The sequence below is a fragment of the Burkholderia sp. Tr-862 genome, from assembly GCF_011753085.1.
In the GTDB taxonomy this organism is placed as follows: Bacteria; Pseudomonadota; Gammaproteobacteria; order Burkholderiales; family Burkholderiaceae; genus Burkholderia; species Burkholderia ambifaria.
In genome coordinates this window covers 1-57,671 of the sequence record NZ_VWWG01000021.1, presented here as the reverse complement: position 1 = coordinate 57,671, position 57,671 = coordinate 1, and the positions used below count along the sequence as shown (strand labels likewise).

General features: G+C 66.3%; 44 protein-coding genes and 1 pseudogene (1 of these 45 running past the window's edge). 30 read left to right on the top strand and 15 right to left on the bottom strand.

Going from position 1 to position 57,671, the window contains the following annotated elements:
- Together F3J14_RS09600 and F3J14_RS09595 are read left to right on the top strand one after the other, a co-directional pair.
- Window positions 1–24, top strand: the 3' portion of a protein-coding gene (locus F3J14_RS09600; RefSeq protein ID WP_166722770.1) for a hypothetical protein. 546 nt of this gene lie to the left of the window's left edge; only the last 24 of its 570 coding nucleotides appear in the window; its start codon lies beyond the left edge, outside the window; the stop codon is at window positions 22–24.
- A 96-nt stretch (window positions 25–120) separates the two neighbouring features.
- Window positions 121–2,721, top strand: coding sequence for a hypothetical protein (locus F3J14_RS09595; RefSeq protein WP_166722769.1), 2,601 nt, complete (start codon window positions 121–123; stop codon window positions 2,719–2,721).
- 129 nt (window positions 2,722–2,850) lie between these two features.
- Here the strand turns inward: F3J14_RS09595 and F3J14_RS09590 are convergent, their stop codons facing one another.
- From F3J14_RS09590 to F3J14_RS09580, 3 genes are all read right to left on the bottom strand, one after another.
- Window positions 2,851–4,131 (bottom strand): amino acid permease, encoded by a 1,281-nt coding sequence (locus F3J14_RS09590; protein ID WP_166722768.1) that lies wholly within the window; start codon window positions 4,129–4,131, stop codon window positions 2,851–2,853.
- A gap of 131 nt (window positions 4,132–4,262) precedes the next feature.
- Window positions 4,263–8,768, bottom strand: a complete 4,506-nt coding sequence (locus F3J14_RS09585) for a DEAD/DEAH box helicase (RefSeq protein ID WP_166722767.1) — start codon at window positions 8,766–8,768, stop codon at window positions 4,263–4,265.
- A 251-nt stretch (window positions 8,769–9,019) separates the two neighbouring features.
- Window positions 9,020–9,544, bottom strand: a complete 525-nt coding sequence (locus F3J14_RS09580) for a metal-dependent hydrolase (RefSeq protein ID WP_166722766.1) — start codon at window positions 9,542–9,544, stop codon at window positions 9,020–9,022.
- A gap of 396 nt (window positions 9,545–9,940) precedes the next feature.
- On the opposite strand from F3J14_RS09580, the gene ggt reads away from it, so the two are divergent.
- Together ggt and ppk2 are read left to right on the top strand one after the other, a co-directional pair.
- Window positions 9,941–11,662, top strand: coding sequence for a gamma-glutamyltransferase (ggt, locus tag F3J14_RS09575; RefSeq protein ID WP_166722765.1), 1,722 nt, complete (start codon window positions 9,941–9,943; stop codon window positions 11,660–11,662).
- Between the two features lie 224 nt (window positions 11,663–11,886).
- Entirely contained in the window at window positions 11,887–12,837 is a 951-nt protein-coding gene (gene ppk2, locus F3J14_RS09570) for a polyphosphate kinase 2 (protein ID WP_166722764.1), read from the top strand.
- Between the two features lie 55 nt (window positions 12,838–12,892).
- Here the strand turns inward: ppk2 and F3J14_RS09565 are convergent, their stop codons facing one another.
- Both F3J14_RS09565 and F3J14_RS09560 read right to left on the bottom strand, forming a co-directional pair.
- The gene (locus tag F3J14_RS09565; RefSeq protein ID WP_166722763.1) at window positions 12,893–13,180 is read right to left on the bottom strand and encodes an H-NS histone family protein; all 288 of its coding nucleotides are present in this window, start codon (window positions 13,178–13,180) and stop codon (window positions 12,893–12,895) included.
- A gap of 205 nt (window positions 13,181–13,385) precedes the next feature.
- On the bottom strand, window positions 13,386–13,973 hold the full coding sequence (locus F3J14_RS09560; RefSeq protein ID WP_166722762.1) for a YigZ family protein: 588 nt from the start codon (window positions 13,971–13,973) through the stop codon (window positions 13,386–13,388).
- A 308-nt stretch (window positions 13,974–14,281) separates the two neighbouring features.
- Here F3J14_RS09560 and F3J14_RS09555 point away from each other — a divergent pair, with 308 nt between their 5' ends.
- The 18 genes from F3J14_RS09555 to F3J14_RS09470 are packed head-to-tail and all read left to right on the top strand — an operon-like array spanning window position 14,282 to window position 31,183.
- Window positions 14,282–14,977 carry a beta-ketoacyl synthase chain length factor gene (locus F3J14_RS09555; RefSeq protein ID WP_166722761.1) on the top strand — a complete coding sequence of 232 codons (696 nt, stop codon included), beginning with the start codon at window positions 14,282–14,284 and terminating at the stop codon, window positions 14,975–14,977.
- Window positions 14,961–15,755 carry a lysophospholipid acyltransferase family protein gene (locus tag F3J14_RS09550; protein WP_166722760.1) on the top strand — a complete coding sequence of 265 codons (795 nt, stop codon included), beginning with the start codon at window positions 14,961–14,963 and terminating at the stop codon, window positions 15,753–15,755. The genes F3J14_RS09555 and F3J14_RS09550 overlap by 17 nt, the downstream gene beginning before the upstream one ends.
- Complete coding sequence (locus F3J14_RS09545) at window positions 15,730–16,035, top strand: phosphopantetheine-binding protein (RefSeq protein ID WP_011658619.1); 306 nt, start codon at window positions 15,730–15,732, stop codon at window positions 16,033–16,035. The genes F3J14_RS09550 and F3J14_RS09545 overlap by 26 nt, the downstream gene beginning before the upstream one ends.
- On the top strand, window positions 16,032–16,280 hold the full coding sequence (locus F3J14_RS09540) for an acyl carrier protein (protein WP_166722759.1): 249 nt from the start codon (window positions 16,032–16,034) through the stop codon (window positions 16,278–16,280). Before F3J14_RS09545 ends, F3J14_RS09540 begins: the two co-directional genes overlap by 4 nt.
- The gene (locus tag F3J14_RS09535) at window positions 16,277–16,918 is read left to right on the top strand and encodes a hypothetical protein (RefSeq protein ID WP_211080340.1); all 642 of its coding nucleotides are present in this window, start codon (window positions 16,277–16,279) and stop codon (window positions 16,916–16,918) included. Before F3J14_RS09540 ends, F3J14_RS09535 begins: the two co-directional genes overlap by 4 nt.
- Window positions 16,915–18,606, top strand: a complete 1,692-nt coding sequence (locus tag F3J14_RS09530) for an AMP-binding protein (RefSeq protein ID WP_166722758.1) — start codon at window positions 16,915–16,917, stop codon at window positions 18,604–18,606. Before F3J14_RS09535 ends, F3J14_RS09530 begins: the two co-directional genes overlap by 4 nt.
- The gene (locus tag F3J14_RS09525) at window positions 18,603–20,309 is read left to right on the top strand and encodes a glycosyltransferase family 2 protein (protein WP_166722757.1); all 1,707 of its coding nucleotides are present in this window, start codon (window positions 18,603–18,605) and stop codon (window positions 20,307–20,309) included. The genes F3J14_RS09530 and F3J14_RS09525 overlap by 4 nt, the downstream gene beginning before the upstream one ends.
- Window positions 20,296–21,906 carry an aromatic amino acid ammonia-lyase gene (locus F3J14_RS09520; RefSeq protein ID WP_166722756.1) on the top strand — a complete coding sequence of 537 codons (1,611 nt, stop codon included), beginning with the start codon at window positions 20,296–20,298 and terminating at the stop codon, window positions 21,904–21,906. The genes F3J14_RS09525 and F3J14_RS09520 overlap by 14 nt, the downstream gene beginning before the upstream one ends.
- Window positions 21,903–22,331: a thioesterase family protein gene (locus F3J14_RS09515; RefSeq protein WP_166722755.1), complete on the top strand. Its 429-nt coding sequence runs from the start codon at window positions 21,903–21,905 to the stop codon at window positions 22,329–22,331. The genes F3J14_RS09520 and F3J14_RS09515 overlap by 4 nt, the downstream gene beginning before the upstream one ends.
- Before the next feature lie 44 nt (window positions 22,332–22,375).
- Window positions 22,376–22,999, top strand: coding sequence for an outer membrane lipoprotein carrier protein LolA (locus F3J14_RS09510; RefSeq protein WP_247682179.1), 624 nt, complete (start codon window positions 22,376–22,378; stop codon window positions 22,997–22,999).
- Entirely contained in the window at window positions 22,996–25,407 is a 2,412-nt protein-coding gene (locus F3J14_RS09505) for an MMPL family transporter (RefSeq protein WP_166722753.1), read from the top strand. The genes F3J14_RS09510 and F3J14_RS09505 overlap by 4 nt, the downstream gene beginning before the upstream one ends.
- A complete protein-coding gene (locus F3J14_RS09500; protein ID WP_166722752.1) occupies window positions 25,404–26,591 on the top strand; it encodes a beta-ketoacyl-[acyl-carrier-protein] synthase family protein in 1,188 nt (395 codons plus the stop codon). The genes F3J14_RS09505 and F3J14_RS09500 overlap by 4 nt, the downstream gene beginning before the upstream one ends.
- A 1-nt stretch (window position 26,592) precedes the next feature.
- Window positions 26,593–27,096: a hotdog family protein gene (locus tag F3J14_RS09495; RefSeq protein WP_166722751.1), complete on the top strand. Its 504-nt coding sequence runs from the start codon at window positions 26,593–26,595 to the stop codon at window positions 27,094–27,096.
- Window positions 27,093–27,818, top strand: coding sequence for a 3-ketoacyl-ACP reductase FabG2 (locus F3J14_RS09490; RefSeq protein WP_166722750.1), 726 nt, complete (start codon window positions 27,093–27,095; stop codon window positions 27,816–27,818). The genes F3J14_RS09495 and F3J14_RS09490 overlap by 4 nt, the downstream gene beginning before the upstream one ends.
- Window positions 27,818–29,047 carry a beta-ketoacyl-ACP synthase gene (locus tag F3J14_RS09485; RefSeq protein ID WP_166722749.1) on the top strand — a complete coding sequence of 410 codons (1,230 nt, stop codon included), beginning with the start codon at window positions 27,818–27,820 and terminating at the stop codon, window positions 29,045–29,047. The genes F3J14_RS09490 and F3J14_RS09485 overlap by 1 nt, the downstream gene beginning before the upstream one ends.
- Window positions 29,044–30,282 carry a beta-ketoacyl synthase N-terminal-like domain-containing protein gene (locus F3J14_RS09480; protein ID WP_166722748.1) on the top strand — a complete coding sequence of 413 codons (1,239 nt, stop codon included), beginning with the start codon at window positions 29,044–29,046 and terminating at the stop codon, window positions 30,280–30,282. Before F3J14_RS09485 ends, F3J14_RS09480 begins: the two co-directional genes overlap by 4 nt.
- A gap of 32 nt (window positions 30,283–30,314) precedes the next feature.
- Window positions 30,315–30,737, top strand: coding sequence for a signal peptidase (locus F3J14_RS09475; RefSeq protein ID WP_166722747.1), 423 nt, complete (start codon window positions 30,315–30,317; stop codon window positions 30,735–30,737).
- An 11-nt stretch (window positions 30,738–30,748) separates the two neighbouring features.
- Window positions 30,749–31,183, top strand: a complete 435-nt coding sequence (locus tag F3J14_RS09470; protein ID WP_166722746.1) for an excinuclease ABC subunit A — start codon at window positions 30,749–30,751, stop codon at window positions 31,181–31,183.
- A gap of 45 nt (window positions 31,184–31,228) precedes the next feature.
- On the opposite strand, the gene F3J14_RS09465 is transcribed toward F3J14_RS09470, so the two are convergent.
- Complete coding sequence (locus F3J14_RS09465) at window positions 31,229–31,948, bottom strand: class I SAM-dependent methyltransferase (protein WP_166722780.1); 720 nt, start codon at window positions 31,946–31,948, stop codon at window positions 31,229–31,231.
- A gap of 110 nt (window positions 31,949–32,058) precedes the next feature.
- Here F3J14_RS09465 and F3J14_RS09460 point away from each other — a divergent pair, with 110 nt between their 5' ends.
- Window positions 32,059–33,306 carry an NAD(P)/FAD-dependent oxidoreductase gene (locus F3J14_RS09460; protein ID WP_166722745.1) on the top strand — a complete coding sequence of 416 codons (1,248 nt, stop codon included), beginning with the start codon at window positions 32,059–32,061 and terminating at the stop codon, window positions 33,304–33,306.
- Window positions 33,307–33,371: 65 nt separating this feature from the next.
- Here F3J14_RS09460 and F3J14_RS09455 read toward each other — a convergent pair whose 3' ends face one another.
- On the bottom strand, window positions 33,372–35,573 hold the full coding sequence (locus F3J14_RS09455; RefSeq protein ID WP_166722744.1) for a glycoside hydrolase family 3 C-terminal domain-containing protein: 2,202 nt from the start codon (window positions 35,571–35,573) through the stop codon (window positions 33,372–33,374).
- A 457-nt stretch (window positions 35,574–36,030) separates the two neighbouring features.
- Window positions 36,031–37,290 carry a flippase gene (locus F3J14_RS09450; RefSeq protein ID WP_166722743.1) on the bottom strand — a complete coding sequence of 420 codons (1,260 nt, stop codon included), beginning with the start codon at window positions 37,288–37,290 and terminating at the stop codon, window positions 36,031–36,033.
- A 582-nt stretch (window positions 37,291–37,872) separates the two neighbouring features.
- Between F3J14_RS09450 and F3J14_RS09445 the strand changes: the two genes are divergently transcribed.
- Window positions 37,873–39,729 (top strand): alpha/beta hydrolase, encoded by a 1,857-nt coding sequence (locus tag F3J14_RS09445; RefSeq protein WP_166722742.1) that lies wholly within the window; start codon window positions 37,873–37,875, stop codon window positions 39,727–39,729.
- A 169-nt stretch (window positions 39,730–39,898) separates the two neighbouring features.
- On the opposite strand, the gene F3J14_RS35595 is transcribed toward F3J14_RS09445, so the two are convergent.
- Window positions 39,899–40,588 carry a hypothetical protein gene (locus F3J14_RS35595; protein ID WP_247682176.1) on the bottom strand — a complete coding sequence of 230 codons (690 nt, stop codon included), beginning with the start codon at window positions 40,586–40,588 and terminating at the stop codon, window positions 39,899–39,901.
- Here F3J14_RS35595 and F3J14_RS09435 point away from each other — a divergent pair.
- The 4 genes from F3J14_RS09435 (at window position 40,587) to F3J14_RS09420 (ending at window position 46,670) form a co-directional block, all read left to right on the top strand.
- Window positions 40,587–41,672 (top strand): polysaccharide biosynthesis/export family protein, encoded by a 1,086-nt coding sequence (locus tag F3J14_RS09435; protein WP_247682175.1) that lies wholly within the window; start codon window positions 40,587–40,589, stop codon window positions 41,670–41,672. The two genes, F3J14_RS35595 and F3J14_RS09435, sit on opposite strands and share 2 nt — an antisense overlap.
- 59 nt (window positions 41,673–41,731) lie before the next feature.
- A complete protein-coding gene (locus F3J14_RS09430; protein ID WP_166722739.1) occupies window positions 41,732–44,005 on the top strand; it encodes a polysaccharide biosynthesis tyrosine autokinase in 2,274 nt (757 codons plus the stop codon).
- Window positions 44,006–44,055: 50 nt separating this feature from the next.
- Window positions 44,056–45,414: an oligosaccharide repeat unit polymerase gene (locus F3J14_RS09425; RefSeq protein WP_247682178.1), complete on the top strand. Its 1,359-nt coding sequence runs from the start codon at window positions 44,056–44,058 to the stop codon at window positions 45,412–45,414.
- An 86-nt stretch (window positions 45,415–45,500) separates the two neighbouring features.
- Window positions 45,501–46,670, top strand: a complete 1,170-nt coding sequence (locus F3J14_RS09420; RefSeq protein ID WP_166722737.1) for an acyltransferase — start codon at window positions 45,501–45,503, stop codon at window positions 46,668–46,670.
- A gap of 57 nt (window positions 46,671–46,727) precedes the next feature.
- Here F3J14_RS09420 and F3J14_RS09415 read toward each other — a convergent pair whose 3' ends face one another.
- From F3J14_RS09415 to F3J14_RS09405, 3 genes are all read right to left on the bottom strand, one after another.
- Entirely contained in the window at window positions 46,728–47,804 is a 1,077-nt protein-coding gene (locus F3J14_RS09415; protein ID WP_166722736.1) for a glycosyltransferase family 1 protein, read from the bottom strand.
- A gap of 27 nt (window positions 47,805–47,831) precedes the next feature.
- Window positions 47,832–48,980 carry a glycosyltransferase gene (locus F3J14_RS09410; RefSeq protein ID WP_166722735.1) on the bottom strand — a complete coding sequence of 383 codons (1,149 nt, stop codon included), beginning with the start codon at window positions 48,978–48,980 and terminating at the stop codon, window positions 47,832–47,834.
- 383 nt (window positions 48,981–49,363) lie between these two features.
- Complete coding sequence (locus F3J14_RS09405) at window positions 49,364–50,425, bottom strand: glycosyltransferase family A protein (protein WP_166722779.1); 1,062 nt, start codon at window positions 50,423–50,425, stop codon at window positions 49,364–49,366.
- 373 nt (window positions 50,426–50,798) lie between these two features.
- Here F3J14_RS09405 and F3J14_RS09400 point away from each other — a divergent pair, with 373 nt between their 5' ends.
- A complete protein-coding gene (locus F3J14_RS09400; RefSeq protein ID WP_166722734.1) occupies window positions 50,799–52,088 on the top strand; it encodes a right-handed parallel beta-helix repeat-containing protein in 1,290 nt (429 codons plus the stop codon).
- A 41-nt stretch (window positions 52,089–52,129) separates the two neighbouring features.
- Here F3J14_RS09400 and F3J14_RS09395 read toward each other — a convergent pair whose 3' ends face one another.
- A complete protein-coding gene (locus F3J14_RS09395; protein WP_166722733.1) occupies window positions 52,130–53,710 on the bottom strand; it encodes a mannose-1-phosphate guanylyltransferase/mannose-6-phosphate isomerase in 1,581 nt (526 codons plus the stop codon).
- Window positions 53,707–54,291: a drug:proton antiporter gene (locus F3J14_RS09390; protein WP_166722778.1), complete on the bottom strand. Its 585-nt coding sequence runs from the start codon at window positions 54,289–54,291 to the stop codon at window positions 53,707–53,709. The genes F3J14_RS09395 and F3J14_RS09390 overlap by 4 nt, the downstream gene beginning before the upstream one ends.
- A 1,407-nt stretch (window positions 54,292–55,698) precedes the next feature.
- On the opposite strand from F3J14_RS09390, the gene F3J14_RS09385 reads away from it, so the two are divergent.
- Window positions 55,699–57,090 (top strand): sigma-54 dependent transcriptional regulator, encoded by a 1,392-nt coding sequence (locus tag F3J14_RS09385; RefSeq protein WP_166722732.1) that lies wholly within the window; start codon window positions 55,699–55,701, stop codon window positions 57,088–57,090.
- A gap of 43 nt (window positions 57,091–57,133) precedes the next feature.
- Here F3J14_RS09385 and F3J14_RS09380 read toward each other — a convergent pair.
- Window positions 57,134–57,671 (bottom strand): annotated as a pseudogene (locus F3J14_RS09380) (glycoside hydrolase family 2 protein); the annotation flags it as partial.

The following is a 57,671-nucleotide window of genomic DNA, read 5'->3' as shown; positions in this document are numbered from 1 at the left end:
TTTCAAAATAGAGAAAAGGAGTAGGCGGAATGGTGGTTATCACTGGTAATGAGAAGATGTTCGCCAACGTTAAATTGAGCAAGGAGGAGATTTCGCTGATTAACAAAAAGCGAAACTCTCGTGGCTCAGTTGCTGAAGTACAATGAGGATGTGGAGGCCGAAAAAACTTATGCGATTAAGGTTGGGCAAAATGGAAGTGGAATTGATTGGAATTCAGGTGCGAAGGTAATTGAATTTGGTCGCTACGGTAATACAACCTATGACCAACTCGATCCGCGCGTTTTCGTTGGCGTCCTGAGTCATGAAATCGGCCACTACATCAACGATGCACATGATCGAGACATTGATAGGCAGTATGGCGACAAAATGCGAGAGGACTTCGATCTTGCAGCAGTCATCGGTGTAAACAAGGAGGGGGAGGCAGCCTATAACAACTGGCTGGTTGCACGGGAAATTTTTCAGAATAGTGGGCAACAGATCGTCGTGCTTGGCGACCGGGCGGATTATACCGGCGCACTGGGCTACGACATTAATTCAATGCTGACAAAGATGTACGAAGCGAATGTCGGCAAGATGTCGGGGGATACGCTCAAGCAGGCAATGATCGAAGCTGCCGGGAGCTTCATTGCGCAGACAAATCCAGGCGGCACGCCGGGCATGACTTATTACCAGATGTACGGATCGGCTTACGGTGCGTCATCGAAACATCTCTCTCAGGCGCCCATCACGGACTTGAAGTATGCAATTGACCAGTCGTCCGGCCTGGTCAAATCTATCGTTTTCACGTTTTCGACCGGGGAGAAGCAGATAAATCAATATGATGGCACTGCGTTTGCCGCGACGCTGTATGGCGCCAATGGCCAGATTGCTGAGTACGTGAAATATGCGGCCAGCGGCTTCAAGACGCAGGCCATCTTCTACTCGAACGGCAAGGCGACACAGCAGTACAACTTCAACCTCGACAAGAGCTATACGAAGTATGACTTTGCGGCCGATGGTTCGCAGACCGCGACGCTGTACGGAGCGACCGGTCAGATAACCGAGTACGCGAAGTTCAACGCCGACGGTTTCAAGACGCTGGCCATCTTCTACGGAGCTGATGGCAATGCCACGCAGCAGTACAACTTCAATCTGGATAAGAGCTATACGAAGCACGACTTCGCCGCCGACGGCTCCCAGACCGCGACGCTGTACGGCACGACCGGCCAGATGACCGAGTATGCGAAGTTCAACGCCAATGGCAACAAGACGTTGGACATCTTCTACGGAGCCGATGGCAAGGCCACGCAGCAGTACAACTTCAATCTGGATAAGAGCTACACGAAGTACGAATTCGCCGCCGATGGCTCTCAGATCGCGACGCTGTACGGCACGACCGGCCAGATAACCGAGTACGCGAAGTTCAATGCCAACGGCAACAAGACGCTGGACATCTTCTACGGTGCTGACGGCAAGGCCACGCAGCAGTACAACTTCAATCTGGATAAGAGCTACACGAAGTACGACTTTGCTGCCGATGGCTCCCAGACCGCGACGCTGTACGGCACGACCGGCCAGATAACCGAGTACGCGAAGTTCAACGCCAACGGCAACAAGACGCTGGACATCTTCTACGGTGCGGACGGCAAGGCCACGCAGCAGTACAACTTCAATTTGGACAAGAGCTACACGAAGTACGATTTCGTTGCCGACGGTTCCCAAACAGCGACGCTGTACGGCACGACCGGTCAGATAACCGAGTACGCGAAGTTCAATGCCAACGGCTTCAAGACATTGGACATCTTCTACGGTGCTGACGGCAAGGCCAAGCAGCAGTACAACTTCAACCTCGACAAGAGCTACACGAAGTACGACTTTGCTGCCGATGGCTCCCAGACCGCGACGCTGTACGGCACGACTGGCCAGGTTACCGAGTACGCGAAGTTCAACGCCAACGGCAACAAGACACTGGACATCTTCTATGGTGATGACGGCAAGGCTACGCAACAGTACAACTTCAACCTGGATAAGAGCTACACAAAGTACGACTTCAATGCCGACGGCTCGCAAACGGCGACGTTTTTCGGCGTCAACGGTCAAGTGAGCGAGTATGCGAAATTCAACGCAGCCGGTGTCAAGACGCAGGATATCTTCTTTGGCGCGGACGGGAAGGCAACGAAGCAGATTGATTTCAATCTCGACGGAAGCTATGCCTCTCACGTCTTTAATAGCGACGGCTCCCAGTTCGCGGCGTTGTTCGGCACCAACGGTCAGATGACCGAATATGCGACCTTTAATGCCGCCGGATTCAAGACGCAGGATATCTTTTATTCGAACGGAAAAGCGACACACCTTTACGATTTCGCCATTGACAAGAGTTTCGTCGCTCACATGTTCGACGGATCAGACGAAATGGTCGCGCTTTTTGGTGTCAACCATATCATCTATGACTATTACAAATACACGTCCGGCAAGCTCTTTGAGCGTGATATTTTCGATGGTCTCGGGCGTCAGATCGAAGCCGATCGATTTAGTACTTCAACGGGCAAGCTTACTGGGTTCTCGAAATTCTCATACAACAGCGATGGTACATACAACGCTAGCAGTTATGATTCGTCGGGGCACTTGACTGCGAGTTCCAAATACTCCGGTGACGGACACCTGATTCAAAACAATACCATCTATATTCCCGGCAGTAGCGGCTTCCCCGTTGCCAATGCGGGCTGGAGCTTTCAGATCTGATCGGATAAATGTATGCGCAGGTATGCTTCGTTCAGGACATACCTGCGCGTCTTCTGACTCGAATGTCGATCATGCAGGTATCGGAGATCGTTGATTCGAGTTGTTTTGCGTTTGCAAATAGAACCGGCTTTATTTCGCTCTACGATTGCCAGCCATCCACAGATACAGCAACGCACCACCCGCGAGCAGCAGCGGGCACAAGATATACCATCCCGTCGTCAGAAACAGCCCGGCGACGGCGACCAGCGAAATCCACGCGCAGCGGTACGCGATGCCGCCACGCGGCAGCAGTTTCAACGCCGCGGCCGCGCCGAGCCCGTACACCATCACGAAGCAACCGGACGTGACGAGCACGAGCGGTTTCGGCCCGACGTCCGAGATCGTCGTTGCCGCGAGCGCAACGGCCGCCAGCACAGCGATCACGCCGAGACTGCGGCGCGGCACGCCGCCGACCTGGCTGCCTTGCGCGAGCCACGCGGGCAGCGCGCCGTCGCGCCCGAGCGCCGCGCCGAGTTTGGCCGCACCCGCGAAATAGGCGTTCATCGTGCCGAGCGTGAGCAGCACCGCGGCCGCGGCCGCCAGCACCTGCGCGTGACCGCCGATGCCGCCCGCGATCAGTTCCGCGAGCGGCGCACCCGATGCGCCGGCCGACGGCCCGAGCACCGTCACGCTCGCGGCCGCGACCGACAGATACAGGAATCCGACGACCACGACCGCGATGGCGGCCGAGCGCGGCATGTCGTGCGCGGGCCGGCGGAATTCGGCGGCGAGGTGCGTGATGGCTTCCCAGCCCGCGAAGCTCCACACGAGCAGCGCCGCCGCCTGGCCGACCGCCAGCCAGCCGTGCGGAGCGAACGGATGCAGGTTCGCGGGGCGCGCATGCGGCGCGGACGCGAGCACCGCGGCCAGCAGCAGCGTGACGAGTAGCGCCGACAACACGAGCTGCATGCGACCCGACACCGTCACGCCGAACGCATTCGCGGCCGACACCGTAGCGATCAGTGCGGCGGCCGTGACGATGACCGTGGCATGCCCGCCGCCCGTGACGGCCGCGACATACGCGCCGCCGAACATCGCGGCGGCCGGCGCGCCGGCCGGCACCGCGAAATAGAAACACCAGCCGACGATCGCCGCGGCCTTCGGCCCGAATGCGCGTCGCGCGTAGGTCGATACGCCGCCTGCGTCCGGATAGCGCGCACCGAGTGCGGCGAAGGTGGCCGCGAGCGGCCCCGACAGCACGACGAGCGCGGCCCAGGCGAGCAGCGATGCCGGGCCCGCGACCTCGGCGGCGAGCGCGGGCAACGCAATGACGCCGGTGCCGAGCACCGCGCCGATATACAGCGCGGCGCCCTGGAAAATCGTCAGCGAGCCCGCGTGATGAACGGCGGGCGAATCGGCATGCGAAGGCATGAAAGGCAGTCTCCGGAAGGCTTGTTCTGGGCGCGGTCGTTCGCGCGATGAATCGTGGGATGCTACCCGAACGAGCGCGGCAGTGCGGCGCGGCGTTCAGTAGTCCGCGACGTGCCGCATGTCAGCCGATGTCAGTAGCGGCGTGCGAGACGCAGACGCGCGTCCTCGCGCGCGGCAGGCGGCAGCTCCGGCGCGTAGTGGAACGCGCCCGACACGAGCGACGCGACGGGCACGCCGTCGCGGAACAGCACGCGATTGCCGGCCAGCGCGGGCACCTTGTCGCCGGGCAGCAGCGTGCCGGCAAGGTTCAGCGGATCGGCGCCCGTCACGCACACATACTGGCCGTCGCCCGGTTGGCGACGCAGTTCGCGCAGGATCGGGATCGCCTCCGGCAGCGCGAACTGCTCGCCCGCGAGCCCGGCGACGAAGCGTCCGCCGCGAATCTCGCCGCGCGCTTCGAGCCGCTGCAGCACGCGCACGAGTTCGCGCCAGCTCGGCAGCCAGTCGGCTTCGCGTTCGAGCAGCCGCCAGAACACGACACCATAGCGGCGCAGCAGCGTCCAGACGATGTGTTCGAGCGCGTCGGGATCGGTCGCGGGCGCACCGCGCTTCGGTGCCGGGATTGGCGCGTCGTTCGGTGCCGAAACGCGTTGCACGAGCGCCCAGCGGCCCGCGTCGTCCATCCCGCCGATCAGTGCGCCGCCGCGCCGCGTGCGCGGCGCATACGTCGGGCTGCGCTTGACCGCCGGCTTCAGCAGCGCGCGCAATCCGGCGAAGCTGTCCGCATTCACGAGACCGGCCGACACGAGTTCGCCGAGTGCCTGTTCGAGTTCGACGGGCAGCATGTGCAGTTCGTCGAGCAGTGCATCGAAGAACATCGCGCCATGTGTGGCGAGCGCGTCTCGCACTTGCGTCGCGCGCGCGGACAGCGCCGGTTGCGCATCAGGGTCGCGCAGCGCCTGCCATGCGCCGAGGTGGCGGCGGGGCAGCAGCACGACCGGTGTCGTCTTCACGGGCGTGCCGGCCGCGCGGGCCGGTGCGCCGATGCGGGTCCACACGAGCTTGCCCGCGCGGCACAGCTCGTCGAGGCCGCCGGCCGTATAGTCGGTCAGCCGTGCGGGCAGGAGCGCGTCTTCCCATGCGCTCGCCGCGGCTTCATAGCCTTCGAGCTGCTCGACGACGGCCGCGAGCGCGTCGCGGCCGGTTCCTCGCGTATCGGGCGTCAGGCGCTGCCAGTGGAACAGGAAGCGCATGAAATCGGCGCGCTCGACGGGCTCGATCTCGCGGCGCAGTCGTTTCACCGTATAGCGATGAATGCGGGCGAGCAGGTGGCGTTCGCACCATTCGTCGGTCGTCGCGCCCGGCGTGAAGCGGCCGCGCATCACGTAGCCTTCGCGCTCCAGTGCGGCGAGCGCCGTCGCGATCGCCGCGGGCGGCAGGCCGAGTGGCTGTGCGATGGCGTCGAGCGTCAGCGGCCCGAATCCGGTGAGCCGCGCGCGAATCACGTCGACGAGCGCGGCGTCGGCGTCCCACGGCTGCGCGCACGCGGCCGGCACCTTCAGCGCGGGTGCAACTCGTGCGTCGGGATGCAGCGCGCGCATGCAGACCAGCCGTTCGACCGGCACCCACAGCGCGGCGCCATCCGGTGTGACGAGTTTCGTCGCGCGACGGCGTTCGGCCAATTCCGCGAGCCGCTCGGGCCAACCGTCGTGCGCCTGCGCTTCGCTGTCGGCGACGCATGCGAGCGTGAGCAGCGCGTCGTGCATTTCGTCGGCATCGCGCACGAGCGGCCACGCTTCGTCGCGCACCGCATCGATTGCATCGGCGTCGAGCGCGCCGAGATCGTCGGCCGACTCGGGGTCGCTCCAGCGGCGCGACTGCACGGCCTGCGTGCGGCGTTCTTCGAGCGGCGCATCGTCGAGGAACGCGTAGGGCTTCGCGTTCAGAATCTCGGCCGCGAGCGGCGACGGTGCGGGCAGGTCGCGCGCGATCAGTTCGATCGCGCCGCTTTCGATCCGGCGCAGCAGCGCGAGCCAGCCGTCGGTATCCATCGCGTCGTGCAGGCAATCGTCGAGCGTCTGGTCGACGAGCGGGTGGTGCGGAATCTCGCGCTCGCCGACGATATTCTCGAGGCACGCGACCTGTTCGGGAAACACGGTCGCGAGCAGGTCGTCGCTCTTCATCCGCTGCAGTTGCGGCGCGGTGCGCCGGCCGCCGGTGAAACGCGGCAGCGCGAGCGAGGTCGTCGCGTTCCAGCGCCAGCGCACGCCGAACATCGGCGCGTCGAGCAGCGCCTGGACCAGCACGTGTTCGGCGCTGGCCGAGCGCAGGTAGCGCCACACTTCGTCGAGCGCGAAGCTGTGCGCGAGCGACAGCGAAAGCACGATCGCGTCGTCGGTCGCGGCGGCCTGCAGCTCGAAGTCGAACGTGCGGCAAAAGCGCTTGCGCAGCGCGAGCCCCCAGGCGCGGTTGATGCGGCTGCCGAACGGCGAATGGATCACCAGCTGCGTGCCACCCGACTCGTCGAAGAAGCGCTCCATCACGAGCGTGTCCTGCGTCGGCAGCGCACCGAGCGCCGCGCGCGTGCGTGCGAGGTAGTCGACGATCTGGCGGGCCGCGTCGGGAGACAGGTGCAGATCGTCGGCGAGCCAGCGCAGCGCCGGCGCGAGGCGGCTGTCGGCCGGGACGATCGCGGTGCCGTTGGCATCGCTTCGCGAGTCGGTGACGGCTGGGGCTTCGGCGGCTCGTTTGGCCTTGCCGCGCGTGGCCGTCTTGCCGGCTGCATCGCCGCTCGCGCCGCGCTTGCGCCCACCGGCATCCGTGTTTCGATCGCCTTCGGCGAACAGCCCGTCGAGCCGCGCGCGCAGCCGGCCGACCGCGGCCGACAATTCGTCGCTGCGCCCGGGCGCCTCGCCGAGCCAGAACGGAATGCTCGGCGACTGGCCTTGTGCGTCCTCGACGCGCACGCGGCCCGTTTCCACTCGAATGATCCGGTACGACTGGTTGCCGAGCTGGAACACGTCGCCGGCCAGGCTCTCGACCGCGAAATCCTCGTTGACGGTGCCGACCTGGATGCCCTGCGGTTCGAGCAACACCGCGTAGTCGGCCATGTCGGGAATCGTGCCGCCCGAGGTCGTCGCGGTCATCATCGCGTTGCGGCGTCCGCGCACCGTGCCGCCGACCACGTCGCGATGCAGATACGCGCCGCGCACGCCGCGGCGGCTCGTGAAGCCTTCGGCGAGCATCTTCATGACCTCGTCGAAGCGTTCGCGCGACAGGCGCGCGTACGGCGCCGCGCGCGTGAAGCTCGCGTACAGCGCATCCTCGTGCCATTCCGCGCAGGCGACTTCGGCGACGATCTGCTGCGCGAGCACGTCGAGCGGCGCCTCGGGAATCCGCAATGCGTCCAGCTCGCCGCGTTGCACGCAGTCGAGCAGTGCCGCGCATTCGACCAGCTCGTCGCGCGACAACGGGAACAGGCGGCCCTTCGGCACGCCGCCGACATGGTGGCCGGAGCGGCCGACGCGCTGCAGGAACGGTGCGATCCCGCGCGGCGAACCGATCTGGCACACGAGATCGACGTCGCCGATGTCGATGCCGAGTTCGAGCGACGCGGTCGCGACGAGCAGCTTCAGTTCGCCGCGCTTGAGCCGCTGTTCCGCGTCGAAGCGATGTTCCTTCGCGAGACTGCCGTGGTGCGCGGCGATCGCGTCCTTGCCGAGGCGCTCGGCGAGATGGCGCGCCATGCGCTCCGCGGTGCGCCGCGTGTTCACGAACACGAGCGTCGTGCGATGCGCGGCCGCGAGCGCGGCGATGCGGTCGTACACCTGTTCCCACACGTCGGTTGCCATTACCGGTTCGAGCGGCACGTTCGGCAGTTCGAGCGCGAGGTCGCGTTCACGCGTATGACCGGTGTCGACGATCGTGCAGTCGCGCGGCGCATCGGCCGGGCCGCCGACCAGGAAGCGCGCGACCGCGTCGATCGGTTTTTGCGTGGCCGATAATCCGATGCGCGGCAACGCGCGGCCCGTCAACGCATCGAGGCGTTCGAGCGACAGCGCGAGATGGCTGCCGCGCTTGGACGACGCGAGCGCGTGGATCTCGTCGACGATCACCGAACGCACGCTCGACAGCATCTGCCGTCCCGACGTCGACGACAGCAGCACGTACAGCGACTCGGGCGTCGTCACGAGGATGTGCGGCGCGCGTTTGCGCAGCGCCGCGCGTTCGGCCTGCGGGGTGTCGCCGGTGCGCACGGCGGTGCGGATCGCGGGCACCGGCAGGCCGAGCTGCGCGAGCGATTCGGCGATACCGGCGAGCGGCGCGTCGAGGTTCACGTGGATGTCGTTCGACAGCGCCTTCAGCGGCGACACATAGACGACGAGCGTCGCGTCGGGCAGCGTGCCGTCGTGCGCGAGCGCATCGCGCACGAGATCGTCGAGCGCGCACAGGAACGCGGTGAGCGTCTTGCCGGAGCCGGTCGGCGCGGCCACGAGCGTCGACCTGCCGGCCTTGATGTGCGGCCACGCGAGCGCCTGCACGCCGGTCGGGGCGGCGAACGTGCGGCGGAACCATGCGGCGACGGCCGGGTGGAACACGTCGAGCGCGTGGGCGGGGCGGGTGGCGGTGACGTCCATCGGAGCGTTGAAATAGGGTGCGAGCGCACGGGCGGCCGCGCGCGAATCGTCAGTGTGCCAGACGTCGCCTATGCGCGCCGGGCAACGCGAGCGGGGAGAATGCGCGCGCCTCGAAGAGGCAGATGAGGCGCGGTGCCGGCGTTTCAATAGGCGTGCGTGCGCAACGCCACCCGTTCGGTCACGGGTGCCGGATCAGCGAGCGGGCGCTTGCGTTCGGCGTGCGCGGGGCCGGTGCGCGGCCCCGTCCGCGATTACACGCGATGCAGCCAGCCGAGCCAGTGTTCGAGGAACGGCGCGCGCGTCCACAGCGACTGCGCGAGCCACAGCGTGCCGCCCCATGCGGCGGCCACGATGATCAGGTCGCAGTGCCCGCTGTTCCACAGATTCAGCGAGTGACGCCGCCAGATCCACGGCACGCCGAGCGGATTCGGCCAGTCCGCGAGCAGGTGCATCAAGCCGCCGCATGCGAAGCCGAACAGCGGCGCGGCCCACAGCGGATGCGGATGATGCGTGAGCCCGTGCCAGCCGAGCGCGAGCAGCGCGATCCAGCCGATGCCCCAGTGCGTGACGGTGCGGTGCGTGATCCACAGGCGGCGCTTGCGGGTCCACCATGCGACTTCGAGCCAGTCGGGCGCGGTGCCGCCCGCGACGCCGGCCGCGAACGCGGCGAGCAGGCCAGTGTGCCAGGGGCCGGTCGCGCCGGTTTGCGCGACGAGGACGGCGGCGGCGACGCCGGCCGCGAAGCCGGACGCGTGATGCGCATTGTGTGATGCCATAGGGAGCGGGACGAAGAAACGTGAAGCGGCGTGCGAGCGAAAGCGATGACGCAGCGCGAAAGCGGGGGGCTATCTTCTCAGATCGGCCTGCACAGCGGGTGGTTCAGGCGCCGTTTTTTTGCATGTACGGCGTGACGGCGGAGTGGTTTGCAACTTTCGGATTGGTGCATTGCACGACGACCGGCGGCGCAGGCAATTTCGACCGATGCGTATGCCCCTTTCTACCGGGTGAGCGACCGGCCGCCCACAATTTGCACGCATTGATCGCGCGTCGCGTGTTCGACCCTTTTTGTCCCCCTATACTACGAAGCCGCAGGTGTCCGCCGGCGAGCCAGCGGATACGCGCGGATCGGGCGCCTTTCCCGCCTGAAAGAAGATCCACATGGGGGACATGCAATGACTACGCTGAATCGCTTCAAAACATCCGCCGTCGTGCTCGCGACGGTGGCCGGTGTCGGTTTCCTGCCGAACGCGCCTGCCTATGCGAAGGGTCCGCAGCCGGCGGTCCTGACGAGTTCGGCGGTCGCGGTGGCCGACAAGTACAGCGCGGATGCCGCGGAGCGGATCTTCAAGGAAGGCGGCAACGCGATCGACGCGGCTGTCGCGATCGCGTTCACGCTTGCCGTCACGTATCCGGAGGCCGGCAACATCGGCGGCGGCGGCTTCATGACGATCTACAAGGACGGCAAGCCGTACTTCATCGACTACCGCGAGCGCGCGCCGCTCGCCGCGACGAAGGACATGTACCTCGACAAGGAGGGCAACGTCGTCAAGGGCATGAGCCTGTACGGCCCGCGCGCGGCTGGCGTGCCGGGCACGGTCGCGGGCATGTGGGAAGCGCAGAAGCGCTTCGGCAAGCTGAAATGGAAGCAGGTGCTCGCGCCGGCGATCCACTACGCGCGCGACGGCTTCATGGTCGACGAGCAGCTGGCGCAGCGCGGCGTCGACGCGTCGAAGGAGTTCGGCGGCAAGACCAACTTCGACAAGTACTTCTCCGGGTTGAAGGCGGGCACGAACTTCAAGCAGCCCGATCTCGCCGACGTGCTCACGCGGATCGCGAACGGCGGCGCGGAAGGTTTCTACAAGGGCAAGACGGCCGAGCTGATCGCGGCTTCGATGAAGACCGGCGACGGCAACGGGCTGATCACGACCGAGGATCTCGCTCAATACCGCGCGGTGTGGCGCCAGCCGGTGCAGGCGAAGTGGAACGGCTATGACGTGATCACCGCGCCGCCTCCGAGTTCGGGCGGCATCGGCCTCGTGCAGTTGCTGAAGATGAAGGCCGATCTCAAGAAGGACTTCGACGGCGTAACGCTCAATTCGCCTCAGTACATCCACCTGGTCGCGGAAATCGAGAAACGCGTGTTCGCCGACCGCGCGCAATACCTCGGCGATCCCGATTTCTACAAGGTGCCGATCGCGCAGCTCACCGCCGACTCGTACATCGCGAAGCGTGCGGCCGAGGTCAATCCGAAGGAGCCGTCGGACACGAAGAGCGTGCAGCCGGGACTCGGCACGTCGATGCCGGAGAAGGCCGAAACGACGCACTTCTCGGTCGTCGACAAGTGGGGCAACGCGGTATCGAACACGTACACGATCAACGGCTATTTCGGTTCGGGCGTGATCGCCGACGGCACCGGCATCGTGCTGAACGACGAGATGGACGACTTCTCCGCGAAGCCGGGCGTCGCGAACATGTTCGGCGTGGTCGGCAGCGATGCGAACGCGATCGAGCCGAAGAAGCGTCCGTTGTCGTCGATGTCGCCGACGATCATGACGAAGGACGGCAAGGTATCGCTCGTGATCGGCACGCCGGGCGGCTCGCGGATCTTCACGTCGATCTTCCAGGTGATCAACAACATCTACGACTTCAAGATGCCGTTGAAGGAGGCGGTCGGCGCGATGCGTTTCCACCACCAGCTGCTGCCGCCGAACACGATCTTCTGGGAGCCGTACCATCCGATCGAAGGCGAGCTCGCGAAGCAGATCGAGGCGCGCGGCTACACGCTGAAGGGGCAAGACTTCAGCGGCGACATCCAGGTGATCAAGATCGACGGCAAGACGCCGGAGGCGATGGCCGATCCGCGCGGGCGCGGCGTCACGCGGATCATTCACTGACGGGGCAGGCCGTGGGCGCGACCGTCGTGACGGTCGGGCCCGCGGCAATCGATGCCGGGCCGGTGCCCGGCATTTTTCATGGTGCGGCGGCTTCGCGGGCGCTCGACGCCAGCCGGTCGCCCTAGCGGTCGCCCCTAGCCGGTCGCCCCCTTTTTCATCAATTTGACGCGCGACGCTGAGATAATGGTGGAGTATGGCTGCGTCAATTGAAGGAAGGAGGCCCCATGGACGATAACGATACCCGCACCGAGACCGACGACCTCACCGATATGACATCGGGCGAGTCGCGCCGGCACCATTTCGAGGAAGACCTCGTCGATGCGTACGACGAAGAACTCGAAATGGAGCTTGACGACCGCCGTTTCGATAACCGCGAGGATCTGCTGTTCTCGCCGGAGCGCCGCGAAGCGCGCAAGCAGTATTTCCGCGAGCTGTTCCGGCTGCAGGGCGAGCTCGTGAAGCTGCAGGACTGGGTCGTGAGCACGGGGCACCGTCTCGTCGTGATTTTCGAGGGGCGCGACGCGGCAGGCAAGGGCGGCGCGATCAAGCGCATCACGCAGCGCCTGAACCCGCGCGTGTGCCGCGTGGCGGCGCTGCCCGCGCCGAACAACCGCGAGCGCACGCAATGGTATTTCCAGCGCTATGTCGCGCATCTGCCGGCCGGCGGCGAAATCGTGCTGTTCGATCGCAGCTGGTACAACCGCGCGGGCGTCGAGCGCGTGATGAATTTCTGTACCGACGACGAGTACGAGGAATTTTTCCGTTCCGTACCCGAGTTCGAGAAGATGCTGGTGCGTAGCGGGATCCAGATCGTCAAGTACTGGTTCTCGATCACCGATCACGAGCAGGAAGTGCGCTTCCAGAGCCGAATCGCGGATCCGCTGAAGCAGTGGAAGCTGAGCCCGATGGATCTGGAGAGCCGCCGCCGCTGGGAAGCCTATACGGCCGCCAAGGAAGAAATGCTGCAGCGCACGCATATCCCCGAAGCGCCGTGGTGGGTCGTGCAGGCGGTCGACAAGAAGCGCGCGCGCCTGAACTGCATCAGCCATCTGCTGACCCAGGTGCCGTATCACGAGGTGCCGCGCCCGACGATCGATCTGCCGCAGCGCGAGCATCACGAGGACTACATTCGGCGTCCGGTGCCGGACAGCATGATCGTCCCGGACGTTTATTGAGCGGTTCAGGTCGGCTGGATCGACCGCCGGGTCGCGCCGTGCAACGCGGCGCGCGTTATTCCCGGATCAGGAACGCGGCACGGTCGCGGCCGGCGATCCAGGCGGGCGCGCGACCGCGTCCGCTCCACGTGGCGCCCGTCGCCGGATCGCGATATTTCGCGCCGATCGTGAACAGCTTCGCGCGATCGCTGTAGCCCTGCCCGAAGATTTCCCGCGCGGTCAGCGCGTAGTCCTTCACGAGCTGGCGCGCCTGCGTCAGTGCCGCATCGCGTTCGCGGCGACGTGCCGTCTGAATGCGTCGATCGAGTTCCGCGAGCTGGGCTTGCAGTTCTTGCAGTTGCATGCGTCCGATATCCCCTGTCTGAATTCTGATTGTCGGCGACGCGCGAGGTGCGGCGTGCCCCATGCCCGGCCAGCCATTTGCGAAGCGCCGTACCGGGAATGCAGGGAGATTAAATTTCGGTGCGCGGTTTTTCTATGGGACTTATCTGAATTTTCGCGGGGATCGTGGTGATTCCGGGAACCGAGGCCGCGCGGCCGGCAACGCGTCACAGGTCAGGGAAGCCCGAGCGCCCCTGCGTCAGGTCGAACAGCTCGGTTTTTGCCGCCGCTTCGGCCTTTTCCGGCAGCTTGATCACGAGCTTCACCGTCATCCCGTACGCACTGTCCGCCAGTTCGTAACCCGCCTGCTCGATCCAGCGGCGCACGCGCGCTTCGTCCGGATAGCCGATCTCGATCGCGAACCGCGTGTGGCGAATGCGTTCGACGCGCTCGGCGTCGAGCAGCGCGGAGGCGATCGCATCCGTATAGGCGCGCACCAGGCCGCCCGCGCCGAGCTTTACACCGCCGTAATAACGGACGACCGCGCCGAGCACGCCGTCGAGATCGTGATGACGCAGCACTTCGAGGATGGGCCGGCCGGCGGTGCCCGAGGGCTCGCCGTCGTCCGACATGCCGGACTGGCCGCCCGCGAGCAGCGCCCAGCAGACGTGGGTGGCCGCCGGGTGCTCGTCACGCAGGCGCTGCAGCGCCTGCATCGCGGCGTCGCGGTCGTCGACGGGGATCGCGTGTGCGATGAAGCGGCTCTTGCGGATTTCGAGCTCGCGGGTGTATTCGGTGGCGAGCGAATAACTCATTGAACGGGAGGGAAAAGGAGATTCGGAATCGAGCACATTATGAGCCATTTGGGTGCACGATCGGTACAAAGTACGTCGGACGGCGGATTGTCGGGATAACCGACGATGCATGACTTTCCGGGAAGTTGATAAATGGTTAAATATCGAAGAAGTCCCACGCCGTAACGTTGATCTTTTGTAACAGTCCTGTTACAGTTCCGCCGCACCGAGATGCCGGTCACTCGGCATGGAAAGCGGAGCGCAACGGCCGGATACGCGGCGGCGCTATATAAAAACACTCAAGAGAAGTCACCTCAACGAGAACAACAATGGCCGATTTGCATTGGACCATGCCAATCGCCAGATGGACGTCGATTTCGACCGCGGGGGTGCCGGGCGTCGAAGCCCTCGATCCGATGGTGCGTCGCCGCTTGAGCCGGCTGTCGCGTCTCGCGCTTCAGGCTGCCTATGATTGCGCCGGAGCGGAAAATCCGTTACGAATGGTATTCGCGTCGCGTCATGGCGAATTGACGCGTACCACCGGCATTCTCTCCGACATCGGCGCCGCGGAACCCGTCTCCCCGACGGCCTTCAGTCTCTCCGTTCTCAATGCGGTCACGGGCATATTCGGGATCGCAAGGCGCGACCGATCGGCCGCGACCGCGATCGCGGCCGGCCATGAAACCCTCGGCTACGCGCTGCTCGAAGCATTTTCCCAATACGACACGTCGCCGGCATCGCCGGTGTTGCTCGTCTATGCGCACGAACCGGCCGACCCTGTATACGGCGATGTCGATGACGACCCGGAGAGCGTCGGGCTTGCCGTGCTGCTTGGCGCCGATGAGCCGGTCGGCTATCTGACCTGCGAAATGGAGGTTGACGGCGCGAGCGACACACGCGTTGCCGACGACGCGGCGAGTACGCAAAGCGCAGCAGTGCTGCGCTGCCTGTCGGCGCGCACGACGGTGTCGTGGCGTGGTCAACACGCATTCTGGCGATGGAGCTGGCATGATCGCGCGGCTTGACTACGGCTGGCGTCTGTTCGCGACCGGCATGAGCCTGGCGTTTTTTGCGTGTTGCGGATCGGTGTTCTCGGTGCTGGCGATCGTCGTCGGCGCGCTATGGCCGCATCGGCGCTCGCGCCAGCGTTGCGTGACGCTCGTCATCCATTATTTCTTCCGCGTGCTGGTCGCGCTGCTGCAGCGCATTGGCGTGATGAAGCTCGAGCTGAGCGGCGTCGAGCGTCTTGCAAAGAACGGCCCCGCCATCGTTGTCGCCAATCATCCAACCTGGCTCGACGTCATGGTGCTGCTGTCGCTGACGCCGAAGGCCTGCTGCGTCGTCAAGCGCGGCCACTGGGGCAACCCGTGTTTCTGGGGCATCGTCCGCGCAGCCGAGTACGTGAGCAATGCCGATGCCGTCGGTCTCGTTGAGGCCGGCGCACGGCAACTGGCGGCGGGCTACACGATGATCGTCTTCCCGGAAGGGACGCGCAGCCCGGGTGGCAATCGTCTGCATGCGTTCTCACGCGGCTTCGCGCATATGGCGCTGCAGTCGCGCAGCCGGATCCAGCCGGTGCTGATCGATTGCGATCCGCCGGTATTCACCAAGACCCTGCAGTGGTATCACGTGCCGTCTCGTGCGTTTCGCATGCGCATAGACGTGCTTGAGCCGATGGATCTGAACCGGCTGGCGTCGGATGTGACGTCGCCATCGATTGCCGCTCGCAGTATTGCCCGAGAGGTGGAAGTGCATATTACTCAAAGCCTGTTTCAGTATGGATACTTTAAAACTGCAAATTAAGCAGCTTCTGATCGAGATGCTCGATCTCAGCGACATGACGGTGGACGATATCGATGACGATGCGCCGCTGTTCTCGACCGACGGAATCGGCCTCGATTCCGTCGATGCGCTCGAAGTCGGCATCATGCTGCGCAAGAAGTTTCAATTGACGATCGCCGCGAACGACGAGCGCACGAAAGCGCATTTTCGGTCGATCAACACACTGGCGGCGTTCATTGCCGAACAGCAGTCGCATCAGGCATCGCAAGAAGCCGTGCTGGAAAAGGGGAGTCACTCGTGACCGATGCAGAAATCCTGGAGCGCATCCGCGCCATTTTTCACGAGAATTTCGCGATCGAGCCGGAGCGCGTGACACCTGAAACGCACCTGTTCGAAGAGCTCGACCTGGACAGCATCGACGCGGTCGATCTGGCCATCAAGCTTCAGGAGATGACGGGCAAGCGCATCAAGCCGGAAGAATTCAAGTCGGTGCGCACCGTCGGCGATGTCATCGTCGCGGTTCACGCATTGCTCGCGCGCGCATGACGATGGCGATGACGGGCATGCGGGCGACTACCGGCACCGGCTTGCCACGTTGGGCAGGCGTGGCGGCCAGGGCGGTGCTGTTTGTCGCCTATCCGCTCGTCATCCTGTTTGCCTGGCAAAGCATGTCACCGCGCTACGTCGGTTGCCTGCTCGTCGCATTGCTGTGGCTTCAGCGCACGGTCGGCAAGGGCACACTCGCGAAGGCGCTGCGACGGCTCACGACGCTCGACTGGTGCGTGGCGGGTGCATTGACCGCGCTGTCCGTCGCGATTGCCGTGACGGACAGCGAACGTCTTCTTCATCTCTATCCTGCATGTGTGAGTGCCGGCTTGCTGGTCGCGTTCGGCGCGACGCTGCGGCGCGGTCCGACAATGATCGAAAAATTCGCACGATCGACCTATCCCGAGCCGAGTCCGGAAATCGTTCGTTACACGCGGCGCGTCACACAGGTGTGGTGCGTATTCTTCATCGTGAACGGCGGCTTTTCGGTCTACACCGCGTTGTACTGGAGCCGTGCATCATGGGCCCTTTACAACGGCTTCGTCGCGTACGTGCTGATCGGTGCATTGCTTGCGGGCGAGTGGCTGTGGCGCAGCGTTGTCATTGCCGCCAGACGAAAGCGCACGGGTGTCGCATGATCGCGCTGCACGAGATGCTGTGTGCCGCGGCGGATAGCGAAACGACAGTCTGCCGCGACGGCGCCGAGGTGCTGACGCTGGGCGATTGGCGCGCGCGCGTGGACGCCATCGCCCGGACGCTCGACGCGAGCGGCGCGCGACGGGTCGCGATCTGCACGGACGATCCGTACGACTTCGCGTGCGCATTCTTCGCGGTCGCGGCGGTGCAGGGCGAAATCGTGATTCCGGCCAGCAACGCGCCCGGCTATCTCGGCGATCTGGCCCATGCATACGACCTGGTGCTGGATGCGCCGACATTGGCCGCGTGCGGGCACGACACGGAGCGCGTATCTGCCATCTCCGTTCGCTCGATCGACGCGACTGCCGCGGTGACGCTTTATACGTCCGGCAGCAGCGGCGTCGCGAAGCCGGTGCGGAAGTCGCTCGCGCAGCTCGATGCCGAAGTGCGCACGCTGCAGCGCGAATGGGCCGACCGGGTCGGCGCGGCGGTGACGCTGTCGAGCGTGCCGCATCACCACATCTACGGGCTGCTGTTCAGGATCCTGTGGCCGTTGGCGGCGGGCCGCGCGTTCGACCGGACACCGGTGCTCGAGCCGTTGCAACTGCAGCAGCGGCTTGCCGAATACGGCGGCGGTGTCGTGGTCTCGACGCCGTCGCAACTGATGCGCTGGCCGGCGTTGTCCGGTTTTCCGATGCAAGCCCCCGCGCCGTGCGCGTTCTTCTCGTCGGGCGGCCCGCTGCCGGCCGATGCGGCAGCAGCCTATTCGAACACCTTCGGCGCGGCGCCGCTCGAGATCTTCGGCAGCACCGAAACCGGCGGCATCGCATGGCGGCGTCAGGACGTCTCGCACGCGTGGCAGCCGTTGAAGGGCGTTGACGTGCGCTGCGACGACGACGGCGTACTGTGCGTTCGCTCCGCGCATCTCGGTCACGATCGCTGGCACCGCACCGACGACACCGCGCGATTCGACGCGCAGGGGCGCTTCGCGCTCGCGGGACGGCGCGATCGCGTGATCAAGCTCGACGGCAAGCGCGTTTCGTTGCCGGAGCTCGAGACGCGGATACTCGCGCATGAGTATGTCGAGCAGGCGGCCGCGGTGGTCGTCGACGGCGCGACGCGGCCACACGTTGGCGTCGTCGCGGTGTTGAGCGCGGCGGGGCGAGACGCGCTGGCGGAGCACGGGCGGATTGCCGTTGCCACGACGTTGCGGCATGCGCTCGGTGCCTATTTCGATGCGGCCGCATTGCCGCGCTACTGGCGGTTCCGCCACGCGATGCCGTTCGATGTACGCGGGAAGCTGCCGGCCGCCGCGCTGGCGGCGGCCTTTACGGCCACGCCGGAGGGGTTCGAGCTGCTCGCGTCGTGGCGCAGCGACGACGCGTTGCATTACGAGCTGCGCGTGCCGCCCACGCTCGCGCATTTCGACGGGCATTTTCCAGGGTTGCCCATCTTGCCCGGGGTCGTGCAGATCGACTGGGCCGCGCGCCTTGCCGGCCGCGAGATGCCGGCCACGCGGGAAATCCGTTCGATCGAACACCTGAAGTTCAAGGCACCCGTGCCGCCCGGCGCTGTGCTGGCGCTGCGCATCGCGCATGATCCGGTACGCGGCTGCACGCGCTTCGCGTTTCGGTGCGGTGGCCGGGAATGCACGTCGGGCGTACTGGTATACGACGCGGCGGCGGCATGAGCGGCACCTGCATCGTCATTCCGATCTACAACCATCGCGATGCGATCGGCGGCACGCTGGCGCGCCTGGTCGCGCACGGCCTGCCGATTCTGGTGGTCGACGATGGCAGCGACGAGCCGACCCAGCGGGTGCTGGCCGCGCTGGCCGCGCAGTATGCCGGTTCCGTGACGCTGCTGCGGTTGCCCGTCAACGGTGGAAAAGGTGCGGCGGTCATGGCCGGCGTGCGTGCCGCGCGCACCCAGGGATACCGGCACGCGATCCAGATCGATGCCGACGGCCAGCACGATGCCGACGACGTGCCGAAGTTCGTTGCGGCCGCCCAGGCCGAGCCGGACGCCGTGATTCTCGGTCGGCCACGTTTCGACGACAGCGTGCCGAAGGCGCGCCTGTACGGCCGCTATCTCACGCACGCGTGGGTGTGGATCGAAACGCTGTCGCTGGACATTCCCGATGCGATGTGCGGGTTTCGTCTTTATCCGGTCGATGCCGTCTGCGAACTGATCGACGCGGTGTCGATGCCGACGCGGATGGCTTTCGACAGCGAAATCCTGGTCCGGCTGCACTGGCGAGGCCTGACGTTCAGGACGATCGAGACGCGCGTCGTCTACCCGGCCGACGGCGTGTCGCATTTCGACGTCTGGCGCGACAACGTGCGCATTAGCGCAAGCCACACGCGGCTCGTCGCCGGGATGCTCGTGCGCGCGCCGATGCTGCTGACGCGCCGGCTCATCCGGTGGCGCGGCGCGCCGGCGACGGAGCGCACGCGCGGATGGTGGCGCATGCCGGAACGCGGCAGCTGGATCGGCATGGCGTTGCTGGCCCTGAGTTGCCGCTGGTTCGGCAAGGATTTCACGTCGCTCTGGCTGCATCCGATCGTCGGCTATTTCGTGCTGACGAATCGCACGGCGCGCACCGCTTCGCATGCGTACATCGCGCGCCTGCGCGACGCGCAAGCGGCGGCCGTGCCGAAGCCGGGATGGCGCAGTGCGTATCGGCACATGCTTGCCTTTGCGCAGGCGGGATTCGACAAGTTCGTCGCATGGTCCGGCCGTCTCGACGAACTCGACGTGCGCTTCGACGATTCGTCTGCGTTCGATGCGCTTGCCGCAAGCGGGCGCGGTGCGCTCGTGATCGGCGCGCATCTGGGCAATCTCGAGATGACACGGGCGCTTGCGCTGCGCGATGCGCACACGAAGGTGACGGCGATCGTCTATACCGAACACGCGAAGCGCTTTACCGGTGTGCTGGCTGGCGCGAACCAGGCATTCGGCAAGCAACTCGTCGAGGTATCGGACTTCGGGCCGGATACGGCGATGATGATGCAGTCGCGGATCGATGCGGGCGAACTGCTCGTGATCGTCGGCGACCGCGTGCCGCCGCATGATTCGGGGAAAACGGTCGACGCCCGTTTTCTCGACGCGCAGGCCCCGTTCGCGCAGGGCCCGTACATTCTCGCCCATGCGCTCGGCTGTCCGGTCTACCTGTTCTTCTGCCTGAAGGAGCAGCGCGGCTACCGGCTCTATTTCGAACCGTTCGCAGACCGGATCGAGCTGCCGCGCCGCGAGCGCGCGAGTCACGTCGCGCAATGGGCGCAGCGCTATGCCGCGCGGCTCGAACACTATTGCCGCAAGGCTCCCTATCAATGGTTCAACTTCTTCGATTTCTGGGCGCGGCCCGATGGAGGTCCGCGTGGCCGAGCATGACATGAAGAACGTCTCGGCAACCGCCGCGGCGGACGCGAGCCGGCCGGCCGTCGTGATCGGCGACCGGCATCTGACGATCGAAGACGTCATCGCGATCGCCCGCGATGGTGCGCCGGTCGCGCTGAATGCGGCGCCCGCGTGGCGCTCGCGGATCGAGCGCGGCGCAACCTGGTTGCGCGACTATCTCGCGAACGGCGGCACCCTGTACGGTGTCACGACCGGATATGGCGACGCATGCGTGGTCGAGGTACCGCCGTCGCTCGTCGAAGCGTTGCCGCTGCAGCTGACCCGTTATCACGGATGCGGGATGGGCGACTGGTTCGACGCGACGCAGACGTTGTCCGTCATCGTCGCACGGCTCAATTCGCTCGCGTTCGGTTACTCGGGCGTGCGGTTCACATTGCTGGAGCGGCTGGCCGATCTGGTGAATCACCGCATCCTGCCGCGCATTCCGTCGGAAGGCTCGGTCGGCGCAAGCGGCGACCTGACACCGCTGTCCTACGTCGCCGCGGCGCTGGTCGGCGAGCGCACCGTATCGTTCGCCGGCGACGAGCGGGACGCGCGGGACGTATGGCGCGCGATCGATCGCGCGCCGCTCACGCTTGCGCCGAAGGAAGGGCTCGCGCTGATGAACGGCACGGCGGTCATGACGGGGCTGGCCTGCCTCGCGTTCGCGCGAGCCGAGCACCTGACGTCGATAGCTGCCCGCCTGACGGCATTGACGACGGTCGCGCTCGACGGACGGGCGGGGCACTTCGATGCGCGGCTGTTCGACGCGAAGCCGCATGCGGGGCAGGCCGAGGCGGCCGCATGGATACGCGCCGACCTGGCCGGGCGCGACGAATTGCCGGGGCGGCGCCTGCAGGATCGCTACTCGGTCCGGTGCGCGCCGCACGTGATCGGCGTGGTGCGCGACGCGTTGTCGTGGATGCGTCGCGATATCGAGAACGAACTGAACAGTGCGAACGACAATCCGCTGATCGATCCGGACGAAGGGTGCGTCCTGCACGGCGGCAATTTCTACGGCGGCCATATCGCGTTCGCGATGGATGCACTGAAGACCGCGGTGGCCAACCTCGCGGACCTGATGGATCGCCAGCTCGCGCTGCTGGTCGACGACAAGTTCAGCAACGGACTGCCGCGCAACCTGACGGGGGCGACCGGGGAGCGCGCTGCGATCAACCACGGGTTCAAGGCGGTGCAGATCTCGTCTTCCGCATGGACGGCGGAGGCGCTGAAGCACACGATGCCGGCGAGCGTGTTCTCGCGCTCGACGGAGTCGCACAACCAGGACAAGGTCAGCATGGGAACGATCGCCGCGCGCGATTGCCTGCGCGTGCTGGCGCTGACGGAGCAGGTCGCTGCGGCGCACGTGCTTGCGACCGTGCAGGCCGTCCGTCTGCGGCTGCGCAACGACCCGCGCACGCAGCTTTCGCCCGCGCTGCGCGCGTTCATCGACGATGTGGATCGCCAATCGCCGCTGGTGGTCGAGGACCGGCCGCTCGAAGCGGAGCTGCGCGCGCTGACCGCGCGCCTGGCCGCCTGCGAGCCGATTGGCGGATCGTCCGGCGGATGCCGGCGCGGGGAGGCGGCATGAACGAGAACCGTCCGCCGCTCACCGCGACCGCACGCGTCGAGGTGCTGTTCCACGATGTCGACGCAATGAATGTCTGCTGGCACGGGCATTACCTGAAGTACTTCGAAAGCAGCCGCGCCGCACTGCTGCGGATGATCGACTACGACTATCCGGCGATGCTGGCGTCGGGCTACGTGTGGCCCGTGGTGGAGGCGCATCTGAAATACGTTCGCCCCGCCCATTACAGCCAGCAGCTCGACGTGCGCGCGACGCTCCTCGAATTCGAGAACCGGCTGAAGATCGGTTACGACATCCTCGACGCGGCCTCGGGCGAGCGTTTGACGAAGGGCTATACGGTGCAACTGGCGATCGATGCGACGACGCGCGAACTGCAGTTCGTGTCGCCGCCGGCCTTGATCGAAAGGGTGCATGCGCAATGGGCCTGACGCTGCGCTACCGACGGTTTGCGGCGCCGATACTCGGCGCATGCATGATGCTCGCCGGCGGCGAGCTGGCGGGCGCTCCGGCGCCGAGCGCGGCCGCAGCGGTGGCCCGGCCGGCGAACGCCGCGCTCGTTGCCGATGTCGCGACGCGGCTGGCACGAGTCGGCGCGATTCGCGCGGATTTTCGGCAGACACAGACGCTGTCGGCGATGAAGCAGCCGCTCGTCAGCACAGGATCGATGTTGTTCGATCGCAGGTCGGGCGTCGTCTGGCGCATCGAGACACCCTACAAGGCCACCTATGTGATTACGGACGGCGGCATGCGTGAGGTCGGGGCGGATGGACGCCTCGTCGCGCCGGGCGGCGGTGGCCGCGGCGTCGCGCAAGTGTCGCGCATGATGCGCGACATGCTCGGCGGTGACCTGTCGGCACTGTATGCGCAATTCGACGTCGAAGCGAGCGGCACACCGGAACGGTGGCGGATGGTGTTGCGGCCGAACCAGCCGCAGCTCGCACAGGCGATCCGCGTGCTCGAAATGAGCGGCGGTGCCTATCTCGGCAAGCTCGACATGACGTTTGCGAACGGCAATGTGACCGTGCTCGAGTTCGTGCGGCCGACGCCGGTCGACGCGCCCGCGCCAGTCGAGCGCGGTTGGCTGGAGACACGATGATGAATACGGCGCGGGACGCGATCGACGCATCGGGCGAGCGCGGCCGGCGGTGCGTGCTGTGCGCCGCATGGCTGATCGTCGCGCTGGTTGCGATCGCGTTCATCCTGTGGCGCTTCAGCGGCCCCGCACCGTTGCAGACGAACCTGCTTGCGTTGCTGCCGGCCACCGAAGCGAATCCGGTTGCCGAACGAGCCGTCGACGTGCTCGGCGATGTGCTCGGCAATCGCACCGTCTATCTGGTGACCGATCGGGACGCCGACCGCGCCAAGGCCGCCGCGAAGCAGTTTGGCGCGCGGCTCGATGCGAGCGGGGCATTTCGTTCGGTGACGGTCGAAGTGCCGCCGTTCGACCTGTCGCAGATCGCGGCAACCTATATGCCGGCCCGTTTCGGTCTGCTGACGGACGCGGATCGCCGGTCGCTCGAACAAGGCGACGCCGCGCTCGGCGAACGGCTCGTCCGGCGGCTCTACGCGCCGCCCGTCGACGGTCTGCAGACTGCCGTGGCGGACGATCCGTTTGGCTGGCTGCAACACTGGCTCGGCGAGCTGCCGCTCGCGGCATCGAACCTGTCGCTCGAAGACGGCATGCTGGTGTCGCATCGCGCCGGCGCAACGGGCGTGCTCGTGATGACGTCGCTGGCGGGGTCGGCCTATGAATCCAGTGTCCAACATGCGGTACGTGTCGCGACTGCCGATGCGGAACGTGCACTTGCGGCCGACTTCCGCGGCGTTCGCGTCGAACGGGCCGGCGCCGTGTTCTATGCCGAAGCGGCGCGCGCCAGTGCCGAGCGCGACGTGCACGTGATCGGCGCGGTGTCGCTGGCCGGCATCGCGCTGCTGCTGATGAGCGTATTCCGGTCGCCGCGTCTGCTGGTGCTCGCGTTTGCGTCGACGGCATTCGGCATCGTGTGTGCGCTGGCCGCGACGCTGTTGATATTCGGCAAGCTGCACCTGCTGACGCTGGTGTTCGGCGTGAGCCTGATCGGCGAGGCCGTCGACTATTCGATCCAGTATTTCGTCGCCTACCTTTCAGCGGGGCGGCAATGGGATGCGCGGCGCGGCGCGGCGGCGGTCAGGCCGGCACTCGCGGTGGCGCTGGCGACCAGCCTGCTGGGTTACGCGATCCTGATGTGGGTGCCGTTCCCGGCACTCAAGCAGATCGCATGCTTTGCGATCGTCGGGATCCTCAGCGCGTTCGCGGCGGTTACCGGATTTTTGCCGCTCATGCTGACCCAGGGGCCCCGGAGCGCGCCGTCCCGCGTGTTCTCGTGTGCGGCTCGCCTGCTGAACGGCTGGCAGTCGCTGCTCGCAGGGCGGCGCGCCGTGGCCGCCGCCGTACTGGTGGCGCTGGTTGCGATTCCGGGGTGGGTCGTCCTGAAGAGCGACGACGACATTCATCTGCTGATCCAGCGCGATGTGGGCCTCGCTCGACAGGAAAGCAATATCCGCGCGGCGGTCGGGCTGGCAAACACCGCACAGTTCTTCGTCGTCCATGGCGCGTCGCCGGAAGAGGTGCTCGAGCGTTCCGAGGCGCTGCTCGCGGCGCTCGATCAGCAGCGGGTCGGCCGCGTCCAGTCGATCGCGACGTTCGTGCCGTCGGCGAAGCAGCAGGCACACAATCGCGCCGTGCTGGGCACGCACGTGTTTGCCGACGCCGCCGCACTGCGTGCGACCCTGGCGCACGCGGGCTTCCGCGACGAGGTTGCCGACGCGTGGATTCGCGCGTATTCCGTCGATGCCCCGGCGACGCTGTCCGTCGATACGTGGCTGGCGGCACGCTGGTCGGCCCCGTTCCGGCATCTGTGGCTCGGGCGAGTCGACGGCGGCACCGGTCCCGTCGATGCGGCACTGGCGATTCCGGAACGGGTCGACGCGGCGAACGGGGCGACTTTCGCTGCGCTTGCGCGCTCACTGCCGGGCGTGTCGTGGGTCGACAAGGCCGCGAGCGTGTCGAGCCTGTTCGGCGCCTATCGGGTCGACAGCGGCCTGTGGCTGGCCGGGGCGCTGGTCGTGGTCGCCGCGCTGCTGATGTGGCGATACGGCGTGCGCGGCGGTATTGCGACGACGTTGCCGGTCGTGTTCGCCATCGCGTTGACGCTCGCGGCGTTCGGCTATGCGGGGGTGCCGCTCACGCTTTTCAATTGGCTTGCGCTGATGCTGGTGCTCGGCGTGGGCGCCAACTACGCGGTGTTCCTCCGGGAAGGCTGCATGCGGGACGCGGCCGGTCTCGGCGCCGTATGGACCGGCGTGCTGCTGTCGGCGGCCACGACGTTGCTGTCGTTCGGGATGCTCGGCGCGAGCGCGATGCCCGCGTTGCGCAGCTTTGGCACGACTCTCGCGATGGGGATCGTTTTTTCGGTGCTGTTCGCGCCGCTTGCCACGCCGTCCGCGAAGGAGGGGCGCGCATGAATTCCAGACTGACGCCGGTCTACCTGTCCGCGCCCGGCATGATCAACGCGCTCGGCGCAACCACCGACGAAATCGTCGACGCATTGCACGCCGGCGTCGCGCCGGGCATGGCGGCGCGTACCGATGGCGTTGCCGGCGGCTGGATCGGGAGCGTGCGTGCCGCGCTGGACGTCGAGCCGCCAACCTCGCTCGTGCATTTCGATTGCAGGAACAATCGGCTGTTGCTTGCCGCACTGGCGCAGATCGGATCCTTCGTCGACGCGGCGATCGCACGTTACGGTCCGCGCCGGATCGGTGTCGTGATCGGCACGAGTACGTCCGGCATCCAGGCGGCGGAGCAGGCGCTTGCGCAGCGTGCCGCGACGGGAACGATGCCTGCCGGATTCGATTATCGACAGATGGAAATCGGCACGGCGGCGCCGTTCGTGCGCGCGGTGCTGGGTGTGGCCGGGCCAGCCTATACGCTGTCGACCGCATGCACATCGAGTGCCAAGGCATTCGCGGCCGCGCGCCGCCTGCTGCGGCTGAAGCTGTGCGACGCGGTCGTCGTCGGCGGCGCGGATTCGCTGTGCGAGCTGACGCTGCAGGGTTTCGCGTCGCTCGAATCGGTCAGCCCGGGTCGGACCAACCCGATGAGCCGAAACCGGAACGGAATCAATATCGGCGAAGGCGCCGCACTGTTCGTGATGAGTCGCGATGAAGCGGCGGTCCGGCTGGCCGGCGTCGGCGAGTCGAGCGATGCGCACCACATCTCGGCGCCGGATCCGGCGGGCTGCGGCGCGGAGGACGCGCTGCGCGCCGCGCTCGCGGACGCCGGCGTGGCATCGTCCGCGATCGGCTACGTGAACCTGCACGCGACGGCGACGCGGCTGAACGACGAGATGGAAGCGAACATGATGGCACGGGTGTTTCCGCACGGCGTACCGGCGAGCGGGACCAAGCCGCTGACAGGACACATGCTCGGCGCGGCGGGCGCGACCGAGCTTGGATTCGGCTGGCTGACGCTGGCGCGCGGGATCGCGCTGCCGACGCACGTCTGGGACGGCGAGCGCGACCCGGCGCTGCCGGGACTCGACCTGGTCGACCGCGAGCATCGTCTGGCCGGCGCTGCAACAGGACGCTACGTGATGAGCAATTCGTTCGCATTCGGCGGCAGCAATGCCAGCCTGATTCTGGGGGGCTGACATGGCTGCAGGACCATTGATCGACGCGCTGCATGGCGGCGCGGATATTCCCGTCGGCAACGTGCGTGACGTCTTGCCGCATCGCGGCACGATGCTGCTGCTCGACGCGATCGAGCGCTGCTCGGAAACCGGCATCGAGGTCAGCGCGCTCGCGCGCCGCGATGCGTGGTATGTCGACGGCAATGGCGCGATGCCGGCGTGGATCGGCATCGAGCTGATGGCGCAGGCGATCGCCGCGCATGTCGGCCTGCTCGCAGCGCATGCGGGCGGCCGCGCGAAACCGGGCGTGTTGCTCGGGGCCAACCGCTATCTCGCGCATCGCACGGCGTTCGGCGCCGACACGACGCTGCGCATCGTCGCGCGGGAATTGCTGCGCGGCGATGAGGGGCATGGCGCGTACGAATGCGCGATTCATGCCGACGGCCAGTGTTGCGCGGAAGCCGTCGTCAAGGTGTACCAACCGAACGATTTTCAATCTTTTATCGAGGGGAGCTTCAATTCATGACTCGGCGAGTTCTCGTGACAGGAGCGAGTCGCGGCATCGGCCGCGCCGTGGCGCTGCGCGCGGCGTCCGACGGTTTCGCCGTGACCGTGCATTGCCGCACCGGCCGCGACGACGCGGAAGCCGTGGCCGCGACGATTCGCGCGCAGGGCGGCACGGCAAGCGTGCTGCAGTTCGACGTGCGCGACCGTGCGGCGTGCCGGCGGGAACTGGAGGCCGATGTCGAAACGAATGGCGCGTACTACGGGATCGTCTGTTGCGCGGGCGTGACGCGGGATGGCGCGTTTCCGGCGCTGTCCGAAGAGGACTGGGACATCGTGATCGAAACCGGGCTGGACGCCTTCTACAACGTCGTTCATCCGCTGACCATGCCGATGGTGCGCCTGCGCGGCGGCGGCCGCATCGTGACGATCGCGTCCGTGTCCGGCGTGATGGGTAATCGCGGCCAAGTCAATTACAGCGCCGCGAAGGCCGGGCTGATCGGCGCGACCAAGGCGCTGGCGGTCGAGCTGGCGTCGCGCAGGATCACGGTCAATTGCGTGGCGCCCGGGCTGGTCGACACCGGCATGCTCGACGATGTGCCGCTGGAACACGCATTGAAGACCGTGCCGATGGGCCGCGTCGGCCAGCCCGACGAAGTCGCGGCGGTGGTCGGTTTCCTGATGTCGGATGCGGCGAGCTACGTCACCCGGCAAGTGATCGGCGTCAACGGCGGGATGGTGTGATGAAGCGAGTGGTCGTGACGGGAATGGGCGGTGTGACCGCGTTTGGTCAACGCTGGCCGGAAATCGAAGCGCGCTTGCGCGACGGGCGCAACGCGGTGCGGCGCATGCCGGAATGGGACTGCTTCGAGGCGCTGCATACGCGGCTTGCGTGTCCGTTGCCGGCGTTCGAGCTGCCGCCCACGTATCCGCGCAAGAAGACGCGTTCGATGGGGCCGGTGTCGATGTACGCGGTGCGAGCGAGCGAACTGGCGCTGGAGGATGCGGGGTTGTCCGACGATGCATCGATCCGTGACGGCCGGATGGGTGTCGCGTACGGATCGTCGTCGGGATCGGTCGAACCGATCCGGGCATTCGGCACGATGCTCGAAACGGGCTCGATGCGGGACGTCACGTCGAACAGCTACGTGCAGATGATGCCCCATACCACGGCCGTCAACGTCAGCCTGTTCTGGGATCTGAAAGGCCGGATCGTGCCGACGTCGTCCGCATGCGCGTCCGGCAGCCAGGCGATCGGCTACGCGTACGAAGCGATTGCGGCGGGCAAACAAGCGCTGATGCTGGCGGGCGGCGCGGAAGAATTGTCCGGCCCGGCGGTGGCCGTATTCGATACCCTGTATGCGACCAGTACGCGCAATGATGCCGCGCACCTGACGCCACGCCCGTTCGACGCCGATCGCGACGGTCTGGTGGTTGGCGAGGGCGCGGCGACGCTTGTGCTCGAGGAGTACGAGCACGCGGTCGCGCGCGGCGCGACGATCCATGCGGAGATCGTCGGCTTCGGCTGCAATTCCGACGGTGCGCACATTACCCAGCCGACCGCCGAGACGATGGCGGTCGCCATGCGTCTCGCGCTGAGTGATGCGGCGCTCGATGCCGACGCGATCGGCTACGTGAACGCGCACGGTACGTCGACCGATCGGGGCGACGTGGCGGAGAGTCATGCGACGGCGTCCGTGTTCGGCCAACGCATGCCGATCAGTTCGCTGAAAAGCTATGTGGGTCACACGCTCGGCGCGTGCGGCGCACTCGAGGCATGGTGGACGATTGAAATGATGAAGCGCAACTGGTATGCGCCGACGCTCAATCTCACCACGGTCGATCCGGCTTGCGCGCCGCTCGACTACATCATCGGCGACGCACGCCGGATCGATGCGGAATTCGTGATGAGCAACAACTTCGCGTTCGGCGGGATCAACACGTCGTTGATCTTCCGCCGGATCGGCGCATGACGGCGGGCGGCGGCGCGGCGACGCGCGTCGTGGTCACGGGGCTCGGCATCGTGTCGTGCCTCGGCAATTCGCTTGCCGAAGTATCGGACGCGCTGCGCACCGGCCGCTCGGGGGTGAGCCGCGTCGACACGTGGCGCGAGCGCGGTTTTCGCAGTCAGGTCGCCGGGGTGGCGAGCGTGGCGTCGGCGGCGCGATTCGCGCGCAAGCACGAGCGCTTCATGGGCGACACGGCGCGGTTCGCCGCGCATGCGGCCGCGTCGGCACTCGACGATGCAGGGCTCGACGCCGGGATGCTGCGTTCGCCGCGCGCGGGCGCGATCGTGGGGTCGGGCATCGGATCGATAGCCGACTACGACGACGCGATGGAGATCGCGCGGCATCGCGGTATCGAGAAGACGCCGCCTTATGTCGTGCCGAAAGCGATGAGCAGCACGGCGTCGGCATGCGTCGCGCAATTGTTCGGCATCGAAGGCGTGTCGTACTCGCCGTCGTCCGCCTGCACGAGCGCGGCGCTGGCGATCGGGCAGGCGGCGCACTGGATTCGCTCCGGGTACCAGGACATCGTGCTGGCCGGCGGGAGCGAGGCACTGCACGACAACATGACGCTGATGTTCGACGCGATGGGCGCGTTGTCGAGCGGTTTCAACGATACGCCGGAGCGCGCGTCGCGCCCGTATGCGCTCGGCCGCGACGGCTTCGTGATCGCGTCGGGTGCGGGCATTCTCGTGCTCGAATCGCTCGAGCATGCGCGTGCGCGCGGTGCACGAATTTACGCGGAAATCAGCGGGTTCGGCCAATGCACGGACAACGCCGGCATGGCGGCGCCTCATGCGCCGGGGATCGCGCGCGCGATGCGTGGCGCGCTCGACGGCAGCGGGCGGCGTCCGGACTACGTCAACACACATGCGCCGTCGACGCCGCTCGGCGACACCGAGGAACTCGAGGCGCTCCGCGACGTATTCGGTGGCGACGTGCCGGCATTCTCGTCGACGAAAGGAATGACGGGACATCCGCTCGGCGCGAGCGGTGCGCACGAAGCGATCTACACGATGCTGATGATGCGCGACGGGTTTGTCGCGGGTACCGCGGTCGGCCTCGAGCCCGATCCGGCGATCGCCGGCATGCCGCTCGTGCGTACCGCGCGCGAATGCTCGATCGAACGCGCGCTGTCGGTTTCGTTCGGATTCGGCGGCAGCTGTGCCAGTGTGTTGTTGGACGCCTGGAAGGGCGATTGAAGTGAACTTACTGAGCTGAGAGGACGATAACAATGAAGCACAAAGGACATCTGGCCGGCATGTTGGTGGCCGCGTCGTTGCTGACGGGGTGCGGTACCGTGGTGCGTTCGCTGCCTCTGCCGGCGGCGGCAACGGCACCGGACACGAGCGGCGTCGCGATCTATTTCGGTACGCAGCCGCATCCGGACGTGAAGACCAGCATCGGTCCGCGTTCGGAATCGGTGCGCGTGCGTCGCATCGAAGGGGAGCAGCCGACGTGCGACCAGGCGCTGGCCGAAGCGTTGAACCGTCTTCGCATCTACGCGAAGAATCATGGCGGGAATGCGGTCGTCAATGTGACGACGCGTTTTCATGAAAAGCGTTCGGATTCGACGACCGAATATACGTGCGGCGTGAGCGGCAGCGCCGGCGCGATTGCCGTGTCGGGCGACGTCGTGCAGCTGAACGCGCAATAACGGGAGCACACGTGAAATACCGCATCGCACTGGCGCTGCTCGGCGCGACGTTCGTCGCGTCGGCCGCGCACGCACGAGACACGATCAACGACTATCCGATCGAGAGCGCGTTGAAGAGCGAGCAAGGAAAGCTCGACGACGGCGTCGCGCTCTATTTCGGTGATCAGTCGCATCCTCGCGTGCTCAAGTCGTACGGCACGTTCGCGACGAACAAGAAGACCAACTCGTTCGGCAAGAGCGACGAGGCGGCGTGCCAGCATGTGTTCCTGTCGGCAGTCATCGAACTGCAGGCGCGCGCGCGAAAGGAAGGCGGCAATGCCGTCGTCGGCATCAAGAGCAATTACCGCAATGTGTTGCGTTCGAGTACGACCGAGTTCACCTGCGGCGCCGGCGCGATCGTGGCGGGTGCGGCGCTCACAGGAGAGGTCGTGACGCTGAAGCCTTAGCCGGCGCGAGTCGGGACGGGGCCGCCGAACGGTGGCCTCCGTCACTCAGGCGGGCTTGCGCGCGGCGACGTTCACGAGCGTCTCGCGGCGCCGGCCCGGCTTCGGTGCGTACAGGCCGATGCGCTCGAGGAGTCCGAAGTCTTTCGCGCGGCTCCACCACAGGTACGGGAACGATACATTGCGGGCGTCGAACGTGAACCCGCCATCGCGCAGCATGGCAAGATAGCCGTCGGCACTTTTCTGAACCTCCATCGGATGACGGAACAGCAGCCGGATCACCCACGACTTGATGTACGCGTCGGTTGATTCGGCGAACAGCAGCAGCCCGCCGGGTTTCAGCACGCGGCGAAAGTCGGCCAGCGCATGCTCCTGGTCGACGAGATGATGAAAGGTCTGATGGCAGAACACGATGTCGACGCTCGAATCGGCGAGCGGGATCTGCGTGCAGTCCGCACGATGCAGTTCGACGGGCGTGGCGCAGCGACGCGCGGCTTCCGACGCATGCGTGAGTGAGTCGTCGTGGTAATCGATGCCGATGATTTTGCCGGGCGCGAACGCTTCGCTGAGCAGGCGGAACGACTTGCCCTGACCGCATCCCGCATCGAGGATGACGGGGGCCTTCGGCAGGGGCGCGCCGATGAGCTGCTTGAGGTCGTCGATGGCCACCCTAAGCACGTGATGCTCCCAGGTATGCGTGCGAAGAAACCAGATGCCGAAGCGGGTTTCGGGAACATAGGCGGGGGCGTGCGTGCGGCAGGGCGTCATGGGCCTCTCGTCGGAATGTTGGATTTGTTGATCGCCTATTGTAATTTGCAACGCCAGATCGTGGCGTGAGAAACGTAAGATATCCAATCCATCGAAATGGAACGGCAAGCATGAGTGAAATGAAATCGAATTCCGTCGACGTCGCGATCATCGGGGCGGGGCCGTCCGGTGCGGTCGCGGCCGCGTTGTTGCGCAGGGCGGGCCGTTCCGTGCTGGTGCTGGAGCGCCAGCATTTTCCGCGCTTTTCGATCGGCGAGAGTCTGTTGCCTCAAAGCATGCAGTATCTCGAAGAGGCGGGTATGTTGCAGGCCGTCGTCGAGGCCGGCTTCCAGTTCAAGAACGGCGCCTATTTCGTTTATCGCGACAGGATGTCGTCGTTCGATTTCCGGGAAAAGTTTTCCGACGGTTGGGGGACAGCTTATCAAGTCGAACGCGCTGCATTCGACGATCTGCTGATCCGTTGTGCGGCGGAACAGGGCGCGGACGTGCGATTCGGCCATACCGTGCATGCTTTCCATCCGGGTGAGACGCAACGGCTCGATGTCGTCGACGAAGCGGGGCGCGAATATTCCGTTCAAGCGTCGTTCGTACTCGACGCCAGCGGATTCGGCCGCGTGCTGCCGCGCCTGCTCGATCTCGAGGCGCCGACCGGCATGCCGACGCGCGCGGCAATCTTTTCGCACGTCGAAGACAGTCTGCCGGCCGGGTCGACCGATCGCGACAAGATCTGCATTGCCGTCCATCCGGAGCGTCGCGACGTGTGGTTCTGGATGATCCCGCTGACGAACGGGCGCTCGTCGGTCGGCTGCGTGGCCGATGCCGGTTTTCTCGACGTGCCGCAAGCGCAGCAGGAATCGTTGCTGCGGGACTTGCTGCAGAGCGAGCCGACTTTGTCGCGGCTCGTCGGCGGCAAGCCATTCGTGATGCCGGTGCGTCGCATCGCGGGCTATGCGTCGAATGTCGAGCACCTGCACGGGCGCGGCTATGCGTTGCTCGGCAACGCGGGCGAATTCCTCGATCCGATCTTCTCGTCCGGCGTGACGATCGCGATGCGCTCCGCGCAACTGGCAGTCGCCGTGCTCGAACGTCAGTTGCGCGGCGAGACGGTCGATTGGACACGCGATTACGACATCGCGCTGCGCAAGGGCATCGACACTTTCCGCGCGTTCGTCGAGCGCTGGTACTCAGGGGCGCTTCAGGACATCGTGTTTCATGAAGACAAGGCGTCCGACGTGAAGCGCATGGTCTGCTCGATTCTGGCCGGCTATGCGTGGGACGAGTCGAATCCGTTCGTACGGGAACCGGCGCGCGGCCTCGACGTGCTCGCCGAATTCTGCCGTGCCGGTGGCCTCGGGTGATTCGGTGAATCGAGGCGGGCGCCGAGCGATGTTTCGTCCGGCGCCCGCCATTGCATCACCGTTGCTCAGCTCCCCTGCAGCCGGATATCGCGCGACGACGCGCCGACATACACGGTCCCGCCCGGCACGACCTTCCAGCCGTTTCGCGACGTATCCCACACGCTCTGCATCCGCGGTGAAATGGTCACGCGCACATGCCGTGCCTCGCCCGGGTTCAGCCGGATCTTCTCCCAGCCGACCAGCCGCTTCGGCGGTTCGTCCTTGTACGGCACGCCGAGATAGACCTGCGGCGTTTCCGCGCCTGCGACGCGGCCGTCATTGCGCACGGTAAATGCGACGCTCAGCGAGCCGTCCCGTTGCCGCGACACCGACAGCCCCGAATACGCGAAGTGCGTGTACGACAGCCCGTAGCCGAATTCATACATCGGCTTGATGTTGCGCGCGTCGTACCAGCGATACCCCATGTTCAGCTTCTCCGCGTAGACGGGATCGTTCTCGAACGCGCCGCCTTGCCTCCACGCCGGCGAATCCTCGTCGCGCGCCGGGAACGTGACGGGCAGCTTGCCGGACGGATTGACCGCGCCGAACAGCACGTTCGCGATCGCCTTGCCGCCGCCTTCGCCCGGATACCACGCCTCGACGATCGCCGACACGCTGTCCTTCCACGGCATCAGCACCGGATTGCCGCTCTGCACGACGACGATCGTGTGCGGGTTGGCACGCGCGACCGCTTCGACGAGCGCGTCCTGGTTCGACGGATTCGCGAGGCTCAGGCTCTGCAGGTCGCCGAAATCCTCGCCGGCCGGCTGCGCGACCACGACGATCGCGACGTCCGAGCGCCCGGCGAGCGCCGCGGCCTGGTCGATTTCCTGCTGCGTGTACGCGCGGAACGGCGACTGCTGGTCGCTGTTGCCCGCGAACGTGACCTGCGCCGCCGGCGCGAGCGCGCGGATCGCCGCGACGATCGGCACATCGACCTTCAGCCACGGATTGCGCCACCAGCTGCAGCCCGTCGACGAACCGAACGTCAGGCCGCCGCAGCCCGCGAACGAACCCGTGACCGGATCGCGCGTGTTGCCCGAGCCGCCGCCCGACAGCACGGCCGCATCGGCGTGGCCGCCGATCACGGCGATCCGCGACAGCGCGGACGCGGCCAGCGGCAACTGGTTGCCGTCGTTCTTCAGCAGAACGATCGACTGCTCGGCGACGCCCTGCGCGAACCGGTTCGCGGCCGCGAAATCGATCGTGCCGCCGCCCTTGGCCGGATCGTCCATCACGCCGACGCGGATCATCACGCCCAGCTTGCGGCGCACCATGTCGTCGAGACGCGCGGTCGACACCGAGCCGTTCGAGATCGCCTGCTTGACGGCGGCCGGCGTCAGGTAGACGCTCGGCCCGACGTCCTCTTCCTCGTCGAGCCCGGCGTTGATCGAGGCGGCCGTGCTGTGCGCGGCGCCCCAGTCGGATTGCACCTGGCCCTGGAAGCCCCATTCGTTCTTCAGCACGTCGTTCAGCAGGTAATTGTTCTCGCACGCGTACGTGCCGTTCAGGCGGTTGTAGCTGCACATCACGCTACCGGGCTGCCCGCGTTTCGCGGCGATCTCGAACGGCAGCAGGTAGAGCTCGCGCAGCGTGCGCTCGTCGATCTGCGTGTTGCCGCCCATTCGGCCGTGCTCTTGTTCGTTGCCGGCATAGTGCTTGATGGTCGCGATGACTTTCTGCCGCTGCGTGGCGAGCGTGCGCTCCGCGAGCAGGTCGCCGGCGAGCAGCGGATCCTCGCCGAGATACTCGAACAGCCGGCCGCCGCGCGGCTCTCGTGCGAGGTTGGTGCCGCCGGCGAGGCCCATGCCGAATCCTTGCGCACGCAACTGGATCGCGACCTGCTTGCCGTAGTCGTACGACAGGCGGCGATCCCAGCTCGCGGCGACGGCGATCGTCGCGGGAAAGGTGGTGCTTGCAAGCGACGTGCTGCCGGAGCCGGTCGCCGAGTCGACCATGTTGAGATCGGGAATGCCGAGCCGCGGCACGCCCTGGATGTAGCCGGCGCCACCGCCCGGCACCTTGGACATTTCGTATTGCGAATGAATGAACTGCAGTTTTTCGTCGAGCGTCATCTTGCGCACGAGGAGGTCGGCGCGCCGCTGCGCGGCGGACGACGCGAATGCGTCGGCGGCGTCGCCCGGTGAGTTGAAATCGGCGTTGCCCGCATAGACGCTGGTGCAGAGGGTCGCCGCCAGGATGGCGGCCGGCCAGAGTGTGTCCCGCATGTTGCTCTCCATGATCGTATTGCCGGTTGTTGTTCGGATGATGTCTGGAGCTGCGTACGTCCGATGGATTCGCATCGAACGCATTCGGCTGGCGATGCAGGGTGATTGCGCGTCGGCATGCCAGGCCAGGCGGGGAATCGTTACGGCCGGTTGGGCCCGATCGGACAGCGCGGACGGCGACGCGGACCGCCCGACACTGCCGAATCGGATGTAGCGATTCTCTGCAGGGACCAATCCTACGAATGTAGTTTGACTACAGCATCGGTGTTTCTACCGATACGTATGATCTTTTTTGGATGCGATCGCTCGGCGCCGGAAAAAGACGGTCATCGTTCCCGATCGAGTGTTCGCGGCGGAGTAAGAAGTACCTGCGCGATGCGGTTCGTTGTGCGCGCATCGAAGCGAACACCATCGGATTCCGGCTGCCTCGAGGAAGCCGGGCGGCACGGACGGCGCGCTAGCCGCGTCGAGCGACAGGGCTGCCGGGCAGCGGAATCCCGGCGCGATAGACGACGGTCGCGAGCGCCGCGGCAACCGCGGCCTCGGCCGTCAGCACGGCGGCGGCCGCGCCCAGTTCCGCGAAGTACTTCGCGAGCACGGGCACCAGCACGATGTTCAGAATGCCCGACGACATCAGGATCCGCGTGAACGCCGATTTCATGCCGAGCGGCAGCATCGTCTGCACGCCGAACAAGTCGGTCATCCCGGCCATGAATGGAACGAATGCCATCCAGCGCAGCACCTGGACCGTCGGTTCGTATGACGGGCCATACAGGATGCGCACCGCGAGCGGCGCGCCGAAGAAGATCGCGAGCGAGATGCCGAGCACCATCACGACCTGCACGACGAACAGCTTGCGCAGGAACGAGAACGCGTCGTTGCGTGCGTGCCGCATCAGGTAGCTGATGCGCGGATAGGTGGCGGCCTTCAGCGGCTGGAGCATGCTGAGCGCCGCGCGGATCAGCTTGTCGCCGGCGGCGAAGTAGCCGGCCGCGACGTTGCCCGACACGAAGCCGAGCAGCACGGTGTTGGTCGACGCATAGAACGCGATCGACGTCGACGCGAGGAACACTTGCCAGCCGCCTTTCAGCGATTCGGCGATGTCGGCGACGCCGACGCGCACGAAGTCGATTTCCCGCTGGAAATATAGATAGGCGGCGAGCGCGATCGCGGACAGCGTCGGCACGGCGGCGTTGACGATCATTGCGCGGTCGATATCCGCCGGGCTGTGCACGAGCGCGAACATCGCGGGCAGGCTCAGGATGCGACCGATGAACAGGATCACGCTCAGCGCGCGCAGCTTCTCCATGCCCTGGAAATACCAGCCCGGCGTAAACGCCACGCCGGCCACCATCCCGAAACCGATCAGCAGCAGGTCGCGGTCCTCGCCGAAGCGCTCGACCAGGAAGGTCAGCGCGATCAGCACGATGAAGCAGATCACGGCGATGCCGATCTGCGCGTACAGCGTCGCCCAGAAGATGCGGGAGCGTTCGGCGCGGTCGTCGCGGGCGAGCGCGATGCGCGGCGTCGCGGTCAGGTCGAAGCTGTAGCTCGTGCAGTTGGTGAGGTAGGCGATGACCGCGAGCGAGAACGCGAGCTGCCCGTAACCTTCCGGCCCCAGCGCGTGCGTCAGCAGCGGTGCGATCAGCAGCGGCACCGCGTACATCGAAATCTGCAACGTCAGCAGCAGCAGGAAGTTCTTCTTGATGTTTGACATTCGCTCGGTCGGCGCCGTGGGTGCCGCATGGCGGCGGAGTGCGGGCCGCCGTGCGCTCGCGCGGCCGGCCGGCGCTGGCCCGGCTGCGTGGGTTCGCGGCCCGTTCCGGCGGGCGCCGGTTTCGTCCGGCGATGCCGGACACGGCCACATCGTATGGCGGTCATGATACGGGCCGCGCGAGACGACAGTGTTCGCGAGCCTACCGTTCGCGAATTCCGTGCGCGCGTGCGACGCGAATCGCGCTACGGCGCGCATCGTTGTATCGCCGCAGTGACGAATGCATTTGTAAGCTGGCGCACCGAAGGACGCTCGGGCCCGGTGCTCTAATCGAGCGCACTGTTCTGGTTCAGCGCGCAAAGGGCTTGATGACGACTCGGGCCGACCACCGCCGTTCCTGGGCGACGGGAGCACGACGACGCATGGCGAAGGGCGAGCGGGGCGCGCAGGGGCGCGGCGGCAGTCCGTTACCCGAAGGCCGTGCGTTCGCCGACCCGTCGCACGATCGCGGAATGACCGATTCCGGTGGAGCCGCCGGGACGCGTGTCCGCACCCGATAACAAATACCGATCCGAGGAGTACCGATTGAAGCCGATAACGTTCGGCAGCTGCGTGGGGTGGCTGCACGAAGGACAGACGACACAAGGCGTGATTCTGTGCGAATCGCTGGGGCACGAGGCTTCGTGGACGCACAAGCTCATGCGGGCGATCGCGGAGCGGCTGGCCCGCGACGGCGTCACGGTATTGCGATTCAACTATCCGTGCACCGGTGACTCGGCGGGTGACGATCGCGACGCCGGCCGGCATGCGGCGTGCATCGCCAGCATTCACGACGCGATCGACCTGTTGCGCGACCAGGCCGGCATCACCGCGCTGACGCTCGTCGGGATTCGCGCAGGCGCGCTGTTCGCGATGCTGGCCGCGGCGGCCATGGGTCCGCGCCCGTCGCCGCGTGTCGATGCGCTGGTGGCGCTCGCACCGGTCGTGCGTGGCCGTGCCTACCTGCGCGAGCTGTCGTTCGTGCATCGCCAGTGGCTCGACACCACATCGCCCGCAATCCGCGTCGCGCATCGCGACGAACCGTGCATGAACGTGCTCGGCCATCGCTTTCCCGCCGATTTCGTCGATGCGCTGAAGGCGCTCGATCTGTGCGACGTCGTGCGCGATGCGCCGACGTTGCCCGGCGCGATGCTGCTGATCCAGCCCGATCAGGGCGACGGGCCGGCATTGCGCGATGCGTTGCTCGCGCGCGGCGTGGATGTGACGAGCGATCCGTTCCGCGAATGGCCGACGACGATGCTGGACGGTACGCGTTCGCGCTTGCCGCTTGCTGCGATCGACACGCTCGCGAACTGGATCGCCGAACGCGCGCCGCATAAGCCGGCCGGCACCGACACCACGTCGCGGGCGGACCCGGCATGGAATGGCGAGTCGGCCGTCGCGCTCGACATGAACGACATGACCGAGCAGGTCGTCGCGGTCGGTCCGGACCGGCTGGTCGGCGTGCTGTGCCGGCCCGCCGATACGCGGCCGGCGAAGCCGGTCGGCCCGGCGGTGGTGATCGCGAACACGTCGACGAATCCGCGCAGCGGCGAAGGGCGCTTCAGCGTGCGGCTCGCACGCACGCTGGCACGCGCCGGCGTGACGACGCTGCGGATCGACGTGCATGGCGTCGGCGATAGCGGGTCCGCCGCGCCCGACGATCAGTCGGGCGTCGTGTATTCGACGCAGTCGAGCGACGACGTGGCCGCTGCCGCGGACTGGCTGCGCGCGCTCGGCCATCCCGAGGTGGTCGCGGCCGGCATTTGTTCCGGCGCCTATGCGGCATTGCATGCGGCATTGAAGACGCCGTCGCTCGGCGGCGTGATCGCGATCAATCTCGCGCGCTTCGTGTGGCCGGCGGGGCTCACGCTCGAAGCGGTGCAGAAGCAGCGGAACAACTCGGTGCGCGGCTACTGGCTGTCGGTGCGCGACTGGCAGAAGTGGAAGCGCCTCGTGCGGGAGCGGCGCGACCTGCGTCCGATCGTGCGGGCCGTGGCCGCGAATGCGATCGCGCGGGTCAGCGTGCCGGCGAAGGCGCTCGCCGCGCGCGTCGGGTGGAAGCCGCGCAGCGGCACGCCGCGCGGCGTGATGCATGAACTTGCGCAACGCAACGTCTGGACGACGCTGGTGTACGGCGCGCTCGATCCCGGTATCGATGATGTCCGGCGTCACTTCGGCGCGATCGAGCACGCGTTCCGGCGCTCGCGACACGTGCGCCTGCATCTCGAGCCGCGGGTCGACCACGCGGTGTACGGCGCGGCGGGCACGGACATCGTGATCGACCTGTGCATGCAGGCGTTGGGCCGCGACTCGGCGTGGCCGGTCGCGCGCGTCGCCGATCCGGCCACGCAGGATGCGGCCGGGCGATCGTACGCGAACGTGTCGGTCGGCCAATCGTGATGCGGGCCGCGCCCCTTGCGTCGACGCTTAGGGGTGCGATCCCGTTGGGTATGAAGATCGGCGTTCGGTGGGGTCGCTCACAGACGCGCCGTTCGCCGTGGTGTCCAATCCCGTATCGGCACGGGCACGACGTGCACGGTCACGCCGTTGCATGACCGACCGGGATGCGTCAGTCCGGATCGCCCGGCTGCGCATAGGGCGACTTCGCGTAGGGCGACGTGTACAGCGTGCCGGTGTGCCAGAGGTCTTCGGTGGGTACGTCCGCCACTGGCGAGCGATGCGGCCGCGTCGGCACGAGTGGCCGGCGCAGTGCACCGCGAGCGCGCGATTCGGGCGCTGCGGCGGTGCTCGCGGCCGGAAGGGCAGCGGCAGGTGCCGCGACGTCGGAGGCAGCCGTGGCCGGCTTCGTGGCCGCGCCGGTTATCGCGGTTTGTGCGGAACGCTGGAGCGGCACCGGCGCGAGCGGCGTCGACGACGCGAAGTCCGGCGCATCGGCCGGCGTGGCGGGCACAGTCTGCGCGCCGGCGGCACAGGCAACGCAGGCCGAGACGATGCAGACGAGTGACGAAAGCGATGCAGAGCAGTTCATGACGAATCGTACGGAGTGACGTGCGGTGAAGAGGGAGGCGCGGCACCGCCATGCGAGCCGCGCCGCCAAGCGTAATGCCGGAATTCGCCGCGTTCGGCGGGTTACCGCACAGTTTTGGAAGGGCACGATGTCAATCACCACGCAACCGGAATCGACGCTCGGGACGCCGCGGTCACACACCGCAGGCATCCGGCGCGCGCCGTGGCTGTCGCGCATGGCGATCGTGGCGACCGCATGCGCACTGAGCGCATGTGCGTTGTCGCCGGGCATGACCTACCGGGCGCCTGCCGCGCACGACGCGAATGCGCGCGTGAGCGCCGACGCATCGGGCGCGGGCGGCCTCGACGGCGTGCAGAACGTGTCGAGCGAGGATCTGATCGAAATCACGCCGGCGTTCGTCGCGCAGCAGCATGCGGGCCAGCGCGCCGACGTCGACGCGGAGATCCGTCAGTTGTTCGGCAAGCCGAAGCCGTACGCGATCGGCCCGGGCGACGTGCTCGGCATCGTCGTCTGGGACCACCCCGAATTGAACCTGCCGACGACGCAGACGACGGGCGGCGGCGACGGCGTCGGTGCCAGCTCGGTCGCGACGGGCTACACGGTCGACGCGAACGGCAACGTGCAGTTCGCGTATGCGGGCCTCGTCCATGTCGCGGGGCTGACCGAGGCGCAGGCGCGCGCGCTGCTGACGAAGCGGCTCGGCGAATACGTGCGCAAGCCGCAGATCGCGCTGCGCGTGCAGACCTACCGCAGCAAGCGCGTCTATCTGGACGGCGAAGTGCGCACGCCGGGTCTGCAGATCGTCAACGACATGCCGATGACGCTGCCCGAGGCGATCGACCGCGCGGGCGGCTTCACCCCGACGGCCGACCGCTCGCAGGTATCGGTGACGCGCGGCGACAGGACCGTGAACGTGAGCCTGCCCGCGCTGATCGCCGCGGGCGTGAACCCGTCGAACATCCTGCTGCGCGACGGCGATCTCGTGCGCGTGCGCGCGGCGAGCGACGCGAAGGTGTTCGTGCTCGGCGAGGTGTCGCGGCCGGCGACGCTGACGCTGACCGACGGCCGGATGAGCCTCGGCGAAGCACTCGGCGACACGGGCGGCGTGAGCCAGTACACGTCGGACGCGCGCCAGGTGTTCGTCGTGCGCCGCGGCCCGGACAACCGCCCGCGGGTGTACCACCTCGACGGCAGTTCGCCCGCGTCGTTCGCACTGGCCGACCAGTTTCCGCTCCAGCGCCGCGACGTCGTGTTCGTCGATGCGTCGTCGCTGGTGCGCTGGAGCCGCGTCGTCAACCTGCTGATTCCGTCCTCCGCGCAGGGTGCGCTGACGGCGAAAGCCATTTCGCCGTGATGCCCGAGGCGGATTTCGTGACCGCGACCGTGCGTCGCGCCATACGGGACTGATGCTTTATGACTTCTTCGACCCTGCCTGACCCGCACAGCGGGCCCGCCCTGCGGCCATCCTATCCGGTGCGCCGCTACTGGAGCATGCTGTACGGCGGCCGGCGCGTGATCCTTTGCACGGCGCTCGCGGGCGCGCTCGTCGGCGCCGTGTATGCGCTGTGCGCGGCGCCCGTCTACCGGACCGACATCCTGTTCCAGGTCGAGCAAAGCCCGACCGACTCGAAACAGACGTCGCCGCCCGGCGATCCGTCGGCGGTGTTCGACCTGAAGACCGACGCGTCGACCGAGATCGAGGTGCTGAAATCCCGCGCCGTGCTCGACCGCGCGATCGACAGCACCAACCTGGCCGTCGACGCGCGGCCGCATTACCTGCCGCTGATCGGCTGGCGGTTCGTGAACGCGGCCGACGGGTTGTCTTCGCCGCTGCCGGGCGGCTACGTGTACGGCACCGAGCGCATCGACGTGCCGACCTTCGACGTGCCGAAGCGCCTGCTCGGCAAGGGGTTCGCGCTGACGCTCGGCGACGACGGCGTTTATACGCTGCAGCGGACGGGCTGGTTCGGCCGGAAGGGGCCGGCATGGCAGGGCCGTATCGGACAGCCGCTGCATGTCGACACACCGCAGGGGCCGCTCGACATCTTCGTGCGCAACGTGGCCGGCAAGCCCGGCGCACGCTTCGACCTGACGCGCTACAGCGACGAGGAAGCGACGGTCTGGCTGCAGAAGAATGCGCTGATCTCGGAGCGCGGCAAGCAGTCGAACATGATCGGCGTGACGCTCGACGGCATCGATCCCGTGCACGACAGCCGCGTGCTGAACGCGATCGGCGACGCGTACCTCGCGCAGAACACGCAGCGCAAGTCCGAGGCGGCCGACAAGCTGATCCGCTTCATGGATACCCAGCTGCCGCAGTTGAAGGCGCAACTGGAAAAGGCGGAAAACCGCTTCAACGCATTCCGTGCGTCGCATGGCACCGTCAATACGAGCGACGAGGCGCTGGCGTTGCGCCAGCAGTCGGTCGACATCGAGACGCGCGTGCAGACGCTGCAGCAGCGGCGCGAGGAATTGCTGACGCGCTTCATGCCGAAGCATCCGGCCTTGGTGGCCGTCGATGCGCAGCTGGCCGACGCGCAGCGTTCGCTCGACACGACACGCAAGCAGATCCAGCAGTTGCCGACCGTCGAGCAGGGCGTGCTGCAACTGCAGCGCGATGTGGCCGTCGATACCGCGCTGTACACGAACCTGCTCAACACGCGCCAGCAGATGATCCTCGCGCGGGCCAGCAAGACCGGCACCGTGCGGATCGTCGATACGGCGAAGGTCGCGGAGCAGCCGATCGGCCCGCATCGCGGCGTCGCGGTGATCGCGCTGCTGATGCTGGGGCTGCTGGCGGGCGCGGCGATCGTGATCGCCCGGCAGCGTGTCGTCGGCACGATCGGCGACGCCGAGGAAATCGAATGGACGACGGGGCTGCCCGTGTTCGCGACCGTGCCGCACAGCCCGGTCGCGGCGCAAGCAGAGTCGCGCCCGAAGGCCGGACGGCGCGGCATGCGCGCGCCGATGCCGCCGATCGACGCGCAGGACGCGGCGCTCGAAGGCCTGCGCAATTTCCGCGCGGCGCTGCAACTGTCGATGCCGGACGCGTCGAATCCTGTCGTGCTGATTTCCGGGCCGACGACGGGCGTCGGCAAGTCGTTCGTCGCCGCGAATATCGCGTCGCTCGTCGGCGCGGCGAAACGGCGGGTCCTGTTGATCGATGCCGACCTGCGCAAGGGTTCGCAGCACGAGCGGTTCCGCCACAGCCGCGCGCCGGGCCTGTCGGACGTGGTGGCCGGCACGCACGGGCTCGCCGAGACGATCCGGCGCGGGGTCGCACCGGGCCTCGATTTCATCGCGATGGGCAGCATCGTGCCGGACCCGGGCGAACTGCTGCTGCAGCCCGCACTCGCCGCACTGATCGAGCAAGTCTCAGCGCGCTACGACATGGTCGTGATCGACGGCCCGCCGTTGCTGCCGGTGGCCGACGCGCTGGTGCTCGGCCGCCTCGCGGGAACCGTGTTCCTCGTCGCGCGCAGCGGCGTGACGACGCTGACCGAACTCGAAGAAAGCGCGCGACGGCTCGAACACGCGCATATCGACGTGTGCGGCGTGGTCCTGAACGATTACAAGGGCGCGCCGGGACGGTACGACTACGGCTATAAGGAGACGAACACGCATCAGGCCGCGTCCGGATATACGGCAGGGATGGCGTCGCGGCAACGGGTGGAACGGGCGTCATGAACCGGCGAGCGGGCGGGGCCGGGCACGGGCCGCGACGGCGCCCTGTGACGATGCGCACGGCGGCGCGCGTGCGCGGCGCCGCGGGTGGTTACACGGACGGTTACGCGGGCTACTGGTGGGAAGATCCGGCACGCCTCGTGCTGATGTTCATCCTGCCGTTGTACGGCATGCTGTCGCTCAGCCTGCTGGGCGACCCGAAGGCGATCGCGCGCGTCTATTTCGACGGCTACTACGCGTTCGCCGGCGCGCTGTTCCTGATGGTGGTGATGGCGGCGGCATGGCTCGCGACGACCGAAGCGCGCACGCGACGCGGGCCGCCGCCCGCCGCGGTCGAGCTGTCGCCTCGCGTGCTCGATTTCGTGTTCGCGCTCGCGCTGTTCGGCTATGTGCTGCTGCTGAGCGGCATCCTCACGCATCCGGCGCTGCTGGTCGCGTTCGTGCGCGGCGAGGCGAATGCCTACGACATGCTGGAACTGAAGGGGCGCATCACGGGCCTCAGCACCTTTACGCAGGCGACCGCTCCGTTCGTTGTGCTGTATTTCTATGTGTTCAGGACACCTGTCAAGGGACTGAATCGCTACAAGATCTACTTCGCCGTGCTTGCCGTGCTGACGCTGATGCGCAGCTTCATCTTCGCCGAACGGCTTGCGCTGATCGAGATGGTGATGCCGCTTGCGCTCATGGTCGTGCGGTTCCGGCTCGGAGGCCGGTATTCGCGGCTGTTGACGCTCGGTCCGTATGCGGCGATCCCGTTGCTGTTCGGCCTGTTCATCGCGAACGAGTACAACCGGTCGTGGGAAGCCTATTACGTCAACATCTACGACAACCTGTTCGATTTCGCGCTCGAACGTCTCGGCCTGTACTACTCGACGTCGTTGAACAACGGCGCCGGAATACTGAGTGTGCTGGGCTGGGACCAGGGCCACCCGATGTTTACGTTCGACTGGCTGCTGCGCTTCCCGGTCATCGGCTCGACGTTGCAGCCGTGGCTCGACTCGGGCGACAGCATCAACCTGTTCCTGAACGGCTACGCCGACCCGGAGTTCAACAACCCGTCGGGCATCTTCGTCCACTTCTACGAGTGGGGCTGGTTCGGCTTGCTCGATGCGCTCGCGCTCGGCTGGGCGGTCGGTCGCAGCTATGCGGGCTGGCGGAGCGGCAACGGGTTCTGGTGCTGCATCCATGCGGTGCTTTACGTGTCGGTCATGGAAGTCATGCGAACGCCGAACTTGTTCAGCGGACGCAATTTCGTGCCGGTCGTACTGCTGATCGCCATCTTCCATTGGTTCGCCAAGGCGCCGGCACGTGCAGCGCCTGCCGCCGACGGCGGAGCCGATGGAGACGGAAACCGGCGCGTCGTTGCGCGTGGCAATCGGGCCACGGACGTCGATCCGGTGTTGTCGCGATAAGGCCATGGCCGAGTCGTGCGGGGCATGCGACCACTTTGCAGATTGCCGGGTCCCAAAACCAATATTTCCCGGAGCCACTCCTTTTCATGGCGACTCACAAGCAGAAGTTTGAAACTCTGGACGGGTTGCGCGGCATTGCGGCAATCAGCGTGATGCTCATGCATTTCCTTCAGGATCTGCCGATTCCGATACTGCAGAGCGCTTATCTTTCGGTCGATGTGTTCTTCATGCTGAGTGGCTTCATCCTCACGTACTCCTACGGGGAAAGATTGCGTCAGGCGTCGTGGCGGGGCGAGTATGTGAAGCGACGGGTGATCCGTCTTTATCCGATGATATGCATCGGGCTGACGATCGGATTCGTGAGCCTCGTCGTCATGCGCGTCAATGCTTCAGCGGCGTTTTCGTTCGGCAACCTGGCGGCAGCGACCGGCCAGAATTATTTTCTCATTCCGTATCTGGGCCGTTTTTCGGTGTCGGGCTTTGTCGGCGCCACGAATCACGGCTTGCAGGCGGCCGACGATCCCGGTGTGTTTCCTCTGAATCCGCCAGCCTGGTCGCTGTTCTTCGAGTTGTTCGCGAGCGTTGCGCTGATCGCGGCCGTCAAAATGACAGAGCAGAACCTGCTGAGACTGGCCTATGCATGTCTCGGTGCGTTCGTCGCTTATGGATGGCTCGTGGGCCTCGATCACGACAAAGTGACTGTCATCCTGAATCAGGGCTGGGCGGCCGATAATTTCTTCGGCGGATTCTTCAGGGTCGGCTACGGGTTCCTGCTGGGCGTGGCAATCGCGAAGATGCACGACGCCAGTCTCCCGGCGAGGCCGCACTGGTTCGTTGCCCGGCTCGTCAGGAATGACTGGATGCTGTTTCTCGTGTTCCTGCTGGTCGTCCTGTTCCCGACGTCGATCAAGGGAATTTACGCGTTGGCCGTGCTGTTGTTCGTCGCCCCCGCGCTGGTTTATCGCGGCGCCATGCTCGCTCCGAGCGGCAAGTTGGTGGCACGGACCAGCGCGTTCCTCGGCTGGATTTCGTACCCGCTCTATTGCGTGCATTACCCGATCGGAAGGCTCGTGTTCGCGTATACGCCGCAGGGCGACATCCACGTCGTCAGAACGGCAATGCTTGCGGCGTGCCTGTCGATCGTGTCGGCCGCCTTCCTCGCGAAATTCGTCGAGGAGCCGATCAGGTCGTATCTCGGCAAGCGCCTGTTCGGAAAGCAACCGGCCGCGACCGGCAGCCCCGTCAACGTCGCGTAAGCGCGCCGATTCGCCGGGAAGGCAGGCGCGTATCGATCCGGTCGTCTGCCGATCGCGCTACAGCGTCTCGAAGATCGCCTTCATCATCTCGGCACTGCGGCTCCAGCGATATTGCTCCGCATGCGCGATCCCCTTGCGTTTGAGTTCGGCCCGGAGCTCGGGGGAATCGAGCAGGCTACGTAATTTCCGCGCGATGTCGTCCTGCGAATACGGATCGCAGTACAGCGCGGCATCGGCACAGACTTCCGGCAGGGCGGCCGATTTTCCGACCACGGTCGGGCAGCCATAGCGCATCGCCTCGAGCGGCGGAATGCCGAAGCCTTCGTAGATCGACGGATAGAGGAAGCACGCCGCGTTCTGATACAGCGCCTTCAGTTGTTCGTCGCTGATGTAGCCGACGTACTTGATGTTCGGCTCCGGCGCACCAACCGGGTCGTGCTTGCCGAACACGGTGGTGTTCTGCATCCCGACGATGACGAGATCGACCGACGGATCGCCGATCTGCCGGAACGCGGCGATCAGCCGGCCGAAGTTCTTGGTGGGATTCATGCTGCTCACCGCGAGCACGAATCGATCCGGCGTCAGCGCATGTTTGTCGAGCACGCTCGTGTCCGGTTCCAGCGCGTCGAGATGGTCCGCACCGAGCGGCACGACGCGAATCTTCTCCGCGGAAACGCCGCAGTGATGGGCGAGGCGATCCCGCGAGAAACGGGAGTTGGTCAGCACGCACACCGAGGTTCGCGCCAGGATCCAGAACATGATCCGATACCACACCCGAAACGGCCGGGAGAAATGCGCGGGCGTGTCGAACACCGCCGCATCGTGCATGTAGATGATCTGGTTGCCGAGGAAGATCGACGCCGAATTGCCGAGATTGACGATGCGGCCGCGGCGCGCGAACAGCGGGAGGATCAGCTGTTCCCACACCACGCCCTTGTAAAAACCGACCTCGACCGTCTTCGCTCCGCTCACCGCGACGCCGGGCCGAGGCGGCACCAGCACGGTCACCGGATCCTGCGGATGAAACTTGATCAGTGCGGCGATCAGCTCGCGCGCGACGCGTTGCACGCCGGTCGTCTTCTGCGTCGTGAATCGGCCGTTGTAGACGAGTTGCTTCGGTTTGCTGGCGATCATGTCAATAAGGAGGTGTCGAAATCGGGATCAGGCTTTGACGTGATCCGGCGCAACCGGCTCGAAGTCGCGCGTGTCGGCACGCGGCTCGTCGGCGCCGAGTCCGTAGAGGGCGTTCCACTGGCGGAAGATCGCGTTGATCGAAAACCGCTGGATCGCCCGTTGCCGGGCCGCGGCGCCCATCTGCTCGCGCAGCTGCCGATCGTCGCGGAGCGCGGCCACGTATGCGGAAAATTCGTCGGCGTTCGACGCGACGTAGCCGGTCACGCCGTGGATCACCACGTCGCGATTGCCGACGACGTCCGTCACCACGGCCGGAATGCCGGCAACCTGCGCTTCGATCAGCGCGACCGGCATGCCTTCCCAGCGGGAGGTCTGCACGTAGATGTCCAGTCCGGACGTGAGCGCCAGCGCCCGGGCGCGGGTCACCCAGCCGCTGCAGACGACGGCCCGGCGCTGGCCGGGATCCGCAATCTCGGCCGCGTTGCCGCCGATCCACAGAAACTCGATGTCGGCGCCGTGCAGCGTGTCGGCGAGCCGCATGAATGCTTCATGATTCTTCTGGAACGACGCGCGACCGCTCATCCCGATGACGACCTTGCGATCGTCGCGCGTTCGACGCGGCGGGATCTCCGCCACGTGGACGCCGTTTTCCACCAGGACTGCCGATTTGGGCCTGACCTTTCTTCTGATCTCGCCGAGCTCGCTGCCCGAGCAGGCGACGACGGTGCCGCCGATGCGTGCCGCGATGCGTTCGAAGCTCAGATACGCGAACTGCTTCATGCGCGACACGTCGCAGCGCAGGAACGAGAGTCCGTGCGGCGAGTAGAGGACCGTCGCATTCGGGGCGGCGATCCGGGCGGCGACCCGTCCCAGCACCCCGGCCTTCGACGAATGCAGATGAATCGCGGTCGGCTTGTACTCGCGCAGGTTGCGGATCAGCGCGCGCAAACTCCGCAGGTCCTGTGTGACGCTGACCTCGCGCACCATGTCGACGTGGACGAGCTTCACGTCGGGCCGGAACAGCGTTGAAAAATCGGCCGGCGTTTCCGGTCGGATCGAGTGCAGCACCGTGACATTGGCGCCGGTTGCCGCGGCATGATTGGCGAGATGCGTCAGCATCGAAAGCACGCCGCCACCAAACGCTTCGGCAATATGAACGATCTTTTCTGTGGTCATCTTTGGGTCCAGCGATCCGATCGCGCCTGTCATCGCCCATCGCGACGATGGGCAGCCGGTGAATCGTGCGGTCGCATCATCCGGTTCCTTGAACTATGCATTCCTAATTGATAAATGCTTGAGAGTCGTGGCCATTGAATCCCGCTGTCTAGCTCGCGTATGCGAACCGGATGAAGCGGCCGGTCGCATTGCACCGGACACGATGCAGCGCGACGAATCAATATCGCGTTCGACTACGGCGACCGGGGACGAGGTATCGGCGAAGTCCGGTCAGTGCGCGTGAATCCACTGGTCCGGATCATTGTGCAGCGCATGCGCGATCCACTGGGTGCGATGGCTTACCGAAGAAGCGATTCGGCGCCGGACGTCACGGCCCGACGACGCTATCGTGTGCCGACGCGCTGCCCGGACGACTTGCGCACGCGCGCAAGCGGATTGGAGATATAGCGAATCGCACGGTTGCTGAGCGTCGACGACGGCAGCAGGCACGCGAGTGACAGCCCGGCGACGGCTACCTTCTTCGCGGGACGCCAGAACGGATTGCGCAGCACGGTATGCCAGTAGCGTCCGGATTCGCACAGGAACCAGCGCCAGCGCCGCACGAGCGGCGCGTGATACAGCGTGCTGGCGAAGCGGGCCTTCTCGATCGCGAAGTCGAGCGGCGCGATCGGCAACGCTTCGTGCAGCCGCGTGCCGGCGAGCATGCGCAGTGTCGACCAGCGGCGTTCGGCCTTCAGCGCGCCCGTCGCGGCGTCTTCCGAATTGGTGAGTGCAAGGGCCGGCGTGTCGGCCGCTGCGTCGCCGGCCGGGCATAGATCCGGATGCTGATGCACGCGATAGCCGCCGAGCGTTGCGTCGATCATGTGCACGGCGCCGAGCAATGCGATGCCGTAGATCGCATAGAAATCCGCGCCATGCAGGTTGTCGGCCGTGACGGGCACGGGAAAAATGCGCTTGAGCGCGTCGACCCGGTACGCGTTGCCGGACGCGGGCGGCGACGGATACAGCCAGCCCGCGCGCAACAGGCGGCCGCAATCGGTGTCGACGGCCGACTGCGGCACGCTCGCGCCGGTCATCGCACCGTCCCGCGCGATCACGTCGAGCCGGAAGTGGACCTTCACGAAGTCGCCGGACGCGAACGCGGCCAGCACGCGGGCCGCGGCGTCCGCATAGAGGAGGTCGTCCGCGTCGAGCAGGATCACGTAGCGCGTCGCGACATGCTCGAGCGCGCGGTTGTACGCGGCGACCTGACCGCGATTTTCCTGGAACACCGCCGTCACGCGCTCGCCATATGAGCGGATGATGTCGCGCGAATCGTCGGTGGAACCATCGTCGACGACCAGCACGCGTACACCATGCGCGGTCTGCGCGAGCGCCGAATCGATCGCGTCGCGCAGGTATGCGCCGTGGTTGTAGTTGCAGATGGCGATGGTCAGGTCGGTCATGAACGGGTTCTGGACGAGCGAATATCGGACGGTCCGCACGTCCGGTGCCTTGCGGCGACGCCGGAGCGCGGCCGCGTCGTATGGTGGCCATGATACGCATCGCCGATCGGCGCTCGGTTCGCGAGCCTACCGTTCGGCGACGTGCTGCGTGAAAGCGCGACGAATCGTCGATTGACAGGCGGGAGCGCGCTGCTCAGGCGGGACGCATCGGTCTGTTGACGCACCGACAACCGGCCGGATCGAATGATTCAATCGAACGTATCGCGTCGTCCGCTGCGACGAGGGTGTCGCGGGCGGGCAACTCGGCCGGCACGCGGCGATTCGCGTGCGCAGGCCGACGCACGTGATGTCATTCCAGAGGAAACGATTCAATATGCGTAGCTCGCAATGCTCGTTCCGCGCCTGCGCGTTGATCGCCGGCATGTGCATGGCAGGCGCACTGTCCTGGCCGGATGGTGCTGCGGCAGCATCCAGCGCGCGTGCGCCTGGCGCGCTTCATGCGAATGTGCCGGCCGCGTACGTGCGTCCCGCCGCGGACGCGGCCGATCAGGCCGACATGCTGCAACATGCGCTGGACGCGTTGCAGCCGGGCCAGCGATTGGTATTCGCACCGGGGCGATACGTGGTCGGCCGTTCGCTGGTCGTGCGGCAGCCGAATGTGGTGGTGTCGGGCTACGGCGCGACGCTGATCGCGACCACCCCGGACGACCAGACGGTCGAGATGCGTGGCAACGGTACGGCGCTCGTCGGCTTCCGCCTTGCGGGCACCGGCACGACGCGCCTGACGACACCGGAATCGACGAAGATCGAGGTCACGGGACGCGGCGTGCAGGTGCTCGACAACGTGATCGACGGCGGCGCCGGCGCAGGCATCTTCGTGTTCGGCGGCGCGGATGTCGCGATCGTCGGCAACGAGGTGCTGTCGACGCTGGCCGACGGCATTCACATGACGCACGGCTCGCACGACGTGCTCGTGCGGGGCAATGTCGTGCGCGGCACCGGCGACGACATGATCGCCGTGGTGAGTTACCAGGCGGAAGGCGTGCTGACGCGCAACGTGCTGATTACCGGCAATTCGCTGGAAGGCAACCCGTGGGGCCGGGGTATCACGGTGGTGGGCGGCGCGAATGTCACCATCTCGAACAACATCGTGCGCAACGTGCAGGTGAGCGCGGGGATTCTCGTCGCGCAGGAAGACAGCAACCGCACTTACGGTGCGTCGGACGTGCGCATCGAGAACAACGTGATCGCGGACATCCAGACGGCGACGGGCCGCACCGATCCGCGCCCGATCACGCAGCAGGCGGCGATCGAGGTCAGCACGTGGTCGGGTTCGGTGTCGCGTGTGACCGTGATCGGCAACCGCGTGTCGAATGCGCGCTTCGACGGCATTCGCCTGTGGGGGAACGTGTCCGGCGTGCGGCTCGCCGACAACCAGCTGTCGGGAATCGGCGGCATGGCGGTGCGGGTCGGCCCCGGCAAGGATTGCGCGAGCGATGGGCCGTCGCAGCCCTCGGCAAACCCGGTGAAAGGGGCGACGTGTGCGACGGCGCATCAGTCGACGGCGACCGGTGCCGACGCGCTCGGTGCGGATCCGTCGTCGCTGCCGCGCGTGCGAGAGGCCGTCAGGCAGGCGCGTTGGTCGCAGCGAAGCATCGATTGACCGCGCGCCCGGCGCGATTCGCACGCGCCTGTCGACCACGCTTATCGAACGGCGTCGCGTTCCGCCGCTTCCTCATGCGGCTCGTCGGGTTCGCACGGTGAACGTGGCGCAAGCTGCGCGGTTCCGACGACCGGTCGTCCATACCGATCGTCAAACCGCACGATATCGTCTTCGCCGAGATAGTCGCCGGACTGCACCTCGATGATCTCGAGCGGGATCCGGCCGGGATTCTCGAGACGGTGGACCTCGCCGACGGCAATGTAGGTCGATTCGTTCTCGCTGAGCAGGAACGTCTCGTCGCCGCGCGTGACCTTCGCGGTGCCGCGCACGACGATCCAGTGCTCGGCGCGGTGATAGTGCATTTGCAGCGACAGTTGCTTGCCGGGTTCGACGACGATCCGCTTCACCTGGAACCGCTCGCCGAGATCGATCGAATCGTAGTGTCCCCACGGCCGCTGCACCTTGCGGTGCTCGCTCGCCTGCGGGCGCTGCTCGGTCTTCAGGCGCGCGACGATGTTCTTCACGCGCTGCACGTCGTGCTTGTTCGCGACCAGCACCGCATCGGGCGTCTCGATCACGACGACGTCCTTCATCCCGACGCATGCAATCAGCCGGCCTTCCGAGCGCACGAAACTGTCCTGCGTGTCCTCGAACACGATCGGGCCGCGTGCGACGTTGCCCTGATCGTCCTTCGGCATGATTTCCCAGATCGCATCCCAGGTGCCGACGTCCGACCAGCCGGCCGAAAGCGGCACGACGATGCCTTCGATGCCGAGGTCGGGGCTCTCCGCGAGGCGCTCCATGACCGCGTAGTCGATCGAGTCGGCCGGGCACGCGTCGAAGGCCGCCGCGTCGATCCGGAAGAACGGATCCTCGGCGATGCCCGCCCGCCATGCCGCGTCGCAGGCCGCATGGATGTCGGGCGCGAGCGCGCGGATCGCCTTCAGCCAGATCGATGCGCGCGTGACGAAAATGCCGCTGTTCCACCAGTAATCGCCGGAATGCAGGTAGCGCTCGGCGAGCGCGGCGTTCGGCTTCTCGACGAAGCGCCCGATCGTATAGCCGCCGTGTCCGCCGAGTCGGCCGGCGCGCGGTTCGCCGACCTGGATGTAGCCGTAGCCGGTTTCCGCGCGACGCGGCAGCACGCCGAGCGTGACGATCGCACCTTCCTGCGCGTAGCGCGCCGCGCGCCCGATCGCTTCGTGGAACGCGCCGACGTCGCCGATCACGTGATCGGCCGGCATGACCGCGAGAATGGGATCGTCCGCGAGCACACTGGCGTCGAGCGCCGCGAGCGTCAGCGCGGGCGCCGTATTGCGTGCGGCCGGCTCGAGCAGGATGCGTGCGGGCGCGGCGCGTCCGAGCACCTGGGCGGCGCTCATGATGCGATGCTGTTCGCCGCATACCAGCAGCAGCGTGTCGCCGAGCGACGCGTTCGCGATGCCGTTCAGACGGCGCGCGGTCGCCGACAGCGGCGATTCGTTCGAAGTCAGCTCGATCAGTTGCTTCGGATACTGCTCGCGCGACAGCGGCCAGAGCCGCGTGCCCGAGCCGCCAGCGAGAATGACGGGCAGGATGCGGGGCAGCTCGGGTTCGGGAACCGGGCGAAGGGTGGGGGTCATCGATTGGCTCCGGTATCGGCGGGCAGCCGGTTGTGCGTGCGGCCGTCGGCGCGCGCGTCGTCGTTTCGCGAGCGCGGCGCCGAGACGGTCCGCGACAGCAGCTTGCGCAGCGCGCCCGCGGCGCGGTCGGCCGGCCGGACGAGACCGACGAACGGCGCGCCCTGTTCGAGATAGGGGCCGTAGGCCTTGCGGAATCCGAAGCGTTTGTAGAACGCCTGGCGCTGAGCGGGAACGTGCGTGCGTACCGCCACGTCGGGCCATGCGGCCTGCGCGGCCGTGAGCGCGCGCTGCATCAGTTGCTCGAGGGTGGCGTCGTCGCGACATGTCTCGCTCGTGAGCACCTTGTCGATCACGACGTCCGGATCGACGTCGTCGCCGGGTAGCACGCGCGCGTACGCGACGACTTCGATCATGTCGCCCGTGTGCATGCGCGCGAACACGTGCAGCGCATGCGCATCCTTGCCGTCGATGTCGAGATGCGTGTGCGCGTCCTCGACCACCAGCACTGCGTTGCGCGAGCGCAGGATTGCATAGAGATCGACGGCGCTCAGATGTTCGAATTCACAACAATGCCATTCCATGATGCGGTCCTCGTGTGAAGCCTTCAGCACGCCGAGCCGCACGAACGCGTTCGTGCGGTACGGCGCGGCGATGCCCATGATGCGGATGCGGCGTGCGCCGGTCTGTTCGAAAGCCTACTCACCCACCCGTTTCACGCGGGCCGGCGCGGGCTGCGCGGCGCATCCGCGTGCCGCGAGCGGAGCAATGTGCGGTAGCACACAATGGCCGCGTGGAGGCTTTTCCATAATTGGCCTGTCGCGACGGTCCGCTGCGAAGCACGCAGCACGGGTCGCCGGCATCGAACGCGATTGAAGAACCGGGGGGTGTACTTGAAGATTGCGATTGCTCACGACCGACGGCTCGTACATCGCGGCGCTGGGCGCACACGGTCGACTGCCGCATGCAGGCCAACGTCTGCTGCTTCACCGATTGCCTCGCGCGGTGCAGGTTCGTCATTCGGACACCGTTGTTTCGGCGCACCGGCCGGCACGTGCATACTTGCTACTGCGCGTTACCCGACTCTTTCGATTCGCATTCAGGCCCGCGCCGGCACGTTGCCTGTCGCGTTGGCGCGACGGCAGCGACAGCGCGTGCGCGTCATGCGTGGCGGTGATGCTGCGTCGCGCAATGACGTGGACGACACAAACAGGTTTGCCGGCGATCGCCGACGCACCGCCGCGGCGCGAAATCCGCGATCGGCCGAAACGGCACGGTGCGGCGACGCCCGGCCCGGTGCGCGACGGCCACGCGTTTCGTTACGACGATGTAACGACTGCGCACGGTTCGCCGGCATTCGATGTGACATTCAGGTGTCGCGCGACGCATGCGATTACCGACGCCTGAAAAACACTGCGCGGTTCTTGCACGCGATTTCGTCAAGAATTGCAGGCAATGGGCGGTGCCGATCTTGCAGAAAAGTAGTATTTGCCACTGATTGATGCGAATGGTCGTAGATAATCAAATCTGAGTCGCTAAATGCGGCCGCGCCGGCGGGGCGGTTGCGTAACCGGCTGAATCGATGTTTATCGTTTGGTAACAAGCCCTCACGATACGGGGTGTAAATTCAGGAGTGGATGAAATGAGTCAGCCATTCCGAAAGCGGGTTGGCGGCCGTCCAGTTCAGCATCGAGCGCGACTGTCGTGTACGACGCGACGCAAATGCGGACGGAATTCCCGTTTGCCGACGTGCTCCGCCTGACGGCGCGTCGCATCAAAGCCGGAACGCCGTGGCTCCCGCGGCCGCGCGTTCCCTTCGAGTTCGATGACAACGAGGCCGGATGAAATTCGGCTCGACCTCCGGGGGCTCTCGCCGTGTGCAGTTTCGATCTTCGCCAAAGCTGCGGAAACGCAGCACGGATCGGCGGCCATGCGCCGCCGCCCGCAGCGCACGCGAACGGTTCGCAGAGTGGAGAAAGTGATGGTTCGCTATGAATATGCCAATAACGCGCGATAAGAGCGCTGGCGCGGGGAGGACTACCGGGCAGCGTCCTTTGATTTACTGGACGCAGTCACCGTCCGTCATGCTTCGCAAGGAACTCGCGCGACGCGACTGGAAAGTGACGATCGTCGCGCACGCGAGCGAGTTGCGCGACACCTCCGGCGAAATCACCTGCGGCATCCTCGACCTGAGCGGCGGCCACGCCGACGCGATCGGCAGCATCGCGTCCACCTGCGCGTCGATGCGCGATGTCGTGTGGGTCGCGCTCGTCGAGACCGGTCAGACCGCGTCCCCGAACGTGCGCGCGCTATTGCGCGACTATTGCTTCGACTACATCACGTTGCCCGCGTCGCATCAGCGGATCGCCGACACGGTCGGCCATGCGTACGGGATGGAATGCCTGTTCGCACGCGATCGCGAACGCCTCGAATCGCAGGAGAACGGCATCGTCGGCACCTGCAGCGCGATGCTGCGGCTGTTTGATACGGTACGGCGTTTCGCGCGTACGGACGCACCGGTGTTCGTGTTCGGCGAGACGGGAACCGGCAAGGAGCTGACGGCCGTCGCGATCCATCGTCATTCGGAACGGCGCAACGGCCCGTTCGTCGCGGTCAACTGCGGCGCGATCCCACCGCACCTGCTGCAATCGGAACTGTTCGGCTACGAGCGCGGCGCGTTTACCGGCGCGAACGCGCGCAAGGCCGGCTACGTCGAAGCCGCGAACGGCGGCACGCTGCTGCTCGATGAAATCGGCGATCTGCCGCACGAGAGCCAGGCGAGCCTGCTGCGCTTCCTGCAGGAGCGTGCGATTCATCGCCTCGGCGGCAGCGATCCGGTGCCGGTCGACGTGCGGATCGTCTCCGCCACGCACGTCGACCTGCGCGAGGCGATGGAAGAAGGGCGGTTTCGCGCGGATCTGTTCCACCGCCTTTGCGTGATGCGCATCGACCAGCCGCCGCTGCGTGCGCGCGGCAAGGACATCGAACTGCTCGCGCATCACATGCTCGAACGCTTTCGCGGTGACGCGCGCCATCGCGTGCGCGGCTTCTCGACGGATGCGATCACGGCGCTCTACAAGCACGACTGGCCGGGCAATGTCCGCGAACTGATCAACCGTGTGCGGCGCGCGGTCGTGATGACGGAAGGACGCCTGATCACCGCGCAGGACCTCGAGCTCGAATACTGTCTCGACGCGGCCTCGCCTTCCGTCGCCGACATCCGCAAGTCGATCGAGCGCGAAGCGATCGAAACCGCACTGCTGCGCACGCGCGGCCGCGTCGCTGCTTCCGCGCGCGAGCTCGGCGTGTCGCGCGCGACGCTCTATCGCTGGATGGAAGCGTACGGCATCGAGCGGCCGCGCGGCACGGGATCGTCGGACTGACGCGCGGCGGGGCCGCGCGACCGCATGAGCGACGCCGGCCGCGTCAGCCGGCCGGCGCGGCGCGTACGGTTCGTGAGGCGTTGACCGCGCGGATATCGACGGTCGGCGGCGCGCCGGCGCCCGATCTGTCGCCCGTGTCGTCGAGCGGCACGAGCGCGACGCGTGCCGGCGTGCCGGGGGCGAGATCGAACCAGTCGTCGCGCGGCACGAAGCCCGGCGCGTCGATCTGCACGTGACGTGCGACGTGACGCGTGTCGATGTCGACGTGCCACGTGTCGCCGATGCGCGACACGCAGGCCTCGATGCCGGGCTCACGGCGTGCGAACACCGCAGGATGCGTGCGGGACGGGAAGTAGAACGCCTGCGACAGCAGCGTGCCGTCGTCGGCGCGCAATGTCGCGACGACGGTGTCGTGCTCGCACGGGCCGAAGCGATACGCGTAGGTCCAGTCGAAGAAGCGGCCGAGCAATTCGGCCGAACCGAGCCGCACCGTGTCGTGCGCGGCGATCCGGACCGGCCCGCCGGCCCGCGCGACCGGCGTGCGGCCGTCGCGCAGCGCGACCAGCTCGACGGCCGCCGAC

What these genes read in the sequence shown, in the direction of transcription:
- F3J14_RS09590 (WP_166722768.1), bottom strand. Translation starts at nt 4,131, where the DNA reads ATGCCTTCGCATGCCGATTCGCCCGCCGTTCATCACGCGGGCTCGCTG.
- F3J14_RS09585 (WP_166722767.1), bottom strand. Translation starts at nt 8,768, where the DNA reads ATGGACGTCACCGCCACCCGCCCCGCCCACGCGCTCGACGTGTTCCAC.
- F3J14_RS09580 (WP_166722766.1), bottom strand. Translation starts at nt 9,544, where the DNA reads ATGGCATCACACAATGCGCATCACGCGTCCGGCTTCGCGGCCGGCGTC.
- ggt (WP_166722765.1), top strand. Translation starts at nt 9,941, where the DNA reads ATGACTACGCTGAATCGCTTCAAAACATCCGCCGTCGTGCTCGCGACG.
- ppk2 (WP_166722764.1), top strand. Translation starts at nt 11,887, where the DNA reads ATGGACGATAACGATACCCGCACCGAGACCGACGACCTCACCGATATG.
- F3J14_RS09565 (WP_166722763.1), bottom strand. Translation starts at nt 13,180, where the DNA reads ATGCAACTGCAAGAACTGCAAGCCCAGCTCGCGGAACTCGATCGACGC.
- F3J14_RS09560 (WP_166722762.1), bottom strand. Translation starts at nt 13,973, where the DNA reads ATGAGTTATTCGCTCGCCACCGAATACACCCGCGAGCTCGAAATCCGC.
- F3J14_RS09555 (WP_166722761.1), top strand. Translation starts at nt 14,282, where the DNA reads ATGGCCGATTTGCATTGGACCATGCCAATCGCCAGATGGACGTCGATT.
- F3J14_RS09550 (WP_166722760.1), top strand. Translation starts at nt 14,961, where the DNA reads ATGATCGCGCGGCTTGACTACGGCTGGCGTCTGTTCGCGACCGGCATG.
- F3J14_RS09545 (WP_011658619.1), top strand. Translation starts at nt 15,730, where the DNA reads ATGGATACTTTAAAACTGCAAATTAAGCAGCTTCTGATCGAGATGCTC.
- F3J14_RS09535 (WP_211080340.1), top strand. Translation starts at nt 16,277, where the DNA reads ATGACGATGGCGATGACGGGCATGCGGGCGACTACCGGCACCGGCTTG.
- F3J14_RS09530 (WP_166722758.1), top strand. Translation starts at nt 16,915, where the DNA reads ATGATCGCGCTGCACGAGATGCTGTGTGCCGCGGCGGATAGCGAAACG.
- F3J14_RS09525 (WP_166722757.1), top strand. Translation starts at nt 18,603, where the DNA reads ATGAGCGGCACCTGCATCGTCATTCCGATCTACAACCATCGCGATGCG.
- F3J14_RS09515 (WP_166722755.1), top strand. Translation starts at nt 21,903, where the DNA reads ATGAACGAGAACCGTCCGCCGCTCACCGCGACCGCACGCGTCGAGGTG.
- F3J14_RS09510 (WP_247682179.1), top strand. Translation starts at nt 22,376, where the DNA reads ATGATGCTCGCCGGCGGCGAGCTGGCGGGCGCTCCGGCGCCGAGCGCG.
- F3J14_RS09505 (WP_166722753.1), top strand. Translation starts at nt 22,996, where the DNA reads ATGATGAATACGGCGCGGGACGCGATCGACGCATCGGGCGAGCGCGGC.
- F3J14_RS09500 (WP_166722752.1), top strand. Translation starts at nt 25,404, where the DNA reads ATGAATTCCAGACTGACGCCGGTCTACCTGTCCGCGCCCGGCATGATC.
- F3J14_RS09495 (WP_166722751.1), top strand. Translation starts at nt 26,593, where the DNA reads ATGGCTGCAGGACCATTGATCGACGCGCTGCATGGCGGCGCGGATATT.
- F3J14_RS09490 (WP_166722750.1), top strand. Translation starts at nt 27,093, where the DNA reads ATGACTCGGCGAGTTCTCGTGACAGGAGCGAGTCGCGGCATCGGCCGC.
- F3J14_RS09485 (WP_166722749.1), top strand. Translation starts at nt 27,818, where the DNA reads ATGAAGCGAGTGGTCGTGACGGGAATGGGCGGTGTGACCGCGTTTGGT.
- F3J14_RS09480 (WP_166722748.1), top strand. Translation starts at nt 29,044, where the DNA reads ATGACGGCGGGCGGCGGCGCGGCGACGCGCGTCGTGGTCACGGGGCTC.
- F3J14_RS09475 (WP_166722747.1), top strand. Translation starts at nt 30,315, where the DNA reads ATGAAGCACAAAGGACATCTGGCCGGCATGTTGGTGGCCGCGTCGTTG.
- F3J14_RS09465 (WP_166722780.1), bottom strand. Translation starts at nt 31,948, where the DNA reads ATGACGCCCTGCCGCACGCACGCCCCCGCCTATGTTCCCGAAACCCGC.
- F3J14_RS09460 (WP_166722745.1), top strand. Translation starts at nt 32,059, where the DNA reads ATGAGTGAAATGAAATCGAATTCCGTCGACGTCGCGATCATCGGGGCG.
- F3J14_RS09455 (WP_166722744.1), bottom strand. Translation starts at nt 35,573, where the DNA reads ATGCGGGACACACTCTGGCCGGCCGCCATCCTGGCGGCGACCCTCTGC.
- F3J14_RS09450 (WP_166722743.1), bottom strand. Translation starts at nt 37,290, where the DNA reads ATGTCAAACATCAAGAAGAACTTCCTGCTGCTGCTGACGTTGCAGATT.
- F3J14_RS09435 (WP_247682175.1), top strand. Translation starts at nt 40,587, where the DNA reads ATGACCTACCGGGCGCCTGCCGCGCACGACGCGAATGCGCGCGTGAGC.
- F3J14_RS35595 (WP_247682176.1), bottom strand. Translation starts at nt 40,588, where the DNA reads ATGCCCGGCGACAACGCACATGCGCTCAGTGCGCATGCGGTCGCCACG.
- F3J14_RS09430 (WP_166722739.1), top strand. Translation starts at nt 41,732, where the DNA reads ATGACTTCTTCGACCCTGCCTGACCCGCACAGCGGGCCCGCCCTGCGG.
- F3J14_RS09425 (WP_247682178.1), top strand. Translation starts at nt 44,056, where the DNA reads ATGCGCACGGCGGCGCGCGTGCGCGGCGCCGCGGGTGGTTACACGGAC.
- F3J14_RS09420 (WP_166722737.1), top strand. Translation starts at nt 45,501, where the DNA reads ATGGCGACTCACAAGCAGAAGTTTGAAACTCTGGACGGGTTGCGCGGC.
- F3J14_RS09415 (WP_166722736.1), bottom strand. Translation starts at nt 47,804, where the DNA reads ATGATCGCCAGCAAACCGAAGCAACTCGTCTACAACGGCCGATTCACG.
- F3J14_RS09410 (WP_166722735.1), bottom strand. Translation starts at nt 48,980, where the DNA reads ATGACCACAGAAAAGATCGTTCATATTGCCGAAGCGTTTGGTGGCGGC.
- F3J14_RS09405 (WP_166722779.1), bottom strand. Translation starts at nt 50,425, where the DNA reads ATGACCGACCTGACCATCGCCATCTGCAACTACAACCACGGCGCATAC.
- F3J14_RS09400 (WP_166722734.1), top strand. Translation starts at nt 50,799, where the DNA reads ATGCGTAGCTCGCAATGCTCGTTCCGCGCCTGCGCGTTGATCGCCGGC.
- F3J14_RS09395 (WP_166722733.1), bottom strand. Translation starts at nt 53,710, where the DNA reads ATGACCCCCACCCTTCGCCCGGTTCCCGAACCCGAGCTGCCCCGCATC.
- F3J14_RS09390 (WP_166722778.1), bottom strand. Translation starts at nt 54,291, where the DNA reads ATGGAATGGCATTGTTGTGAATTCGAACATCTGAGCGCCGTCGATCTC.
- F3J14_RS09385 (WP_166722732.1), top strand. Translation starts at nt 55,699, where the DNA reads ATGAATATGCCAATAACGCGCGATAAGAGCGCTGGCGCGGGGAGGACT.